We start from the raw sequence: 57,146 nt of genomic DNA, 5'->3' as shown, positions 1-57,146 counted from the left end.
CTCGGGCGTGTCCGCCGTCAGCGCAGCAGGAACTGGGTGGTCTGCTTCGACGTCACGCCGGCGATCTCGACCTCGAGGTGGTACGACGCGCCGCCGCCCGGAGCGGCCGGCCGCGCGTCGCTGTCGCACGTGTCGACGCTCGACCGCGTGCGGTCCCACACGACCGGCTCGGCGCTCGTCACGGTCTGGCCCGCGGCGAGCGTGACCTCCATGTCGCTCGGCTCGCTCTGGCAGTCGGTCGAGGTCCACCACGTGTCGGCGCCGCTCGTCACCGTGAAGCGCTGCGTGGTGGTGCCGACGTTGAGCACGCAGTCGACGTCGCCCGTGTTCGTGAGCTCGATCGAGAAGCGGGGCTGCTGGTCGGCCGCGTACTCGCCCTGGTCGGCGAGCCCGACGACCTCGAGCTTCGCGGGGTCGCACTCCCCCGGTGCGGCGGGCTCGGTCGGCGTGGGCGTCGACGTCGGCGTGGGCTCCTCGCTCGGCTCGGCCGCGGCTGCGGGCGCCTCGGTCGTCGACGCGGGGGCGGGGGTCGCCGCGGGTCCCGCGAAGAGCGCCTGCCAGGGCTGCGCGATCGCGAGCCAGACGATCCCGCCGATCACGAGCACGGCCAGCACCAGCACCATGAGACGACGCCGTCGGTAGACGGCCTTCGAGGGGCGGCGACGCTGGCTCACGGGTGCATCCTCTCAGAGGTGCTTGAGCATCCGGGTGTTGCCGAGCGTGTTCGGCTTCACATGGGCGAGGTCGAGGAACTCGGCGACGCCCTCGTCGGGGCTGCGCACGAGCTGCGAGTACACGTCGGGCGAGACGACCTGCTCGCCGATCGGCTCGAAGCCGCGCCGGCGGAAGAAGTCGACCTCGAAGGTCAGGCAGAACAGGCGCGTGAGGCCGAGGTCGCGCGCCTTGCGCTCCAGCCCGTCGACGATGGCGCGGCCGACGCCGTGGTGCAGCCATCCGTCCTCCACGAGGAGGGTGCGGATCTCGCCGAGGTCCTCCCACATGACGTGGAGCGCACCGCAGCCGATGACCCGCCCGCTGGCGTCCTCCGCGACGAGGAACTCCTGCGTCGCCTCGTAGAGCACGACGAGGTCCTTGCCGAGCAGGATCCGCCGCATGACGTACGGCTCGAGCATCCGGTGCACCTGCTCCATGTCGGCCGCTCGCGCCGCGCGCACCGTGAACTCGGTCATCCTCCCACCCTAGGACGGCGCACCTCAGGCTCCGCTGAGCGCGCCGCGGGCACGCGAAAGGGGCGGAGCCCGAAGGCTCCGCCCCTTGTCGTCTCCGTCAGTCGCCGAGCGCCGCGAGGTCGGGCGTGGCCGAGATGTCGCCGCCCGTGTTCACGCCGACCGCGACCTTCTCGCCGCGGGGTGCACTGTGGAACGTGAACTGGCCGTCGACGAGGTCCACCTTGATGTGGTGGCCCGACTCGAGCTGGCCGTTGAGCAGCTGCTCCGACAGCCGGTCCTCGACCTCGCGCTGCATGGCGCGACGCAGCGGACGGGCGCCGAGCGCCGGGTCGAAGCCGACCTCGATGAGACGCTCCTTGGCCGCCTGCGACAGCTCGATCGTCATGTCGCGGTCGAGCAGGCGCTCCGCCAGACGCTTCGTGAACAGGTCCACGATCTGGATGAGCTCGTCCTTCGACAGCTGCGGGAAGACGATGATGTCGTCGACGCGGTTGAGGAACTCGGGCTTGAAGTGGCGCTTGAGCTCCTCGTCGACCTTGCCCTTCATCCGCTCGTAGGTCGTCTGGGTGTTGCCCTCGACCTGGAAGCCGACCGGACCGCCCGCGATCGCCGACGAGCCGAGGTTCGTCGTCATGATGATCACGGTGTTCTTGAAGTCGACGACGCGGCCCTGGCCATCCGTCAGACGTCCCTCCTCGAGGATCTGGAGGAGCGAGTTGAAGATGTCGGGGTGCGCCTTCTCGATCTCGTCGAAGAGCACGACCGAGAACGGCTTGCGACGGACCTTCTCGGTGAGCTGGCCGCCCTCCTCGAAGCCGACGAACCCGGGAGGGGCGCCGAACAGACGCGAGACGGTGTGCTTCTCGCCGAACTCCGACATGTCGAGCGAGATGAGCGCGCCCTCGTCGTCGAAGAGGAACTCCGCGAGCGCCTTCGCGAGCTCGGTCTTCCCGACGCCCGTGGGGCCGGCGAAGATGAACGAGCCCGAGGGGCGCTTCGGGTCCTTGAGGCCGGCGCGCTGACGGCGGATGGTCTTCGACAGCGCGGCGATCGCCTCCTCCTGGCCGATGACGCGCTGGTGCAGCGCCTTCTCCATGAAGACGAGGCGGCTGGTCTCCTCCTCGGTGAGCTTGAACACCGGGATGCCCGTGGCCTGGGCCAGCACCTCGGCGATCAGGCCCTCGTCGACGACCGCGTGCGCGGCGACGTCACCCGAGCGCCACTGCTTCTCGAGGCGCAGGCGCTCGCCCAGGAGCGCCTTCTCCTCGTCGCGCAGGGCGGCGGCCTTCTCGAAGTCCTGCTCCTCCGACGCGGCCTCCTTGGCCTCGCGGACCTTCGCGATCTTCTCGTCGAACTCGCGCAGAGCCGGCGGCGACGACAGGATCGACAGGCGCAGGCGGGCGCCGGCCTCGTCGATCAGGTCGATGGCCTTGTCCGGGAGGAAGCGGTCGCTCACGTAGCGGTCCGCGAGGTTCGCGGCCGCGACGATCGCGCCATCCGTGATCTGCACCTTGTGGTGCGCCTCGTAGCGGTCGCGCAGGCCCTTGAGGATGTTGATCGCGTGCGGCAGCGAGGGCTCGGCGACCTGGATGGGCTGGAAGCGGCGCTCGAGAGCCGCGTCCTTCTCGAAGTGCTTGCGGTACTCGTCGAGCGTCGTGGCGCCGATCGTCTGCAGCTCGCCGCGCGCGAGGAGCGGCTTGAGGATCGAGGCCGCGTCGATCGCGCCCTCCGCGGCGCCCGCACCCACGAGGGTGTGGATCTCGTCGATGAAGACGATGATGTCGCCGCGCGTGCGGATCTCCTTGGTGACCTTCTTCAGGCGCTCCTCGAAGTCACCGCGGTAGCGCGAGCCGGCGATGAGCGAGCCGAGGTCGAGCGAGTACAGCTGCTTGTCCTTGAGCGTCTCGGGCACATCGCCCTTGACGATCGCCTGCGCGAGGCCCTCGACGACGGCGGTCTTGCCGACGCCGGGCTCGCCGATGAGGACGGGGTTGTTCTTCGAGCGGCGCGACAGGATCTGCATGACGCGCTCGATCTCCTTCTCGCGCCCGATGACCGGGTCGAGCTTGTTCTCGCGCGCGGCCTGCGTGAGGTTGCGGCCGAACTGGTCGAGCACCTGCGAGCCGCCCTGCGCCGCCTGCTGCGACTCCTGGCCGCTCGGCGCGACGCCCACGGGCTCCTTGCCCTGGTAGCCGGAGAGCAGCTGGATGACCTGCTGGCGCACCTTGTTGAGGTCGGCGCCGAGCTTCACGAGCACCTGGGCCGCGACGCCCTCGCCCTCGCGGATGAGGCCGAGGAGGATGTGCTCGGTGCCGATGTAGTTGTGGCCGAGCTGCAGCGCCTCGCGCAGGGACAGCTCGAGCACCTTCTTGGCGCGCGGCGTGAACGGGATGTGCCCCGTCGGCTGCTGCTGCCCCTGGCCGATGATGTCCTGCACCTGCTCGCGCACAGCGTCGAGCGAGATGCCGAGCGATTCGAGCGCCTTGGCAGCGACGCCCTCACCCTCGTGGATGAGCCCGAGCAGGATGTGCTCGGTGCCGATGTAGTTGTGGTTGAGCATCTTCGCCTCTTCTTGGGCGAGGACGACCACACGACGGGCACGGTCGGTGAATCTCTCGAACATGTCACTCCTCAGGGCCGAGGCCAGGACGCGTCGATAAAGGACGGTCGACGCGTCGTGGTTCCACCGTAACGAGCGCCCGTCGCTCGAGGAGCCGTGTTCGCCCTGGGCATAGCGCCTTGACCCACCTGCCGGTCATTGAGCGAGGGAGCGCCCCTCCTCTCCCGGTCATTGAGCGAGGGAGCGAAGCGACCGAGACGAAATGCCGCCCCCTCCCTCATCACAGAACGGTCACGATGACGCCGCGCCCCTGGCACATCCCGCCCGCCTTAACGACTATCGTTGTTATCGATTTTCGTTACGAGGGGAAGTCAGAATGCCGTCGAACTCGGATTCTCCGATCACGCGCGGAGACCGTCGGGCCATCTCGTTGGTCGCCTGGCTGAGTTTGGGTGCGCTCGCGCTCACGATCGTCTGGACGATCTGGCAGCTTGTGAACGGTGTCTTCGCACGTGCCATCCCGGTGCACGTGCCGATCGCGGACGACGCGGTCTTCTTCGAGGACGGACTCAAGCAGGTGCCGTCTTCGATCTTCACGGAGGCTGAGGTCACGGTCGTCGGGGCCCCGTGGTCCGTGCGCGTCCCCCTCGCGCTCGGCGTCCTCCTCTCGGCGAGCTCCGCTCTGGCGATCTGCGTGCTCATCTTCATCCTTGGCCGGCGCTTCGCCTCCCACCGCCCGCTCTTGCCCGGAACGGCGACTGTCGCCCTCGTCGCCGCACTGCTGTCCTTCGCGGCGGCTCTGTTGACGCCGCTCCTGCGCGGCCTCGCGGCGGCAGCCGCGACCGAGGCACTCGGGCTCCACAACTTCGGCTTCGCGATCCTCATGTTCGAATTCCCCGCCGGCGCACTGGTGACCCCGACGTTGTTGTTCCTCCTCGCTGCCGCGCTCACGATCGGCGCGCGGCTTCAGCGCGATACGGAAGGACTCGTGTGATGAGCGCCTCGACCTCCCGCCCTGAGCTCTTCCCGCAGAGCGATCGCTGGACGTTCCTGTGGATCATCGTCTTCGCCGTCGTACTTGCATGCGGCGTCGTCGTGGACGCCGTGCTCCGGCTCTCGCAGATCATCCCCAATTCAGAGGTGCCGATCACCGTGCGGCTGAGCGGCGAAGTCGCAACGCTGCCGCTCGGTCCCGGCAGCTCCGGTGTCGATGTCTCGGTGGACCGCGCGATCCTCTCCCTGAGCGGGCTCCCGCCGGCGCCATACTCAGCGCTGATCGCAGAGGTATCGATCCACGCGCTGAGTCTGCTCGGCGCGCTCGCATGCGCGGCATTCGTCGTCCTCAATCTCGCGCGCGGTAGAGCCTTTACACGTGACAACACGGTCCTGCTCGTGGTGATGGCGGGAGCCATCGGTCTCGACCTCGTCGCCGGCTCGTTCCTGCGCTCCTACATCACGGCCGCGGCCACCGCGCAGATCAGCGACGGCGCATATGTCGCGCCCAACGAGCCGATGGACTTTCTCAAGCTGTTCCTCTTCTTCGGGCTCGGTGCGGTCGCCCGCGCCTTCGCCGTCGGCGAGCGGCTTCAGCGCGACACGGAAGGCCTCGTGTGACGCCCGCCGCTGACGACGAGGAGACCGGCGTCCACTGCCGACTCGACGAACTCCTCGCCGAACGGAAGATGACGCTCACGCGACTGAGCGAGATCGTCGGCGTGAGCATCGTCAACCTGTCGATCCTCAAGAACGACAAGGCCCGGGCCATCCGCTTCTCGACCCTCATCGCCATCTGCCAGGCGCTCGACTGCGAGATCGGGGATCTGCTGGTCCGCGCGGACCGCTGAGCGCGTCGCGAGGACCTGCCCTCAGCCGAGAGCGTCCGGGGCGGCGGGCAGGTCCCAGACGCGTGCGTACCGGTCCGCTACGCGCGGCCAGACAATCCGCAAGCCATCCTCGACTGAGACGACGCCTGCCGCGGAGTCATCGAGGAGCACGAAGTCATGCGCGATGGGGCGGCCGGCGCGGTCAACGCGTCCTTCCGGGTCCACGAGCCGCAACGCGGTCAGGTCTCCTGAGCGCTCACATCCTTCGGCTGCTCCCTGCAACGTGCGGAACGCATCCTCGTACACGGGGAGCGGATCGCTGAGTCCGCCTTTGAGCAGGAATCGGAACCCCCATTCGCGGCCGCGGGTCGCCCAGACGACGGTCATCGCTCGCTCCGAAGAAGCACGCGGTCGCGCTCTCCCCGCTCCAGGTTCATCCGGAATCGTGTGAGGATCGCGGCGAGATAGTCGCGCCGCGCGATCGCTGCGGCGTTGAGTTCCTTCAGCTTCTCGCCCGCGAGCCTCGCTGCGAGGTTGAGGTGCTCCTTCGTCAGCCTGGAGGCGAGGAAGTCGACCGCGACCCCGATCCGTCCAGGCAGGTTGACCCGGCGTCCGATGAGAAGCCCGGCAATCGCGGCCGCCCCGCTGAGCAGGTTATCCACGACTTTGTCCGACACCAGGAACTGCTTCGACGCGGCCCAGTGCGCGTGGCGTTCGAGCGGCAGCATCGCCGCGATCGGAAGGATCAGGTCCAGGCCGACCCGTTCGGTGAGTTCGATCTTCTCCGGTGTGAACTTCGCGGACGACAGGAGCACGAAATCCTCCCCGACGGAGAGCGCGTCGGATGACTGCACCATCGTCGCAATCGTCTCGCGGAGCATGTTCAAGTCGTCGCCGGCCTTGCCGATGACAAGATCCCGGAACGCGAAGACGTCGAGCTCCGGGATGAGGTCTGACTTCGAAAGCCCGAGCATCCAGATACGCGGGAAGTCCAGGAGCGGCTGACCGTCGGGAAGGATGTCGTCCTTCAGTAGCGTGATTCCGTTGCGGAAATTCGCGAACAGCGACTTCAGGTAGCGCTCCTCCTCCCCCGCATTGTCGACGAGTCGCTGTGCGTCGACGAGGAGGAGTGCGACATCCGAGGTCAGGAGCGCCCGGAAAGTGTCGACACGGCGCTGCGCTTCCTCGCCTTCGACGTCCTGTTCGAACCACTCTCCCGGGTAGTCATGCCAGACGAGCCGAAGGGAATCGAACGGATCGACCTTCGGATTGCGCTTATCACCAGCCCGCTTCGGCCTCACCGAGAACTCGTAGGTGGTCGACTTGAACTTGTTCGCCGACGGCACACGCCTCGAGTCGCGCATCCCGAGGTAGTTCTGGTGCAGCTGCGTGCCTTGGCCGAAGCGGTCCGCAGACAGGGCGAACAGGTTCTGCTCTTGGAATCCCGGTTCCTGACTCGGCCCGTAGAACGACGAGAGCAGGACGGTCTTGCCGCTGCCGCTCTCTCCGAACACCGCGATGTGCTGCTCAAGCGTTCTCTTCACCTGCATGCTGAGTCCCCCTCTGCCGGCCGGCTACAGCCAGCGGTTCATAAGCGCCGAGGTCATCCGGCGTGTTCGCGCGCCGTGTTTCCCGTACGCCGCGAGCAGATCGACCGGAGCCTGCGATCGACGATGGAGCCGCCCCGCAGTCGTCACGACGGCCACCGGCTCCTCGTCGCGCAGCAGGACCCAGAGTCGGCTGTAGGGCGCACTCGCTGTGCCCAGACGGCGCGCCTTCTCGTCCTCTTCGAGAACGGAAGGAAAGGCATCGACATGGTGGTGTCGTGAGGCGTCGACTCCGGAGGAGTCGATGTGCTCGCTGCGGGCGTCCCAGAGGTGCCGCTCCCCTCCGAGGATGTGCAAGGCCGTCGAGATGAAGCGATACGCCAGGCCTCGCGCCGTCGCCGTCGGAACGGAGAAGGGTTGCGCCCAATCGGCCGCTGCCTCGATTTCAGCGACCACTCGGCCCACACCCGCGCCCAGGAGCACGTCCGCCCAATCGGCGACCTTCCGCATCTCGGATTGGCCCCGATGCACCTGCAGGGACCCGGCGCGGTTCAGCATGACGCGCGGTCGCGACACCGCATGGGGCAAGCCGACGTCCTGCTCCTTCACGACCATGAGGACGTCATAGAGGCCACCGCCGGGATGCGTCTCATGCACGACCAGATCCGGATGACGACGCGTCAGCACCGACGCGACATACCAAGACGCAGCGAGGACGTTCTGATGCGCCCCGCCCCGATGCACAGTCGGCTCATCACGCGGATGGCTCGCCATCAGCTCGACGGCATGGCCTCTCGCCTCGTGAGCATCCCGCTCGCTGACGAAGATCGCCCTCAACACATACTCGACGCCGACCGTCGCGATCAGGGTCACCGTCGCGATGTCATCGTGGAGCCGCCACGCCGGAGACGACGAGGCCTTGAACCGAGCCCACTCCTCGAGCGGAAGCCCCGGTTGGGCGGTCAGCGCGTTCCATCCGCGCTCTCGGAACCTCTCATTCTCAGGCGGATAGTACGACTCCGGCCTATCGCCCTCGATCGCCCACACCCCGACCGGCGCCATGCCGCCGGCTGTCGCGACGCGAGCACGATGGACGACGACGATCACGGCAACTCAGCTCGCCTCGATCGCGACGACCGTGTCGTAGAGCCCGTACCGACGCAGGCCCTTGTGCGATTCGATCCCGGTGTACGACAGCGACGAGTCCTCATATCGGCGGAAAGCGAACACTGCCTGATTCATGTGCCCCGCATTGAAGACACCCAGCGAGACCAGCAGCTCGAAGTCGGCTACGGTGAGGCCGGTGACCGACTGGAACAGGTCGGAATCGATCTTGGTGATGACGTCGTAGAGCGTGTTCTCCCGGAAGTCCGTCAGGTACATGAACGCGGGAATCCGCGTCGCGAACTTGATCAGCTTCTCCTGGATCTGCTTCCGCTTGGACTTGTACTCCTTCTCCTCCGCCGAGAGCTCTTTCTTCTCGGCGGGAGTGATGTCGTCGCCCTTCTCCTTCTTCGTCTTGCCGACGGCTTCGCTCTTGTTGACGACCGTCTCGATGATGTTGGCACCGAGCGCTCGGAAGCCCTCGATGTTCATGACGGCGGCCATGGCGCGCTCATCCGCCATGATCTTCTTGAGGGTCGCGTTGTCGACGTTCACGAGGATGGCCGACTCCCATTTGCGCGCAAGCAGGGTGGCGGATGTCCCCGACATCGCGATGTCGAGGATGCCGGCCGCGTCCACCTGCGTCATGTGGGAGCCGTCGTAGGCAAGCACCGGCAGGAAGCTGACGAGTTCCTCGACCGCCTTCTCCGGGTTCGGGTTCTCAGGCGAAAGTCCGCGACCGTACTCCGCGATCTGACGAAGGGCCCGCGTCGGCGCGAAGTCGAACACGAAGCAGACGGGCTTGAAGATCTCGATCGCGTTCGGATCGTCCCCGTTGGGATTCCGGATGGTCCAGGGCGACTGGACGCGGAAGGCCGCCTGGAAGTACGTCTCTGGCGCCTGCAGGTTCCGCAGCATGAGGATGGACGACCACTGCGGCACGGTCACGCCGCTCGTCAGCTTGCCGACCGTGAGGGTGATCGACTTGGTATCGAAGCCGCTGCCGATCGCATTGCGCACCGGAGGCAGCGCGTCCAGGCCGACGCCCACATTCGGGGCCGAGACATTGATCACTCGGTAGTCGCGCCAGAATGCGTTCTGCGGTTCCGCCAGCAGATTCTCCATGGCGGCACACGACGCCGTACGGGGAAGCATCCAGATGGAGTGCTGCAGGTGCGGCAGCAGGCGCGTGTCGGAGTAGGGGAACGGGGGCCTCGTGCCGGCCTTCAGCGCGTCGAGCTGAGTCGGGGCGTACTCTCCCCGGATGATGTCGAGCCACTTCTGGACGTCGTCCTTGTGCACGAACTCCGCGTCATCCCCGGTTCCCTTCGCCTCGAAGAAGGCGTTGAGGTCGAACTCGTCGAACTCGCCCTGGCTCGCGATCGCCAGCAGCTCGTCCGGCATCTGGTACGTCAGAAGCCGCATCTCCGGCAGCGGCGCATAGGGGTTGGGCTCGTCCGGGTGGGCGGCCGCGAACTCCGCCTTCGCCCGCTGCTCGTCGGTGTAGGTCCAGTTGAAGATCTGCTCCTCGATGAACCGCCCCTCGTTCAGCACCTTGAAGGGAGTGCCGGAGAGGTAGAGGTACGCGTTCGCGCGCACGGGGACGAACTGGTCCTCTTCGCTGCCGCGCTCCTCGAGCTCCTCGGCGAACGTCTCGAGATCCGCGCCGAACTCCTGCTCGCTCGCCTTCTTGCGGGCCTTCTCGTCTTCGCCCTCGAAGAGCTCCTTGGCGGTGTCGCGCCACGCACCGAAGTGGTACTCGTCGAACACGACGAGATCCCACGCCACGTCGGACAGCCACTTATGCTTGGGCTTGAAGCCTCCCGCCTTGTCGCGCCCCAGGAGGTCCTGGAAGGAGCCGAAGAAGACAAGCGGCCGGTCGCCCTCGATCGTCGACGGGTCACCACCGGTCGCCCGCGAGAGGTACTGCCATCCGTCGAAGTCGACATGGCTCCTGAGGTCCTGCTCCCATGCGTCTTCGACCGCCGGCTTGAACGTCATCACGAGCACGCGCTTGGCCCCGAGCTTCTTCGCGAGCTGGTACGTCGTGAAGGTCTTGCCGAAGCGCATCTTCGCGTTCCAGAGGAACTCCGGGACGGCGTCGGAATCCTCAGCCCATCGGGACTGGAAGTACTCGTAGGTCTTGTCGACGGCGGCCTGCTGCTCGGCGCGCATGGGAAAGCTCTGGGTCGGAGTGCCCTCGTACTCCTTGTGCAGCCGGAGCTCTGCGATCGCCGTGCGAACGTCTTCGACCGAGCAGCGCATCCACTCGAGCTGGGGATTCGCGAACCCCTTCTTCTTGAGGCGCGCCCGCACATCGTGGTCGCGGAACACGGACCCATCGCGACGGTCAGCCGGCTCATCGAGGACGATCTCGTAGTTCTCGATCGCCGCGGTCTTCAACTGCTGAGCGACACGGGTTTTCACATCCTGCGTCGTCTGGCCGACCTTCAGCAGCCCCGCGTGCGCGTCGTCGTGGATGGCGTAAGCGTAGATGCGCAGGCGGGTCGCAGGCTTGGTCGGGAGGAGATCCTTCAGCGGCTTCGCAACCATGGCGCTCAGCCCTCGCTGTCGAGATCGCTCGACTCGTCCGCTTCGCCCAGCACGGGCGCCGCCTCGTCATGAGCCGCGACCTGCGACTCGAGGAACTCGATCTCGTCCTCGGAAAGCTCGTAGCGCTCGTAGAGGAGTTCGTCCGTCCAGTCGCGGTCCAGCGGGACGTCTGGGACGAACGCGTAAACATCCTTGGTCGCGTGCTGCGTCGGCTTGCGCAAGGAGACGAGGAATCGAGCGAACCGAGTACGTAGAAGCGAGGCATATCGATGGGCCTCTACCTCTGACCTGAATCGACCGGCGACGAGGTAGGTCTCGGTGCATGCCACACCCGGCTCGGCGACGATCGGCTTCGAGAGGAATTTCGTCTCGACGGCGGCGCTTGTGCCTTGGACCGCAGTCATGAGCACCTTCCACTCGTCGACCCAGTCCGCGTTGATCGGGAGCTCGTCGCGCTCGATCCACGCCATGCGCTGATTGGCGAAGAGCTTTACGGGCTGCTTCATCCCGTCGGGAGAGTTCACGCCCTTGAAATTCGTGGCAAGACCGAAAGGCTTGCGGCTGGAGACGCGAGCATCGAGTGTCGGCTCACGCCGTGCGCGCACCTTCTCCAGGATCGGGACCGCCTCGTTTCGGCGTACGAGCACATCGAACTGGTCGAGGTAGCGTTCGACCGGTTCGCCGATCGGCTCGCCGTCCCACATCGTCTGGATTCTGCAGGGGCCCTCATGATCTCGGTCCCAGAGGAAGTAGGAGATGCCGCCGCGGATCTTCACCCCGGGGAACGCCTCATACAACTTCGGGTAGTCGATGATGGCCCGCATGCGATGGTCGCTGAGCATTCTCTCGCGGTACGCATCGAGACCCTTGCCTCCGGCGAACCACCTCGACGGTGTCACGAACACGCCGAAACGAGGATCGAGCTCGAGCGCCTTCTCGACGAACAGCTGGTAGATCGGTGCGGCGGAGGTGCCGTATCCCCCATCACTCAGCTGATACGGCGGATTCCCGATAATGACGTCGAACTGCATGTCGTCTCCGAACAGCTCGGCCATGCGAGCCTTGATGTCGTCGGTGTGAATGAACGTGTAAGCGTGCGATTCAAGAGCATCGCCGCGTGAGTAGTCGGCTTCGGACGCACCGCAGTATTCACATCGCCCTGTCCCGACGACAGCGACCATCTGCTCCTCGCCGGTGACCGGATGCGCGCGGCGTTCCCGCTTGCGTCCCGTCCAGGTGTGCTCCGTCCGCTCGAACCAGATGTTCCCCCAGTCGCGGTCGAAGCTCTTCGCGATCGAGTGCGGGCCGGTCGCGTCTCGCGAGCAGTACACACTGCGTCGAGCGAGCAGCGCCGTCAGCTGAGTGATCGCGATGCCGAACACCTGCTTCGTGAGGATGTGGTCGACCCGCTCCTCGAGATCCGGAATCACATTTGCGAGGCCATCCGTCATCCTCCTCGTGATCTCGCGCAGGAAGACCCCCGACTTCGTGAACGGGTCGAGGAACGTGACGGTTGGATCAGCCCAGATGACGGCACCGTCATTCGATTCCGCCCACGCCTGCTCGAGAGTGTCGAGCATCTGGTTGGCGAACTCCGGCGGCGTGAACACCTCGTCATTGGAGAGGTTCGCGATGCACGTCAGCACATCAGGGTTGTGCCCGTGCAGCGCGAAGGTCGCCTTGCCTTCGACGATCGGCGCGCTCACGCCTCCTCCGCCAGGTCGACGTCTGCCTCGCCGAGGCTCGCGAGGTACCGCTCGCGGACGTCGGCGAGCGAGACACCTCCGTCAATGCCCCAGAACTGCCATCCGTTCGCGTGACGCCCGAGCACAGCGCGCGCCGCGGCAGACGGAGTGTCATAGGCGCTGTCGCCCACGAACACCCGTCCGTCCTGAGCCACGGCTGCGACGACGGCGTCGTAGCCGGCACGCTGCACCGTCAGCGACGAGCCCGCCTCGAGCCATCCCGCTGAGATGAGTTCTGCCAGGTCGACAGAGACCTTGGCCTGCGCGCGTCGCTCGCCGGGATTCAGTCCGACGTGGCCTTCTGGCACCGGCCAGATCTCGAGGATCTGCGAGATCATCTGGTCCGTGCGCTGGGCGATCCGCGCTTCGTCCCAGACACCGTCCGTCGACATCGCGAGCGCCTGCTTCGTGATGAGGACGTCGTCGGAGGCCAGGAAGTGCTCACGCTTGCGCTCCCACGTCGCGTTCGAGACGCGGCTGTTGAGCGACTGCGTGACGATCGTGAGATTGCCCAGCGTCTGCACGGCTCGATCGCGCGCCGAGAGCGCCTCGTCGCTCAGCCCGTCATCCCAGTGCTTCGCCCAGCCCTGCGGCATGAGGTGCTCGATCGTCCCCTTGCCACGGACGATCGGCCCCATCGCGAGCCGCATGCCGTTGGGATATCCGCGCCGATGATCCTCGAGCGCCTCCAGCACCATGCGCAGCCGCCCGCGCCGGTGATCCCAATACACCGTCGCGTCGACGAGCGCAGCACGCACCTCGTCGTCGCTCGGCCAGTACCCCACCGCTGTGTGATTCGCGGCGAGGAATGCCACCGCCGCGTCGGCAACCTCGAGCGGAGACCTCGCCGAGAGGTGACCCAGCAGATCGACGATGAACCGATTCGATCCCTGGGACGGTGCCCTCACGAGCGCCCGCCGCACGAACCAGCTCTCCAGCGCCTCGAGGATCCTGTTGCGATCGTGCTCAGGGATGTCGGACTGCTCCGGCTCGTCGAGCCAGATCATCAGCGGACGGGCGACCTCTGAATCGAGCGTGCCGACGCGGTAGCCGAAAAGCTCCATGCGCTCCAGCGGCCCATCGGGACGCTGTGCGCCCTCGATCACGGCCCGGTAGCGATCGGCAGACGCCTTGATCCTCGGAAGCAGGGCTGCGACGTCCTTCTCCGCCGTCGTCACATAGTGCTTGAACTGCGTGAAGACCTCGCGGATCGGGAAGTCCTCGCGGGTCCGCGCCACGAGCCACTGCCACAGGAAGAGCGAGGAGCGGGTGTGCTTGACCCGGCCAGTCGTGATCTCCGTCTCCCACCAGGGCGTCTCGAAATCGGCCCAATGGGCGAGATACGCACGCTCGGCTTGCCCCGCGTCGATCTGCTGGAAGACGAAGTTCTTGATGAGGTCCGCCGCCGACAGCGGAGTGCCGCGTGCATTGAGCGTCTCGAAGATCGCCTGCGCGTCTTCATTCGCATCGAGACTGATGCTCGCGATCTCGAGTCGCTCGGTGACCGTCGCCACGAGCATGCGCGCACGTCGTTCGGCGTCGTCGCCATCGCCCAGCCACGCGACAATCGACTCCGCGAAGAAGCGATGGCCGTCTCGGAGGCGGGTCGCCGCAAGTGCGTCGTAGTCGATCGGCGAGGCAGCGGACATCACCGCCGTGAAGCCGGCGCGATCGCGGTTCGTCGGCCACAGCTTGAACCGATCCTCCGCGCTGTCCCAGTGGTCGCGGGGGTTCTCGACGAGGGAGTGGACGCGGCCAGCCAGGTTCGACCATCCCCGCCGCTCCAGCTCCGCGTGGAGCGCGTCGAGGAGGATCTGGAGGGTCGTGAGCCGCTGCTGGCCGTCGATGACGTTCCATGCGGGGAGGGCCCCCAGGCCGACGGGAACCTGCTGGATGACGATCGCGCCCAGGAAATGAGTCGCCGCCGCATCGTGCCGCTCGATCACCTCGATGAGACGCACGATGTCCCGCCAGAGCGGTTCCCACTGCGTCTCCTGCGACCAGACGTACGGGCGCTGGAACAGTGGCACGACGAGGCGAACCGGATTGAAGAAGACGTCCTGGGGCTTGACGACGTTCGTCTTCATGCCGCGATCTCCTGCACCGTCATCGCCGGGTAGGACTTCACGGGAGCGAAGACGTCATGCTCCTCGAACGCGGCGAAGAGGCCGTCGAACGCCGCCTTGCGGGCGAGGCTGTCGAAGCGGAAGTCGCGTCGCTGGTACTTGCCGCGACCGAGGTACCCCCACTCGGGGAAGATGATGTGCTCGCCGCGCGCATCGGTGAGCTTCAGCGCGTCACCCTGCACGATGTTGGCCGCGAGCACCGCTTGCGCCGCCCGCACCCAGACCTGATCCTCCGCGTCGAGCTTCAGATACCGGGCGAAAGTACCCGCGAGGTTCTCTCGGCACTCCTGCGCATTGTCCGCCAGCAGCTCGATGCCATAGATGCACATGAGCGCGAAGAGCGCGTAGTGGCGCTTCTCGAAGTCGCTGCGGCCGTGCCGCGCCTGGACTGCGGCGAGCTTGCGCTCGAGCACGGGCACGAGGAAGTTGCCCGAACCGCACGCGGGCTCCAGGAAGCGCGAGTCGATGCGCTCCGTCTCGCCTTTGACGAGATCGAGCATGTCGTCCACCAGCCACCGGGGCGTGAACACCTCGCCGTGATCCGAAACCCGCTGTCGCGACTTGACCAGCCGCTCCCCCGACGTCATGGCGTCGAACCCTCATACATGTGCATGAGTGTACTTGTACCCGGTACCTCCGACCCTGGCGCGAGATACCGGTGCCGACAACGCTTGTCTGGTGCCCCGCGTGTCCTCCGCTGCAGCCGCCTACGTGGGCGAGCGCATCGCCGAGATCCGCCGGCGGCAGACGAAGACGCAGGACCAGCTGGCCGTCGAGGCGAACATCGACTCGTCGAACATCCGCAGCTACGAGAGCGGCCGGTCGATGATGAACATCCACTCGCTCGTGCGCATCGCCGCGGCCCTCGGCGTCGAGCCGGGCGACCTCATCGACGGACTCACTCCCGAGATGTTCACGACCCCGAGGTCAGACGCCCGCCGCAGCGCGGTCTGACTGTCGCGCCCCGCGCCATCCACCGTCTCCGACACATGTCGTCACGTGACGACTTCCTGCGCCTCATCGACCCCTCACCTATTCAGGCGGATTTAAAGTAGACCCTCGTGCCGGGTGGGAGATCCCCGCCGCCACAGGAGATCATGAGCAGCAGCAGCACCGCGTCGGCGCGCCCCATCAAGGCGAAGCGCCCCTTCTACACCTCGTTCGGCTTCCAGATCATCGCCGCCCTCGTCGTCGGCATCGTGCTCGGCCTCGTCGGCCGCTCGATCGGCGCGAGCGCAGACGGCGAGCCGAACCCGCTCGCCGCGACCCTCGACACGATCGGCAGCTCGTACGTCACGATCCTGCGCACCGCCGTCGTGCCGCTCGTCTTCACGGCGATCGTCGCGAGCATCTCCAACCTGCGTCGCGTGCAGAACGCCGCGCGCCTCGCGGGCCAGACCATCCTCTGGTTCGCCATCACGGCCTTCATCGCCGTGGTCATCGGCATCGGCCTCGGCCTCCTCCTCCAGCCGGGCAACCGCGCGGGCGCGGGCCTGGAGACCTCCGAGCCGTCGCGCGTCGGCTCGTGGTGGGACTTCCTCCTCGGCCTCATCCCGCAGAACTTCCTCGGCCTGAGCGTCTCGACGTACGCCGCCGAAGACGGCGCTCTCACCTCGAGCGTCAACTTCAACATCCTGCAGATCATCGTGGTCGCTGCTGTCGTCGGCGCCGCCGCGCTGCGCGCGGGCCGCAAGGCCGAGCCGTTCCTCGTCTTCACCGAGTCGCTGCTGAAGGTCATCCAGCGCGTCGTGTGGTGGATCATCCGCATCGCCCCGATCGGCACGCTCGGCCTCATCGGCAACGCGGTCATCGAGTACGGCTGGGAGCGCCTGACGTCGCTCGCATGGTTCGCCCTCGCGATCTACATCGGCCTCGCCCTCGTCCTCTTCGTTGTCTACCCGATCCTCGTGAAGACGCACGGCCTCTCGATCAAGCAGTTCTTCACGGGCGTGTGGCCCGCCGTCCAGCTCGGCTTCGTCAGCCGCTCGTCGATCGGCACCCTGCCGCTCACGCAGCGCGTCGCCGAGCGCAACTTCGGCGTCCCGCGCGAGTACGCGTCGTTCGCGGTCCCGTTCGGCTCCACGACCAAGATGGATGGCTGCGCCGCGATCTACCCCGCGATCGCCGCGATCTTCGTCGCGCAGTTCTTCGACATCCAGCTCACCCTGATCCAGTACCTGCTCATCGTCGTGGTCTCGGTGGTCGGATCCGCCGCGACCGCGGGCACGACCGGCGCGACCGTCATGCTCACGCTGACGCTCTCGACGCTCGGCCTGCCCCTCGAGGGCGTCGGCCTGCTGCTCGCGATCGACCCGATCCTCGACATGGGCCGCACGGCGGTCAACGTCGCGGGCCAGGCGCTCGTCCCCGCGATCGTCGCGAAGCGCGAAGGGATCCTCGACGAGGAGCTCTACGACGCCGAGCGCGCGGGCCTGCCGTTCATCGACGAGTCCGAGCGCGAAGACGCCGAGCCCGTCGGCGCCAAGGCCTGATCGCCTGATCTCCGCACGAAGGCGGCCATCCGATCGGATGGCCGCCTTCGTCGTCCTCGGATGGTCGCGGAGCGCTTTCATCGCGCGTTCACCAGACGGCCACGGGCGGTTCCTAGCGTGATCGGGTCTCCCACCCGACTCCCGAGGAGCACTCCTTCATGCGGTACCTCTCTGCTCGCACGCGCCTTTCCGCGCTCACCGTCGTCACGCTCACCGGCGCTCTGCTCGTCTCCGTTCCCGCGCCAGCCACCGCGGCGCTCCCCGAGGACACGCTGGGCCTGAACCTCCAGGGCGGCGGATCCTCCCTGCTCGAGGCCGACGCGCAGCGCATCGCGCCCGGTCTGGACCATGTCTCGTTCTCCCGTCTCGAGGACGGAGGGTGGGTCACGGGCGACATCCTCGTCGCCGATCTCACGACACCGACCCTCTCGATGGACGTCGTCGACTCCGGCACCATCACCGAGCCGGCGCCGGTGAGCGAGCAGGTCGCCGGCACGCGCGCCGTGGCGGCCGTCAACGGCGACTACTTCGACATGAACGCGACGGGCGCTCCCGTGGGCACAAACGTCTCCCGCGACGGCATCCGGACGGGTGCTGCATCGCCGCGCGAGGCGTTCACCGTCGCCGACGGCATCGCCGCGGTCCAGACCCTCATGGCGGAGGGAACTCTGACCACCCCTGCAGGCGACGTCAGGATCGACGCCGTCAACGCGCCGTCGATCCCGCGCGATGGAGTGGGCGTCTACACGGCGGCGTGGGGCGACTACACACTCGACAACCCCGTCGGCGGCCCTGCCGCCATCTCATCGCATGTCGCCAGGGCCACCGTCGTCGACGGCGTGGTCACTGCCGTCGGCGAGGGTGCGGGCGAGCCCGCGATCCCCGCGGACGGCCATGTCCTGCTCGGGCGCGAGAGCGGCGCCGACGCGATCGCCGCGCTCGAGGTGGGCGACACGGTGCAGATCTCCGTCGGCCCCTCCGCGGATGTCGACCTCGCCGTCAGCGGAAGCCAGCGCCTGGTGGAGAACGGGCGGAAGGGCACAGCCGACCAGGTCGAGGCTGCGCGCACGGCGGTGGGCGTGAACGAGGACGGCACGGAGATCTACGTCGTCACGATCGACGGTCGCGCGGCCGACAGCCGCGGGCAGACCGTCCAGGAGCTCGCGCAGCTCATGCTGGACCTCGGCGCGCACAACGCCGTGAACCTCGACGGCGGAGGATCGACGACGATGCTCGCTCGTCCCGCCGGCACATCCGACCTCCAGCTGATGAATCGGCCGTCGGATGGCTCGGAGCGCCTGGTCGCGAACGCGCTCGTCTTCTATTCAGACGCGGGGACCGGGGAGGCGAACGAGGTGCAGGTGGCACCGGCGGTGGCGGGCGCCGATGCGGTGTTCCCCGGCCTCGCCCGCACCGTCCGGGCGACGGGCCTGGACGCCGACCTCGCTGCGACGCCGATCAGCGGGCGCTTCTCGGCCGAGAGGGGTCTGGAGGTGCGTGAGACCGACGGCGCTTCCGCCGTCCTCACCGGAACGGCATCCGGAGTCCACCGGGTCTCCTTCGCCGCGGAGCAGGGTCTGACGGGCACGGCAGACCTGCGTGTGCTCGGCGAGCTCGACCACGTCAGCGGGTCGCAGAGCGTGATCTCCTTCCTCGATGCGACCGAGACCGCGACGATCCGCCTGACGGGGTTCGACGGCGACGGCAACAGCGCGCCGATCGAGGTCTCGGATGTCCGAGTCGACGCGGGCGCGGAGGTCGCGGTGGAGCCGGTCGGGACCGATGCCTTCCGGATCACCCCGCTCGTCGAGTCCGGCTCCGCGACGGTGCGCTTCGACGTCGCCGGCCGCCCTTTCGAAGCAGCCGTGACGGTCGGGCTCGCGAAGGAGCGCGTCCTCGATTTCTCCGACGGCGATGCCTGGACCTCCGGTACGGCCCGCGCCACCGGCACCCTCGCGCCGGCACCCGGATCCGGCCCCGAGGGGCAGGACGCGCTTCGTCTCGACTACGACTTCACGTCGAGCACGGGAACACGAGGCTTCTACGCGATCGCGCCGCAGCCGGTCGAGCTCCCGGGCCAGCCGAAGTCGGTCACGCTGTGGATCGACGGGGACGGATCGGGCGCCTGGCCGCGACTGCAGGTGCGGTCGGCGGGGGCGACCGCCAGCACCAACCTCGACGGTCCGACGATCACGTGGGAGGGATGGCGAGAGGTCGAGTTCACCGTGCCAGCGGGCACCGCGTTCCCGTTGACTCTCGAGCGTGTGCGGATCATGGAGACGCGGTCCACTGCGAGCTATCACGGCTCCATCCAGATCTCCGATGTCGGCGTCATCTCGGCCCCCGAGGTCGCGCAGCCCGCGCAGGCCCCCGTCTTCGATCCGCTGATCCGCACGCAGGGCACGGTCGACGAGCGTCCGCTGCGGATCGCCGTCATGAGCGACTCCCAGTTCGTGGCGCGCAGTCCGGAGAGCGACCTCGTCGACGCTGCCCGACGCACGCTCAGCGAGATCGTGGCCGCGCGGCCCGACCTGCTGGTGATCGACGGCGACTTCGTCGACGAGGCGAGCCCCGCCGACTTCGATCTCGCCCGCCGCATCCTCGACGAGGAGGTGGGCGATGCCGTCCCCTGGGTCTACGCGCCCGGCAACCACGAGATCATGGGCGGCGACATCCGCAACTTCGAGGAGCAGTTCGGCGACACCCGGACGGTTCAGGATCTCGCGGGCACGCGCATCATCACGCTGAACTCCGCGGACGGCACCATCGGCAGCCGGGGCGCCGGGGCTGCACAGCTGCGATTCCTCGAGGACGCCCTGGCGGGAGCTGCGGAGGACCGCTCCATCACGGGGGTCGCGGTCTTCTTCCACCACCCGACGCAGGACCACCTGGTGGGCGACCACAGTCAGCTCTCCGATCGCGTCGAGGCGCGCGAGCTCGAGAAGACGTTCGCAGAGTTCCGCGCGGAGAGCGGGAAGTCGATCGCCGTCGTCAACGGCCACGTCGGCAGCTTCTCCGCTCGCGGCGGGGAGGGTGTGAGCTATCTGACCAATGGGAACTCCGGGAAGAGCCCCTCGGGCGACACTGCGCTGGGCGGCTTCACGGGCTGGGGCATGCTCGGCTTCGACCCGGGGAAGGGCGCCGTCGGTGCGACCCCGGAGCCCGTGGTGGACCGGACGGCCTGGCTGCAGGCCGAGGTACGCCCGCGTGTCGACGACCTCGTCCTGAACGGCGTCCCGGAGACACTGCCGGTCGGCGCAACCGCCGAGGTGGGCGCCGTCGTGCTTCAGGACGGCGAGCGCGAGGTGCCGGTCGGATGGCCCATGAGCGCGACGTGGGGCGGCGACGGGGTCGTGGTGGACGACGGATCGACGCCCGAGCGCAAGGCCGAGGTCGTGCGCCTCAATCCCGCGACCGGCGAGCTCACCGCCGTCTCACCCGGCGTAGCGACCGTCGAGGTCACCGTGAACAGCGTGACGCGCTCGACCACGGTGACCGTGCCCAGCGGGCAGTCGCTGTCGGCGAAGACCTGTCAGCACGGCGGATATGCCGACGTCACACGCGCTGACGGCTCGTCGTTCCGGAACACGGGCGCCTGCGTGAGCTACGTCGCGAACGGCGGCACCCTCATCCCGCGCGCCTGATCTCCGCACGAAGGCGGCCATCCGATCGGATGGCCGCCTTCGTCGTCCTCGGATGGTCGCGCGTCAGCGGGTCGGCGGCCGCAAGTTCCCGCGGGTGTCGAGCGCGAGCTCCTCGGCGTCCATGGCGGTGATCAGCTCGCGCATGACCTCCTCGCTGAGGTTGCCGCGATCGCGCTCCTCGAGCAGCACCTGGCGGCGCACCTCGAGCCACCCCTTCGACAGGTCGCGCACGCTCTCGTAGCTGGGGCGCTTGAGGATCGGCGGCGCCCCCTCCGCGCGCTCGAGCGCCCGCTCGGCCTTGTCGGCGTTCTTCTCGACCCGCAGAAGCGACCGGGCGACCTTGTTGAACTTGTCGATCGAGTCCTCGCCGTACAGCTCCGCCCACTCCTGCTGCTTGACGCGCAGGTACTCGCGCCCGGCCTCGGCGCTGCGCCGGCGGATGGCCTCGAGCTGGCGGGCATCCGCGGCGCGCTCGGCGTCGGCGTTCACGCCGAGCGCCTTGATCAGCGGCGCGAGGGTGAGGCCCTGCAGCAGCAGCGTCCCGACCGTGACGACGAACGCGCACACGATGAGCACCTCGACGTTCCCGTGCGACATCCCGCCCTCGGTGAGGTCGGGCAGGGCCGCCGCCATCGCGAGCGTCACGACGCCGCGCATGCCGGCCCACGAGACGACCGCCCGCTCCTGCACCGACATCGGGGGCTCGATGATCCGCTGGCGGATGGTCTTCTCGGTCACGGGGCGACCGTGCCGCTCGAGGCGCTCGCGCTGCCGGCGGACCATCCGCGCCCGCGGGCTGTCGGGGTTCGCGCGGAACTCCTCGGCCGCGTGCTTCCACCGCAGCAGGCGGAGCCGCTGCCACATCTGACCCCACGCATAGCTCGCGTACACGAACACCGGGCGCACGAGCAGGACCACGACGAGCACGGCGAGCGCGAGCACGAGCGTCTGCACGCCCGAGACGCCGCCCAGCTCGCGCACGACGTCGGGCAGCTGGAGGCCGATGTACGCGAAGACGAAGCTCTCGAGGAGGAAGTCCATCGACGACCACAGCGGGCCATCCTGCTGCCGCGTGACATACCGCGTCTTCGGAGCGTTGAAGCCGACGTACAGCCCCATCGCGACGACCGCGAGGACGCCCGATCCGTGCAGCTGCTCGGCGACCGCGTAGGCGCCGAACGGCACGAGGAGGCCGACGGTCCCCGTCACGACCGGGTCGCTGATCCGCAGGCGCAGCTGGTGCAGCACGATGCCGAACACGAGGCCGACCGCGACGCCGACGACCACCGCGAGCGCGAACTCGACGACGCCATCCCACACCGTCACGGTCGCTCCCGCGACGATGGCCGCGAAGACGCGCACGAGCGTGAGCGACGTCGCGTCGTTGATGAGGCTCTCACCCGACATCACGGTCATCACGCGGCGCGGCAGCCCAAGCTTCCGGGCGATCGCGGCCGCCGACACGGCGTCGGGCGGCCCGACGATCGCGCCGAGCAGCAGCGCGCCCGCGATCGTGAGCTCGGGCATGATGAGCCACGCCACGAGACCGACGGCCGCAGCCGTCACGACGACGAGGCCGACACCGAGACGGCGGATGTGCGGAAGCGATCGCTTGAAGCTCACGAACGAGACCTCGAGCGCGGCCGAGTAGAGCAGCGGCGGCAGGGTGAGGTTGAGCAGCAGGTGACCGTCGATCTCGACCGTCGGCACGAACGGCAGCAGCGAGGCCGCGAGCGCGACCGCGGTCACGACCAGCGGCGCCGGCCATCCTCGCCATCGGGCGAAAGCCGCGACCGCGACGGAACAGACGAGAATCACGAACACCTCGACGCCCATACTCCCGAGGCTATCTCCCCGCGTGCGAACACCCCGGGCAGAGCCGGCCCGCGCTTGCCGGACTTCCTCGGCTCGACGTCGTATGGTCTCTCGCGATGCAGACGACAGCCGCCCCCGACACGCGCGTGCCCGCGACCGGCGAGCCCGCGCGGCGCGGCACCTGGCGCACCGACATCCAGGGGCTCCGCGCGATCGCGGTCGGGCTCGTCGTCCTCGCGCACGCGGGCGTGCCGCGCCTCGACGGCGGCTTCATCGGCGTCGACGTGTTCTTCGTGATCTCGGGCTACCTCATCACGGGCCTTCTCCTGCGCGAGCACGAGCGCACGGGTCGGATCAGCATCGCGGACTTCTATGTGCGGCGCGCGCGGCGCATCCTCCCCGCGGCGACCGTCGTCATCCTCGCGGTGCTCGCGGCCGCGGCCGCGCTCCTGCCCACGACGCAGGTCGCGCAGACGACGTCAGACGCGCGGTGGTCGGCGGTCTTCCTCGCGAACGCGCACCTCGCGGCGCAGGGCACGGACTACTTCTCCTCGAGCGAGCCGTCGCTCCTGCAGCACTACTGGTCGCTCGCGGTCGAGGAGCAGTTCTACCTCGTCTGGCCGCTGCTCGCGATGCTCGTCCTCACGCGTCTGTCGCGGCGGGCGTTCATGATCGCGGCGGCCGCGGTGTTCGCGGGCTCGCTCATCTGGTCGCTCCTCTACACGGCTTCCTCCCCCGCGGCGGCCTACTTCAACACCCCGGCTCGCGCGTACGAGCTCGCCGCGGGCGCTCTGCTCGCGTGCGTGCTGCCCGCCACCCTCCGCGCACCTTGGCGCGCCCTCACGAGCCTGCTCGGCGCCATCCTCATCGCCGTCGCGGCGGTCGCGTTCGACGCCGGCTCGGCGTTCCCGGGATGGCAGGCCCTCGTGCCGACGATCGGCACCGTGCTGCTGCTCGCCTCGGGTCCGCGCTGCCTCGTCGGGCGCCTGCTGTCGCTGCGCCCCCTGCGATGGATCGGCGATGTGTCGTTCTCGCTCTACCTCTGGCACTGGCCCGCGATCCTGCTCGTGCCGGCCATCCTTCCCGACGACACGCCGCCTCTCGCGTCGGGCGCGCTCGCGGTGGGCGTCGCCGTGGCTCTCTCGGCCGTCAGCTACCACCTCGTCGAGGTGCCGTTCCACCACCGGCGCGTCCCGTTCATCTCGCAGGGGCGACGCGCGCTCGCTCTCTGGCCCGCCTCGGTCGCCGTCGTGCTCGTCGGCGCGCTCGCGGCGACGGCTCTGGCCGACTACCGCGACCAGGCGGCGGACCGCGCGGCGGCCGCGTGGTTCGAGAGCGGCGAGACGAGCGGCTTCACCCAGCTCGGCGGCACCCCCGACGTGGCGTGGGAGCTGGAGACCGCACTCCGCCTCGCCGACGAGGGCGCGCCCATCCCTCCGTCCATCGACGGCTCGGCGCTCACAAAGGACAACTGGGGTGCGGTCGGCGAGGGATGCTTCGCGACGGATGGCCAGACGAGCGCCCCCGAGTGCGTCTTCGGCGACGAGAGCGCCGACCGCGTCATCGCCCTCGTCGGCGACTCGCACGCGGCGATGTGGCTGCCGGCGTTCGACGAGATCGGCCGCGAGCGCGGCTACCAGGTGCGGATGTTCGCGAAGCTCGCGTGCGCGCACTACCCCGTCTATCAGGCGGCCAAGGCGATGACGCAGGAGGAGTGCGACGCGTTCCGCAGCTGGACGAGCGCGGAGCTCGCCGAGCTGCGACCCGACACGATCTTCACGACCGCGCGCGGCATGCTCTTCCTGCAGGATGGCCGCGGAGGGGTGAGCGCGCGCGACCAGTGGTCCGCCGCGGTCGAGGCGTCGGTCGCCGAGCTCGCCGGCGTGACCGATGACATCCGCGTGCTCGGCGACGTGCCCACGCGCCCCGGCCCTGCCGAGTGCCTGACCGCACCCGGCGCCGCGCAGGCCTCGTGCATCTCGGCGCCGGGCGGTCTCGAGTACGAGAGCAACGCGTTGACGAAGGCCGCCGTGGAGGCTGCCGACGTCGGCGCCGAGTACATCGACGTCGTCGGGTACGCCTGCCTCGACGGACGCTGCCCGCTCGTCGTCGACGAGTACCCGGTCTACGAGGACGACAGCCACCTGTCGACGCCCTGGGTCCGCCACATCGCCCCGCGCGTCGCGGACGACTGGGGACTGTAGGGCGGTAACGAGAGGATGCCGCGCAAGTTCATCAGCGGCAATACCGCGATCTGAGCGTCTACCTCGCCCTCTCGCGACGCGGATCGGGCTGTTTACGCGGTTGTAATCGGCAGCCAATCGCCCCGAAATGGCACGGCGCCATCTTGTAATACAAGCGCCCGAGGAAAGGCCACTTTCCTCATCCGGATCGCGCCACTTGTGTACAAGAGGAGATGACGTGCCACTGGACTGGAATCAAGGCGCTGGTGAGCGACCGCGTGACTTCGTGGGCTACGCAGATCAGCCTCCGCCGTTTCAGTGGCCGGGCGGGGCTCGGGTCGCAGTGAATTTCGCCATCAACTTCGAGGAGGGCACAGAACGAAGCCCGCTGCTCGGCGACGGCACGCGCGATTCGCGGACCTGGGTGCGCAGCCCGCTCCCTCCGTCGGAACGCGACCTGATGCAGGAGGGAGAGTACGAGTACGGCACGCGAGCCGGCATCTGGCGGCTGCTCCGTGTGTTCCGCGAACATGACGTGCCGTTCAGCGTCTTCGTGTCTTCCGAGTCCCTCGCCGTGAGCCCCCACATCGCTGACGCGTTCTCGCAGGCCGACTGCGACTTCGTCTCCCATGGCTCGCGCTCGATCAGCATCATCGGTCGCAGCGAGGAAGCAGAGCGCGCGGACTTGCGACACAGCGTCGAACAGACGCTCGAACTCACAGGCAAGCGCATCCTCGGCGCATTCCCTCGCCCCCCGATCACGGAGCGCACCGTCGTCTCCTCGCTGAGGAGGGGTTCCTCTACGACTCCGCGACAGCGAATGATGATTTGCCCTACTACACGGATGTCGCCGGTCGTCCAATGTTGGTCGTGCCCTACGCCGTCGATACGAACGACGCGCGTTTCTGGGGTGGGCAGACCGGCCCCGGCTTCACGGGCAGCGCCGACTTCTTCGACTACCTCCGTTCTGCGTTCGACGTTCTCTATGACGAGAGCGCCGAGATCGGCCGGATGATGTCGATCGGCCTCCATGCACGGATCATGCGCCCCGGGCGGGTCGCGGCGCTGTTGCGCTTCCTCGACTACGTGCGCGGCTTCGACGACGTGTGGATCGCACGCCGCAACGACATCGCCGTCGCTTTCGCCGAGAGATTCGCGCCGTCGAATGCGTGGAACTGGCCCCTGGCTTCCGACTGAGAAGTTCTGCCCTGCGTCATCCCGATTCCCGAAAGGCTGAACCATGACCCGTCCCCTCACCAGAAGGTCCCGAAACGCCCTGGCGATCACCGCAGCCAGCGTGCTCCTCCTCAGCGGCTGCGCTTCGCCGGGCACCTCCGCTTCCTCGAGCGACGAGGAGATCACCCTGGTCATCGCCAACTCGCAGTGGCTCGATGCGCTGCGCGGCGAGAGCCTCTGGAACGCGGTGAAGACGTTCGAAGACAGCCACCCCGGCATCGTCCTCGAACAGGAGGCGATCCCATCGGCCGAGATCGACGCGAAGCTCACCACCGAGTTCGGCGCGGGCCAGGGGCCCGACATCGCGATCATTCAGGAGGGCCTGTTCTACACGCTGCAGGACGCGGGGTTCCTCGCACCGATCGATGACGCCCTCCGCAGCATTGACAACCTGAACGCGACGAATGAAGGCGGTGAGATCGACGGCGAGGTGTATGGCCTCGCGTGGCAGCGTGCTGTCTACGCACTCATCTACAACGCCGACCTCCTCGAGTCGTCGGGCGCCGAAGTCCCGACGACCCTGGATGATCTGATCGAGAACGCCCAGCTGATCGCCGACACGGGCGCGACGGGCTTCACCGGTCGCACGAGCATCACTGACTTCAACGGCTGGTTCATGGACTTCCAGAACTGGGTCTACGGGTTCGGCGGCAGCTGGTCGGACGGCGAGAGTCTCACCATCGACACACCGGAGAATGTCGCTGCCGTTGAGGGGTTCGCGAAGCTGGTCGATGCATCGCTCATCCCGGCCGGTGAGGACATGCCAACTCAGCGCACCCGATTCAAGGAGGGCGCCGTCGGGTTCTCCATCGACAACTCGGGAGGCACCCTGAACATCGCCAGCGGTGGGACGATCCCCTCGTCCTCCGTAGGCGCCGCACCGCTCCCGTTCGATGAGCCTGGCGCATATCAGCAGCTGTTCGTCGGAGTCAGCAGTGCAACCGACCACGAGGACGCGGCCAAGGAGTTCGTGACTTGGCTCGCCGGGCCGGAGGGGCAGGAGGCCCTTCGCGCCGCTTCCGGGCCGGACACCCTCGCCACAGACGTGCCGCTCCTCGATGAGTTCGTCGCCCAGAACCCGTGGGCCCCCACCTTCGCGGAACTGGCGCCGAACGCACACAGCACCCTCATTGAGGGCCACGAGGTCGACACCCCGCAGATCATGCGGATCGTTATGGAGGCCGTGGAACGCGTCATCGCCGACGACGCCGACCCAGCGGACGAACTCGCTGCCGCTCAGCTGGCGATCGACGAGCGGTTCGGGGAGTAGGCAGCGGATGACGACCCTGGCGAGTCTGCCGGCGCGAACGCCGTCGCACGGAAGAGCAGTTCCCTATCTCTTCCTGATGCTCCCGATGCTCTTCCTCGGCGTGGTGGTGTTCTACCCGCTCGCGCGGGAGATCTGGATCAGCTTCACGGACGCGGGCATTGCGAACCCGAACGGGGGAGACTTCATCGGCCTCGGCAACTACGAGGAGGTTCTGGCGTCGCCGCAACTGCGGCAGGCGCTCGGAGTCACTGCGCTCTACACGGTCGCCACGGTCGTCGCTTCGCTGATCATCGGAGTCGTCTCCGCTCTGGCGGTGGATCGGCCCTTCCCCGGGCGGTCCATCGCGAGAGCTGTCCTGCTGTTCGGCTGGGCTGTACCCAACGTCGCCGCGGCTCTGATCTGGTCGTGGATGTACAACCAGCAGTCGGGCGTCCTGAACGCACTGGTGACGGCGCTCGGCGGCTCCCCCATCGGCTGGCTGACGGACAGCAGCGTGGCGATCTGGTCCGTAACACTGACGACCGTGTGGCAGGTTGCGCCCTTTGTGATGCTGACCACGCTCGCTGCTCTTCAAGGTGTGCCCCCGGAGCTTCGGGAAGCAGCGCGCATCGACGGCGCCGACGCCTTGAACGTGTTTCGCACGGCCACGCTGCCGCACATCCGTCCGGCGATCGCTCTGTCGGCGCTGCTCGCGACGGTATGGACGATCCGACGGTTCGAGATCATCTACCTGCTCACCGGCGGTGGCCCGCTCGGCAGCACGAGCACCCTTGTCATTCAGTTGCGCAGAGAGGCTTTCGAGAACTACGACCTCGGCGCCGCCGCGACGTTCGGTGTCGTGGGCTTGGCCGTGTCGCTGGCTGTCACTGTCCTGTACTCCTTGATCGAGGGACGCCGTAAGGGAGGTGCCGCGTCGTGAGCGCTTCGCGAGTCGTCGGACGCGCTTCCCGCGCCCTCATCATCGTGATCCTCGTGGTCTGCGCCGGCTTCCCGGTCTACTGGATGCTGAATACGGCGCTGAGTACGAACAGGCAGCTGTACGGCACCGGACAGGTGCCGTGGCCACAGCCGCAGCAGATTCCCGCCGTGCTCGACCAGCTCATGGATGTGCCGCTGCTGGCGTGGATGGGCAACTCGCTCTTCGTCGCGATCGGCACGACCGTCGTCAGCCTGCTCTTGGGTTGCCTGGCCGGATACGCGCTGAGCAGGTTCCGCTTCCGGGGCAAGGGACTCGTCTCCTTCCTGCTGTTCATCACGCAAGTGCTGCCCGAGGCGCTCGTGCTCGTCCCGCTCTACGCGCTGTTCATCTCGCTGGGCCTGCTGAACAACCTGTGGGGGCTCGTCCTTGCCAACGCCGGGTTCGCGCTGCCAGTCGCCACGTTCGTACTGAAGGGCGCGATCGACGCGATCCCGCAGGAGATCGAGGAGTCTGCTGCGATCGACGGCGCACCACGCGCAAGCGCGCTGACGATGATCGTTCTTCCGCTCATCATGCCGAGCATCGCGGCCGCGGCCGTCATGTCATTCTTCTCCGGCTGGAACGAGTTCCTGTTCGCAAACACGTTCCTGCTCGATGAGACGCTCTGGCCCGCGTCCGTGGGCCTTGCGTCGTTCATCGGCCAGTACGACACGCCTCTGGCCGCGGTGATGGCGTCGGCGCTGCTGTTCAGCTTGCCCGCCATCGTGTTCTTCCTCATCGTCCAACGAAAGATGGTCTCCGGTCTGACGGCCGGGGCCGTGAAGGGGTGATCATGCCTGATCTCGCGCTCCGCTCCGTCTCCAAGAGCTACGGCGACAACCGTGTCGTCAGCGGCGTCGACGCCGATGTGCCCGACGGCGAGTTCCTCGTCCTCCTCGGGCCTTCCGGTTGCGGCAAATCAACCCTGCTCCGGATGATCGCTGGACTCAGCGATATCAGCGACGGGCACCTCCTCATTGACGGTGATACGGCGAACGACTGGGACGTCCGCCGTCGCGGAGTGGCATTCGTCTTCCAGTCCTATGCGCTCTACCCGCACATGACCGTCCGGGACAACATTGCCTTCCCGCTCGTGATGGACCGCTTCAAGCGATATCACCACCTTCCCGTCGTGAACTCGATCATGCGACGGCGGATCAGCCGTCATCCCGACATCGTCCAGAAGATCGACGAGATCGCCGAGCAACTGGAGCTCACCGCGCTGCTGTCACGGAAGCCGGCACAGCTCTCGGGTGGCCAGCGACAGCGTGTCGCCCTGGCCCGAGCTCTCGTGCGCGACCCCTCGTTGTATCTGCTCGACGAGCCGCTGTCGAACCTCGACGCGAAGCTTCGCACGCAGATGCGGTCGGAGATCACCGCGTTGCATCGCGCGATCAAGAAGACGTTCGTGTACGTGACGCACGATCAGGTCGAGGCGATGACGATGGCGACGAGAATCATCGTGCTCCGCGACGGGGTCGCCCAGCAGATCGGAACGCCGGACGACATCTACAGCCGCCCCGCGAACACGTTCGTCGCCGGATTCGTCGGCTCACCGCCCATGAACCTCATCCCGGTCACGGTAACGGGATCGCTCGTGACGACCGACCACGGCGAGTCGTGGCATCTCGACGGATGTCCTGGTGACGGACCGGCGACGCTCGGAATCCGCCCCGAGAGGATCAGCCTCGCGATCGGCGACTCGTTGCCCATCCGCGGGGTGGTCGTCTCGGTTGAGAACCTCGGCGGCGAGAACCTGATCGGGTGCCGTCTCGGGCGGAGTCGCGATGAGGACGCCTCTCTGCTTCCGCACGACCTCGTGCGCGTGCGTGTCCCCGATGACCTGCGCCTGTCGCCAGGCGCGGAATGCTCTCTCGCCTTCCCGTCGGCTCAAGCGTCCTGGTTCGACGCCGAGACGGGCGCTCGGCGCGAGAGCACTCCGGCTCTTGTCTGATCTCGCTTCCTGATCCCCTTGGAGAAAGCAGAAATGCAGAAGTTCCACATCGCAGCCACCGGGCACAGCCTCAACTACCTGCCTGAGTACATCGCGGACCGACACGGGCTATTCGCCGCACAGGGGCTCCAGGTCACCGCGGAGGTTCCGCGACCGTGGGACGACGTTCTCAAGCGACTGCGCGACGACGCGGCGGATGCCGCGCTCGGCGGCATCTGGGTGCCCAGCATGTACCTCGATCGCGTGCGCCGCTACACCGCATTCGCCCAGGTCGCCAACCGGGCACCGCTCGCGCTTCTCGGTCGCGCCCCCGAGGCCGGCAGATTCGACCTCGCCGATCTGCGCGGGCGGACCGTGCTGATGAAGGGCAGCAACGGGGCCAGCGTCGGCCTGTTCCTCAAGATGCTGCTGCGTGAGCAAGGAATCGAACCCCGCGAAGTGGACTACATCCAGGATCTCGATGGCACGATGCTCAGCGAGCTGTTCGTCGGCGGGATGGGTGACTATCTGGTGATCGACAATCTCAGTGCGCGTGTCCTCGCGGACCGACATGATCACGTCAGCGTCGTCCTCGAGACGGTCGTCGAGAGCGGCGACATTCCGTGGAGTGTGTACTACCGAGAATCCGAGGGGATCACACCCGATATCGTCAACGCGCAGGAACGCTTCTGCTTCGCCCTGCAGCAGGCGATGGATTGGATCCTCGCAAACGACGCGGAGGCCTTCCGCGACGACCTGATGGCACTGTTCCCGAAGGCACCAGCCGACATTCTCGTCAGCCTGGCAAACGTGTTCCGAGAGCACCGGATGTGGACGACCCCGACGATCGATCGCGCTGGCTACGAGCGCTGGCAGCAAGGCATCGCCGACGGATTCCTCATCCAGGATCCCCTGCCGTACGAGGCGCTCGTGGACGAGGGGCCCGCGTCCGGTGCTGCGGGTCGTCGAGGACGCGCCTGATGCGGATATTGGTCCTCAACTGCAACACGAATCGCAGCATGACCGAATCCATCGCCAACATCGCCCGGCAAGCTGCACGGCCGGGGACGGAGATTCTCCCCGTCACGCCGAGCTTCGGCCCTGAGTCGGCGGAAGGCTACTACGAGAGCTTCGTCGCGGCAGCGGCGATGCTGGACGCCGTGGAACGGCACGAGGGCGAGTTCGACGCCATCATCGCAGCCGGGTTCGGGGAGCACGGTCGAGAGGGGCTCCGTCAGCGATGGAACGCTCCGGTGGTCGACATCACCGAGGCTGCGGCGATGGCGGCGAACCTCGTCTCGCGCCGCTACGGCGTCGTCACCAGTCTCCGCGGCGCCATTCCCGGAATCTGGGACAGCCTGACGACTGCGGGGCTCCACACTCGATGCGTGGATGTGCGCGCATCGGGCATCCCCGTCGCCTCGATCCATAGCGATCCGGCCACTGTCGCCGACACGCTAGAAGCCGAGGCCCGCACCGTGATGGAGCGAGGCGGAGAAGCCGTCGTGCTGGGCTGCGCAGGCTTCGCAGGACTGTCCATGGAACTAACGAGGCGTCTTGGCGTTCCCGTCATCGATGGGGTCGACGCGGCCGTGCGCTTCGCCGAGGCGCTCGTCACGGCGGGGTTGAGCACCAGCAAGATCGGTGCTTTCCGGCAGCCTGATGGGGAGAAACAATGGACGTCATGGTCGTTTCCCCCGGCTCAGGCCCCCGCCGACGCGATGCCGTGACGCCACTCGCGGCGGCATCCGACGCCATCGCCCTGCTCGCGCCGCTGGATGACGTCTCCACGAAAGTGCCAAGGGGAGCGTTGCCTGAGGTCATCTACCACCGCATCCGCCATGCCATCATCACGGGCGTCTATCCGGCAGGCATGCGGTTGAACGAGCAGCGTCTCGCCGAGACGCTCGAGGTGTCCCGCGTGCCGTTGCGGGAGTCGTTCCATCGACTGGAGCGAGACGGCTTCATAAGCCAGGAACCCCGTCGGAGCGCTGTCGTGACCGCGTGGGACCGGCGCCGGGTCGACGAACTGTTCGACACTCGCATCGGCATCGAGGTGGAGGCTGTGCAGACCGCGACGCGCCGAATCGCGCAGGGGCAGTCAACTCGTGAACTCGAGTTGCTGGTCGCCCATTCGCGCGATGCACTGCATCGGGGCGATGCACTCGGCATCGCCACGAGCAGCACCGAGTTCCACCGCCTGATCGTCGCAGCGGCCGGCAACGAACTGATGATGTCGTTCATGGATCAGCTCGCCCCTCGGATGATCTGGCTGTTCTACCTCACTTCAGTGCGAGATGCCGAACAGGCATGCGCTGAGCACGACGAACTCATCGAAGTGATGGCTTCAGGGAACATCGGCCTCGCACGGTCTGTCGCGCATGCCCACATCGAGCGTGGACGCGCCCCGAGTCTGGCAGCCATGCAGCTGTAGCCGCGAACCCGCCGCACATGCCCTCACCGCGGCGCCGTGGGCAGCACGGCGGTTCTCGGCGTGCGGAGGAATACGCTCGCCCGCGGCGCGGTTGTCTCGAGCGATGTCCGACGCACCCGCTCCCGCTCTGTCCATCCTCGATCTCGTCTCGGTCCGCACCGGGCAGTCCAGCTCCCAGGCGATCGCCGCCTCGCTGCAGATGGCGCAGCGCGCCGATGAGCTCGGCTACCGCCGGTACTGGTTCGCGGAGCACCACAACATGCCCGCGGTCGCGTCGACCACGCCGCCCGTGCTCATCGCGGCGGCGGCCGCGCGCACTGCGCGCATCCGCATCGGGTCGGGCGGCGTCATGCTGCCGAACCATGCGCCGCTGATCGTCGCCGAGCAGTTCGCGGCCCTCGAGGCGCTCGCTCCCGGGCGCATCGACCTCGGCCTCGGCCGCGCACCGGGCAGCGACCCGGTCATCACGCAGCTCCTGCGCCGCTCGGGCACGACGAGCGAGGCGGAGCGGTTCCCCGATCATGTGACCGACATCCTCGCGATCATGAGCCCGGAGGGCGCGACCGTGCGCTTCACCTCGGGCGGCGAGTACGCCGTGCACGCGACGCCGGCCGCGACCGGCGCTCCGGAGGTGTGGTTGCTCGGCTCGAGCGACTACTCCGCGCAGCTGGCCGCGAGCTTCGGACTGCCCTACGTCTTCGCCAACCACTTCGCTGGCGACGGACTCGAGCGCGCGATGGCCCTCTACCGCAGCCAGTTCAAGCCGAGCGCGTGGCTGGACGCACCGAAGTCGTTCGTCACGGCCAACGTCGTCGTCGCCGAGACGCCGGAGGAGGCCGAGCGGCGCGCGCTCCCCCAGCTGCGCCAGTTCGCACGCCTCCGCACGAACAAGCCCATGCGCCCGATCGAGACGATCGACGAGGCGCTCGCGGCGCCATCCGATGCGCTCGAGGAGTCGTTCATCCAGCAGTCACGCTCGCGCTGGTTCGTCGGCACGCCCGACACCGTGGCCGCCGAGCTGCGCGCGTTCGCGGCTCAGCACGGTGTCGACGAGATCATGATCTCGCCCGCCGCCGGGTCGTACGACGCCGACCCCCTGGACGCGGCCCCCCGTCGCCTCGAGACGGTCGAGCTGCTCGCTGCCGCTCTGGCCTGAACGATCACCCACCCGCCCAGGTCGCACAAACCGTCCTCCGGAGGCCCCGGGAGGCCGCAAACCGCGACCTGAACGATCGCCCATTCGCCCAGGTCGCACAAACCGTCCCCCGAAGGCGCCGGAAGGCCGCAAACCGCGACCCGGACAGCCGGCCATAACCGGCCACCCGCCCAGGTCGCACAAACCGTCCCCCGAAGGCCCCGGAAGGCCGCAAACTGCGACCTGGACGGCCAGCCCCAACACGGCCATCCGCCCAGGTCGCAGAAACCGTCCCCCAGAGGCCCCGGAAGGCCGCAAACCGCGACCCGGACAGCCAGCCCCGACGACCTGAACGGCCAGCCCCAACGACCCCAACGACCCGAACGACCAGGACGGTCGAGAACGGGAAGGGCTACGCCTCGGGCTCGCCGGCGAGGAGGCCGCGGAGCCAGTCCCGCGCCTCGACGAACGCCTCGTCCCCATAGCGCTGCGGGTAATGGACGACCTGGCGATCGGCGCGCGGGTACGAGCCGAGGAACACCACGTTCGGGCTGAAGCGCCGCAGGCCCATCAGCGCGTCGGCCATCCGCTCGTCGAAGACGTGCCCGTCGGCGTCGATGACGAAGCGGTACCGCCCGAGGGCGTCGCCGATCGGGCGCGACTCGAGCAGGCTCAGGTTGATCCCGCGCGTCGAGAACTGCTCGAGCAGCTCGAGCAGGGCGCCGGGCTCGTCCTTCGGCAGCTCGGCGACGAGCGACGTCTTGTCGGCTCCGGTGGGCGCGGCCGGCGCGACCGTGCGCGTGACGAGCACGAAGCGCGTGACGGCCTCGGGGTTGTCGCCGATGTCCTTCGCGAGCACCTCGACGTCGTGGTGCTCGGCGACGCCCGGCGCGACGATCGCGACCTGCGCGGGCAGCGAGCCGTCGAGCATCCCCACGGCGCTCGCGACATTGCTCGACGCGACGACGTGCTCGTGATCGGGGATGTTGTCGGCCAGCCATCCGAGGCACTGCGCGTAGGCGACCGGATGGCCCGCGACGCCGACCGGCTTCTGCGCGCGGATGTCGTCGAGAGAGGCCCCGGGATGCGCGACGAGCCAGAAGCGCACGGGGACGAGGTACTCGCCGACGATCCGGAGCCCGGGGATGGTCGCGAGTGCGTCCTGCGCGCTCGAGACGCCGCCCTCGATCGAGTTCTCGATCGCGATCATGGCGGCGTCGCTGCGCCCCGACACGACGTCGGCGAGCGCCTGCCCGACGTTGCTCACCGGGCGCCAGATCTGGCCGCGCGCCTCGGGGACCTGCGCGAGCGCGGCCTCGGTGAAGGTGCCGGCAGGCCCCAGATAGCTGTACGTCCGGCGTTCGGGGGCATCCGTCGACATGACGATCAGCCTAGACGGCTCTGCGACGGCTCCGAGACGAAGAACTGTGCAGGGAGGGCCTCGACGGGGCAGACTTGCCCTATGACGAGCCGTGCCGGACTCCCCGCTGAAGCATCCGACCTCATCGACGTCGATGAGCTGATCTCCGCCTACTACGACCGCGCACCCGATCCCTCGATCCCCGCGCAGCAGGTCGCGTTCGGCACGAGCGGCCATCGCGGCTCGAGCCTCTCGACGAGCTTCAATGAGAACCACATCCTCGCGACGACCCAGGCGATCGTCGACTACCGCAACGAGCAGGGCATCGCCGGCCCGCTCTTCCTCGGCCGCGACACCCACGGCCTGTCGCTCCCCGCCGAGCGGAGCGCGATCGAGGTGCTCGTCGCGAACGGCGTCGACGTGCGCGTCGACGCGCGCGACTCGTGGGTGCCGACCCCTGCGCTCAGCCACGCCATCCTCGCGTACAACCGCGGCCGCGCTGCCGACGACCCGGGCCGCGCCGACGGCATCGTCGTGACGCCCAGCCACAACCCGCCGGCCGACGGCGGCTTCAAGTACAACCCGCCGCACGGCGGCCCCGCCGACACCGATGCGACCGGCTGGATCGCCGACCGGGCGAACGCGCTCATCGCGAGCGGCCTCGACGCCGTCAAGCGGGTCAAGCACGCCGACATCGACCTCGACTCGCTCGGCCAGTACGACTTCCGCGAGGCGTACGTGCGCGACCTCTCGACGATCATCGACGTCGAGGCCATCCGCAAGGCCGGCGTCCGCATCGGCGCCGACCCGCTCGGCGGCGCGTCCGTCGAGTACTGGGCGCTCATAGCCGAGATGCACGGCCTCGAGCTCACCGTCGTGAACCCCGACGTCGACCCGACCTGGAAGTTCATGACGCTCGACTGGGACGAGAAGATCCGGATGGATCCGTCGTCGCCGTCGGCCATGGCCTCGCTCGTCGCACGTCGCGACGAGTACGACATCCTCACGGGCAACGACGCCGATGCCGATCGGCACGGCATCGTCACGCCCGACGCGGGGCTCATGAACCCCAACCACTACCTCGCCGTCGCGATCGACTACCTGTTCTCGCATCGTCCCGGATGGTCGCCGGACGCGGCCGTCGGCAAGACGCTCGTCTCGTCGATGATGATCGACAAGGTGACCGCGGCGCTCGGGCGTCGCCTGCTCGAGGTGCCCGTCGGCTTCAAGTGGTTCGTCCCGGGTCTCCTCGACGGCTCGGTCGCGTTCGGCGGCGAGGAGTCGGCGGGCGCGTCGTTCCTCCGCATGGACGGCTCGGTCTGGACGACCGACAAGGACGGCATCCTCCTGTGCCTGCTCGCGGCCGAGATCCTCGCCGTCACGGGCAAGACGCCCTCGCAGCGCTACGCGGAGCTCGAGGCCGAGTACGGCTCGTCGGCCTACCAGCGCGTCGACGCCCCGGCCACCCCCGAGCAGAAGTCCGCCCTCAAGGCGCTCTCCCCCGACGACGTCTCGGCGTCCGAGCTCGCGGGCGAGCCGATCACGGCCAAGCTCTCGCACGCTCCGGGCAACGACGCGGCGATCGGCGGCCTCAAGGTGCAGACGGAGCACGCGTGGTTCGCCGCCCGCCCGTCGGGCACCGAGGACGTCTACAAGCTCTACGCCGAGTCGCTCAAGGGCGAAGAGCACCTCCGCCAGGTGCAGGAGGAGGCGCGCGCGGTCGTGACCGCGGCCCTAAGCGGCTGAGGCACCGCGCGAGACGACGACACCGCACGCGACGACGGCCCGCCCCGATCGGGGCGGGCCGTCGTCGCGTGCGGCTACTTCGCGAGGAAGTCCTTGAGCGCCGCGTTGACCTCGTCGGCGTGCGTCCAGAGCAGGCCGTGCGGAGCGCCCTCGACCTCGACGTAGTCCGCCTCGGGGACGGCCTCGTGGAACCGGCGGGCGGTCGCGTCGATCGGGAGGATCTGATCCTTCGTGCCGTGCAGGATGAGCGTCGGCTTGCCGGCGGCGCGGACGGCCTCGACGTCGCCGCGGAAGTCCTCGATCCACGCGGGCACGACCGCGTACGCCGCGACCGGAGCGCTGCCGATCGCGACGTTCCAGCTGGCGGTCACGGCCTCCTGACTGATCCGGGATCCGAGGTTCTCGTCGAGGTTGTAGAAGTCGCGGTAGAACTGCGTGAACCACGCGAAGCGGTCGCCCTTCGCGGCGGCCGCGATCCCGTCGAACACGTCCTGCGGAACGCCCTCGGGGTTGTCGTCGCGGGCGACGAGGAACGGCTCGAGCGACGCGAGGAACGCGAGCTTCGCGACGCGCTCGTGCCCATAGCGGGCCACGTAGCGCGCGAGCTCGCCCGTGCCCATCGAGAAGCCCACGAGCACGACGTCGCGCAGGTCGAGCGTCTCGAGCACCGTGTTCAGGTCGGCAGCGAAGGTGTCGTAGTCGTAGCCCGCCCCGACCTTCGACGACTGGCCGAATCCTCGGCGGTCGTAGGTGATGACGCGATAGCCCTGCGCGAGCAGCTCGCGCGTCTGGCGCTCCCAGCTGTGCCCGTTCAGGGGGTAGCCGTGGATGAGCACGACCGGCTGACCGGACCCGTGGTCCTCGTAGTACAGCTCGACCGGGGTGCTGTTCTCGTCGCCGACGGTGATGTAGCCCATGATCTCTTCCTCTCGATCCCCGAGAACGGTCGTTCTCGCTGGTGGGATCCACGCTAGAGAACGATCGTTCTCGTGTCAAGTAGACTGGGCGCATGACCGAGGAAGAAGCACGCGAGCGCATCCTCGCCGCGGCCGAGGAGCTCTACTACCGCAAGGGATACGCGGCCGTCGGCATGGACGAGCTGCGCTCGGCGGCCGGCGTGTCGCTGCGGCGCCTGTACGCGCTCTTCCCCGCCAAGAACGACATCGTCGCGGCCGTGCTCGACCGTCGGCATCGCCAGTGGGAGTCGGCGCTCGACGGGGCGATCGCCGCCGCCGGCCACGATCCGCGCGAGCGCCTGCTCGCGGTCTACCGCTATCTCGAGGACTGGTTCTGCACGGGGGACTTCCGGGGCTGCGCGTTCATCAACGCCTTCGGCGAGCTCGGCGGAACGCATCCCGAGGTCGCCCGCATCGTCCGCGAGCACAAGGCCTCGTTCCAAGAGCACATGGCGGCGCTCGTGGCGGCGTCGGGAGCCCCCGCCGCCCTCGCGGCACAGCTCTCGATCCTCGCGGAGGGCGCGCAGAGCACGGCCGCCATCTCGGGCGACCCGCAGGTCGCGGCTCAGGCGCGCGCTGCGGCCGAGGTGCTCATCGACGCCGCGACGGCGCGCTGAGCGCGCTCACGCCCGCGCGCCGACCGTCCGGTCCTTCCGCCGCGCCCAGCGCGCGGGCGTGGCCGGCCCGTCCCAGACCTGCACGATGCCCCACACGACCGCGGCGAACGGCGCGGCGAGGATCGCGCCGAGGATTCCGCCCAGCACGGTTCCGATGGCCAGCGCGATCAGGACGACGAGCGAGTGCAGCTTGAGCGCCCGCCCCATGAGGATGGGCTGGAGCAGGTTGCCCTCGAGCTGGTTCACGACGACGACGATCGCGATGACGATGATCGCGACGATGGGGCCGTTCGCCACGAGCGCCACGAGCGAGGCGAGGATGCCCGCGACCGTCGCGCCGACGATGGGGATGAACGCGAGGAGGAACACGAGGATCGTCAGCGGGAAGGCGAGCGGCACGCCGAGCACGAACAGCCCGATGCCGATGCCGATCGCGTCCACCGCGGCGACGGCCGCCGTTCCGCGCACGTAGGCGCCGAACGTGTCCACCGACTTGGCTCCCGCGCGCTGCACGCGCGCGTACCACTCGCCCTCGAACGGCCGCGTGAGGAAGGACCAGATCTGCGGGCCGTCCTTGAGGAAGAAGAACAGCACGACGACCATGAGCACGAAGCCCGTCACGAAATTCGCGACGGCGCCGACCCCGGCGACCGCGCCAGAGCCGAACTGCGCGCTCGTGAAGAAGTCGGTCACCGACGCGATCCACTCGTCGATCTGCGCCTGGTCGGGCGCGAACGGCAGCGTGTTGACCCACGCGACCACCTGGAGGAAGCCCTCCTGCGCCTGCGCGTACAGCTCGCTCCACTGGCTGCGCACGGCCGAGACCATCGCCCATCCGAGTCCGCCGATGATGAGCACGATCGCGAGGAGCACGATCGCCGTCGAGAACGACGGCCCGAGCCGCGGCCGCAGCCACCCCATGAGGGGCTCGAACGCGCACGCGAAGATCAGCGCGAGGAGCACGGGGATGACGACGACCGACAGCGTCTGCGACGCGTAGACGAGCCCCGCGGCGAGGATGACCACCGCGATGATCTGCACCGCGCGCGTCGCGAGCGTGCCGAACCCGTCGGACCACAGCCGGCGCGGTGTGCGGCCGTCGGTCACGACCGGCGCGGGCGCCGGCGCCTGAGGCGTGCGTCGTCTGAACATCGTGCTCCCCCTGTCGTCGCGAACGCGTCGTCACCATCCTGCCGGACGCCGCGCGCGAGTCCCGGGAGCTTGACCCTGCGGATCAGCTGTGCCAGTGCTCCCGCGCGGTGAAGGGAACGGCCTCGGGGCGCTCGGTGGTCGTGGTGAGCTCGACGCGCCCGCCCTGCTCGGCCGCGCGCAGGATGCCGGTCATGATGTCGAGCACGTGGAGCGCCATCGCGCCGCCCGCGCGCGGCTCGACCCCGGGCGCGGTCCGCACGAAGTCGACGAGGCCGACGCCGCGTCCTGCCCCGTCGTAGCCGCCCGAGACGGCGAGCGTCTCGGGCTCGGCGCCCGGCCGGTGCAGCACGACGTCGCCGTCGAACCGGTTGGGGTCGGGCACGAGGAGCGTGCCGTCGGTGCCGTGCACCTCGATCGGCGACGCGGTCGTCGTCGTGCCGTCGAAGCTCGTCACGATCGTCGAGATCGCGCCGTTCGCGTGCTCGAGGATGCCCGTCACGTGCGTGTCGACGTCGACCGGGATGGTCTCGCCCGCGCGCGGACCGGATCCGATCACGCGCTCGGAGCGGAGGCGCGATGCCGCACCGCTCACGGCGACCACCGGCCCCAGCAGCGTCACGAGCGCCGAGACGTAGTAGGGGCCCATGTCGAGCATCGGGCCGCCGCCCGGCTGGTAGTAGAAGTCGGGGTTCGGATGCCAGCGCTCGTGGCCGGCCGTGATCATCGTCGCCGATGCCGCGACGGGTCGCCCGATGAGGCCCTCGTCGACCGCGCGGCGGGCCGTCTGCACGCCCGTGCCGAGCACCGTGTCGGGTGCGGAGCCGACCGCCACGCCGGAGCGCGCGCCGGCCTCGACGATCCCCCGCCCCTCGTCGACCGAGACCGCGAGCGGCTTCTCGCCGTACACGGCGCGGCCGGCCTCGATCGCGGCGTGCGCGATCTCGGCGTGCGCGGCCGGGATCGTCAGGTTGAGCACCGTCTGCACCGCGGGGTGCCGCACGAGCTCGGCAGCCGGAACCGCCTCCGCGCCGGTCTCCGCGGCGACCGCGGCCGCGCGCTCCTCCGACAGGTCGGCGACCGCGACGATGCGGATCTCGGGATGGCCCGCGAGCGCGTCGAGGTACTGCCGCGAGATGTTGCCGAGTCCGACGATGCCTACGCCGTGCGCGTCGCCCACACCAGGCCCCTCTCGATGATCGTGCGGACGTTCTCGTCCTGCAGGACGTCCGGGCTGTGGCCGGGCGTGGCGACGAAGATCCGCCCCTCGCCCCACTGCCGCGTCCAGACCGCGGGCGACCTGATCGGCCGGTGCCACGGATGCCACGGGCGCACGGGATGCGTCGTGGTCGCGAGCACGTCGTTCAGGTCGTCGTGCAGCACCCAGTACTGCTCGGTCTCGAGCGCGAAGTCGTCGATGCCGGCGGTGATCGGGTGCGTGCGGCCGAGCTCGGTGATCTCGACCGTGTACGGCAGGTAGTTGTCGCTCGCGTCGCCGACGAGCTCGCCGGGCTCCTTGCTCGGGTGGGTCGCGAACTGGCCGCCGACGAGCTGCAGGTAGTCCGAGCTGTTCCGGAACGAGTCCGCGATCCCGCCGTGCCATCCGGCGAGGCCCGTGCCCGCGCGCACCGCGGCGATGAGCCCCTTGAGCTCCTCGGGCTCGATCGTCGACATCGTGACGCTCTGCAGGATGAGGTCGGTCTGCGCCATCGCGTCGGCGTCGGCGTAGACCGCGGTCGACTCCTCGACGCGGACGTCGTAGCCGCGCTCCTCGAGGAAGGGGAGGAAGAGGTCCGTCGACTCGACGGGCTTGTGCCCGTCCCATCCGCCGCGGACGACGAGTGCCCGGGTCACGCGCCTCCCCCGACCTGCGTGAGGACCGCGTCGGCCGCTGCGCTGCGCTCGACCGCATCGAGGACGCGCTGAACGCTGAGCGCCTCGTCGAAGCTCGGCGACGGGTCGCGCTCCTCGGCGATGGCGGTGACGAGGTCGACGACCTGGTGCGTGAAGAGGTGCTCGTAGCCGAGGCCGTGGCCGGCGGGCCACCACGCGTCGACGTACGGATGGGTCGGCTCGGTCACGAGGATGCGGCGGAAGCCCTGCTCGCCGTCGGCGTCGGCCGCGTCGTAGAACTCGAGCTCGTTCATCCGCTCGAAGTCGAAGGCGATCGATCCGCGGTCGCCGTTGATCTCGATGCGGTTCGCGTTGCGGTGCCCGAGCGCGAAGCGCGTGGCCTCGAACACGCCGAGGGCTCCGCTCGCGAACGACGCGGTGAACGCGACGGCGTCGTCGACCGTCACCGGGCCGCGCTCGGCGTCGGCCGCCGCGCGTCCGCCGAGACCGCGCTGCTCCGAGAGCACCGGGCGCTCGGCGACGAACGTGCGCAGCTGCGCGGAGACCGCCTCGAGCGGCTCGTCGAGGAGCCACTGCGCGGTGTCGATGATGTGCGCTCCGATGTCGCCCAGCGTTCCGGACCCCGCGATCTCCTTGTCGAGGCGCCACGTGAGGGGCGCGTCGGCGTCGGTCAGCCAGTCCTGGAGGTACTGCGCGCGCACGTGGCGGATGGTGCCGAGGCGGCCGTCCGCGACGAGGCGCTTCGCGTAGGCGAGCGCGGGCGTGCGGCGGTAGCTGAAGCCGCACATCGCGCGCGTGCCCGCTGGCGCGCTGCGCGCGGCCTCGGCCATCCGCTCGGCCTCCGGAAGCGTGCGGGCGAGCGGCTTCTCGCACAGCACGTGCTTGCCCGCGGCGAGCGCCGCGATCGACACCTCGGCGTGCACGTCGCCCGGCGCGCAGACGTCGACGATGTCGATGTCATCGCGCGCGATGACGGCGCGCCAGTCGTCCGACCACTCCGCGGCTCCGAGCTCGTGCGCGGCGCTCTCCGCGCGCTCGGCTGAGCGGCCGACGACGACGGCCAGCTCGGGTCGGGCCGGGAGGTCGAAGAACCGCGGTGCGGTCCTCCAGGCGTGAGCGTGTGCACGGCCCATGAAGGCGTGTCCGATGAGTGCCACCCGCAGCGTCGAGGTCATGGCGTCTCCTCTCCATTCAGGAGCCATCGTGCCATATAGCGGGGCTGTCAACAAATGAAGGGCGCGCCGAGCTCGGTGAACGTCCGCTGCGTGCGCAGGGCGTCGTGCAGCGCGGCCTCCACGCCCCGGACGACGCGGTGACGGCCGGCGTCGTCGACGGCCTCGGTCCAGTGCTCGGCGGGGATCGCGCGCGGCTCGGGAGCGGCCATCACGGCGTCGACGAGGCGCATGAACGCGCCGGTCTCCGCGAGGGGCACGGCGAGCGGCGCGCGGCCCGCGCGGGCGTCGAGCAGGTTCTCGAGGAGCGGCGCGCGGCCGAACGCGCGCGTGACGGGCGGATGCCCGTCGCCGCGCACGAGCTGCACGACGTCGAGCGTGTAGTACAGGCGCACCGTGCCCTGCGCTCCCACGACCTCCACCCAGGGCTCCTCGCGCTGCGCGGCGCACAGCGTGACGGCCGTCGTGAGCGTCCGCCCGTCGCGCAGGGCGAACCGCGCGACCGAGGTGTCGTCGGCCTCGATGTCGTTCGCGTGGAAGAGGTCGAGCGCGATGCCGTCGACGTCGTCGGCGCGCTGCATCCCGGCGAGCGCGAGCGCCGTCGCCGATGCGTGCGCGAGCGGGTTGGTGAGCGCTCCGTCGGCGACGACCACGCCGCCCATGCGGCGCCGCCCCGCCCACGCCGCCCGCGCGTAGTAGCGGTCGTCGCGCACCCACGCGCCGGTCGCGCCGTAGCGCAGCACCTCGCCGATCGCGCCGTCGGCGACCAGGCCGCGCACGTACGGCACGGCCTCCGACCCGAGGCTCTGGAACCCGACCTGCACCCGCGCGCCCCGCGCCGCGGCGTGGGCCTCGAGCGCGTGGAACTCGTCGAGGGTCGCGGTCGGCGGCTTCTCGAGCAGCACGTCGCACCCGGCATCGAGCGCGGCCGCCGCGATCGCGGCGTGGGTGTGGATGGGCGTCGAGATGATCGCGACGTCGACGATGCCCCGTGCGAGCATGCCCTCCGCATCGTCGTCGTGGACGACGTGCGCGGGCAGCGCGCCCGGCGCGGGCGGCGTCGGGTCGGCGACCGCGACGAGGCGCGCGACGCCGCGCTCCTCGAGCGCGAGCGCGCGGCGGACGTGCGATGCCCCGTGGCCGTGGATTCCCACGATCCCGATGCGCGGCGTCTCGACGGTCATGCCCTCACCTCCGTGCGGATCCGCTCCGCGATGCGCGCCGCGTCGTCGGCGGCGACCGGCCCGTCGAGGACGACCGCGGAGAGGTCGAGCTCGAGCGTCTCGGATGGCGCGAGCACGCGCCGTCGCACGGTCGCGACGGCCGGCCCGAATCCCACGTACCCGCCGGTGCGGACGAACCACGGCAGCCCGCTGTCCGTCGCGGCGACGACGGTCGCGCGGTCGCCCACGATCGCGAGCCACGGCGAGCGGGACCCGTGCGCGATGTCCGTGCCCTCGCCGTCGGCGCACACGGCGAGCGCGCGGGCGAAGGGCGTGCGCCAGAAGATCCCGCCGTAGAACGCGCCGTCGCGTCCGTTCGTGTGCGGGCTGCCGAACTCGGCTCCGCCGGCGCCGGCGGTCAGGGTCGAGCGCCACGACATCCGCCATCCGTCGTGATCGGGGGCGATGCGCAGCGCGCGCCGCTCGGAGAGCAGCACCGCGCCATCCGGGCCCGCCCACGCGAGCTCCTCCTCGACGCCGTCGCCGTCGGCATCCCGCGCGAGCACGCGCTGGACGCCGTGGTTGTCGAGCATCGTCGAGCCCCGCCCGGCGACGAACGTGCGACCGCCCCAGAACGAGGCGCGCGAGACGTCGGGGATCGCGAGGCTCACCCCCAGGTGGTGGAGGTGGTCGGCCGGCCCGACCGCGGTCACGGCCTCGCCGCCGAGCGTGACGGCCTCGAGATACGGGCGCGGCGACAGGCGCGGAGCGACGTCGAGCCCCTCCCGGTACCGCGCGACCGCCGCGTCGCCCGCGTGCAGGGCGATCATGGCCGGGGCCCCGTGCTCGCGCGCACGGTCAGAGCCGGCGTGAACACGACGGGGTCGCGGCGCAGGCCTCCGCCGATCTCGTCGTGCAGCTCGCGCCACACGGCCGCCCCCACCCCGGGCAGGTCGACCGTCATCGTCGTGAGCGGCGGCGCGGAGTACCGCGAGAAGGGGATGTCGTCGAAGCCCGTCACGGAGAGGTCGTCCGGCACGCGCACGCCCTCCTCGTCGAGACGGCCGAGGAGACCGAGGGCGACGATGTCGTTGAAGGCGAGCACGGCGGTCGCGCCGCTGCCGCGCACGGCGTCCCACGCGCGGTAGCCGTCCTCGAAGCCCGACCCGCATGCGAGCTCCCGGATCTCGATGTCGGGGTGCGCCTCGCGGAAGGCGATGAGCCCGCGCAGGCGCTCATGGTTCGATCGCGACGCCTCGGGGCCGGAGAGGAACGCGATCCGCTCGTGCCCGAGGTCGACGAGGTGCTGCGCGAGCGTCTGGATCCCGGTCGCGTAGTCCACCTGCGCGACCGCCGCGTTGCGGCCCGTCGTGCGGTTGACGACCGCGACCGGCTGCACGCGCGGGAGCAGGTCGAGCAGCTCGGGTCGTGTCATGCGCGGCGCGATGAGGACGACGGCGTCGGTGCGGTTGCGGATGTCGATGGCCGATGCGGCCTCACCGGCCTCGTCCTCGAGGGTGTCGGCGACGAGCACGCGGTACCCGTCGGCCGCGGCCGCCCGGTGCACCCCGTGGAGGACCTGGTGGAACATGGGGTTCGACAGGTCGGGCACGAGCACGCCGATCGTGCGGCTGACCCCGAGGGAGAGCGACCGCGCGGTCTGGCTGGGCGTGTATCCGAGCTCGTCGATCGCCGCGCGGACGCGCTCGGCGATGTCCTCGGCGACCGTGGGGACGCCGTTCATCACGCGGGACACGGTGGCCTTGGAGACCCCCGCGAGCTCCGCGATGTCGGAGATCGTCGTCTGCCGGACGGGGTGCCGTCGGGTGCGCTTCGTCGCCATGGCTCATCTTCTCCCGTCTCGCACGTCGATCTCGACGTCTGCGAAGCGCGCCGAGGCGTGCTGGGCCGCCCCGGTCGCCGCGAACAGCACGTACTCGGCGCCGATCCACTGCCCCTCCGCCGCGCGGAAGCGCACGGGGAGCGCGCGGTCACCGCCGGGCTCGCGCACCGCGACCGCGACCTCGCCGTCGGCGTCGCACGACAGCGCGAGCCGCACGGAGCCTGCGGGCGCCGCCTCGTCATGCCGCACGGTCTCCCCCGGCTCGTCGCGATGCCGCGTCGCGACGACGAGCCGATCGCCCTCGGCCGTGCGGCGGAGCCCGGCCCAGAGGTAGTCGAGGCCGAGCACGCCGGCGCCCGCGCGCGTGCCGGCCGGGCCGTCGAGCGAGAGGGAGACCGCCATCGTGGACGGGATGCCCGGCAGCGGCTGCCCGATCACGCGCGGCAGCGTGCGCAGATTCCCCGCGTCGACCCCCGCGACGAGCCGCAGGCATCCCGGTTCCGGGAGCAGCCATCCGTCGTCGGGATTCGCCTGCCACGCCCACTGCGCGCCAGGGAGCCCGTCGGGGAAGCGGTCGCCGCGCGCGAGCGTGCGCGGGCCCTGGGGCGCCCCGTCGGGCGACGCGTGCTCGAGGACCGGGCGGCCGTGGTCGCCGAGCACAGGCCATCCGTCGTCACCCCAGTGCATCGGCTGGAGATGCAGGACGCGGCCGAAGACCCCGCGGTCCTGGAAGTGGAGGAACCAGTGCGCGCCGTCGGCCGTCTCGACCCACGCGCCCTGATGCGGCCCGTTCACGGGGGTGTCGCCCTGCGCGAGCACGACGCGCTCCTCGTACGGCCCGTACGGGTCGCGCGCGCGGAACGCGTACTGCCATCCGGTCGCGACGCCGCCCGCGGGGGCGAGGATCCAGTACCACCCGTCGCGCTTGTAGAGCTTCGGGCCCTCGAGCGTGACGCATCCGTCGATCGCGTCGCCGTCGACGACGTCGCGCGACGGCCCGACGACGGCCGTGAGGGCCGCGTCGACCGGCACGATGCTGAGGACGTTCTTGCGGCCCGCGCGGCTGCGCGCCCACCCGTGCACGAGGTACGTCGCGCCGTCGTCGTCCCACAGGGGGCACGGGTCGATCACGCCGAGCCCGGGCAGGAGCAGCCGCGGCGCGCTCCAGGGCCCGCGCGCGTCGGCGGCGCTCACCACGAAAACGCCCTGATCCGGATCCGGGTAGACGATGTGGAAGAGGCCGTCGTGATGGCGGATGGATGGCGCCCAGACGCCGGCGCCGTGCCGCGGCTGCGCGAACCACGCCTGCGGGGTGTTCCCGGCGACCGCGTGCGAGATGATCTCCCAGTTGACGAGGTCGGTCGAGGCGAGCACGGGCAGCCCGGGTGCGCGGTTGAAGCTCGAGGCGACGAGGTAGTAGACGTCGCCGACGCGGATCGCATCGGGATCGGGGACGTCGGCGTCGATGATCGGGTTGCGGTACCGCGCGGCGCTGGTCGGCTCTGTCATGGGATCCCGTCTGAGAAACCGGTTACTCTCGTTCCATCGTAGGGTGCTGCACGACGCCAGGGGAAGGACGAACATGACCCGCCGCGATCTCCGGGGGCTCGAAGGGCTCGATGCGCTCGTCGGCCGACCCTTCACCGCGCGGCCCGAGGAGGTGGATCTCGGCGCCGTCCCCGCCCGCCTCGCGGCGGCGCTCGGCGTGCCGCCCGTGCCCGACACGACTCCCGTCGTCGAGGAGGGCACCTGGACGCGCGACGGCGTCGACGGCCTGGCCCTGCGCTGGAGCACGGGGTTCGGACCCGACACCCGCGCCTGGCTCCTGCGCCCGGCCGGCGAGCGCGCGCCGCTCCCGGGCATCGTGGCGCTGCACTGCCACGGCGGGATGAAGTTCCACGGGAAGGAGAAGATCGCCGACGGCCCCGTGGACGAGCCGCGGTTGGCGGCGTTCCGCGCCGAGGCGTACGACGGCGTCGCCGTGGCCAACGCGTTCGCCCGCGCCGGCTTCGCCGTGCTCGCGCACGACGCGTTCGGCTGGGGCAGCCGCCGGATGCGCCGGGAGGACATGCCCGAGCGCACCCTGCGGGCGGCCGCCGACGCGATCGCCGCACGGGGCGGCGCGCTCGACGATGCCGCGCGCTACGACCTGCACGCCGGCCCGAACGAGGACGCCGTCGCCAAGACGCTGGGCGTCCTCGGGACGTCGTGGGGCGGCCTCGTCGCGCGCGACGACCTCATCGCCGCGCGCGTGCTCGCGGCCCGGGCGGACGTGCGCCCCGGCGGCGTCGTCCTCGTGGGGCTGTCGGGCGGCGGCGCCCGTGCGGCCCTGGCCGGCGCGCTCGACGAACGGGTCGTGCGCGCGACGGCGGTCGTCGCGATGATGGCGACCTTCGATGCGATGCTCGACGGGTACATCCAGCGCCACACGTGGATGCTCATGAACCCGGGGATGGCCCGGGTCGGGGAATGGCCCGACATCGCGGCCGCACGCGCACCGCGCCCGCTGTTCGTCGGCTTCGCCCGCCGCGACGCGCTCTTCCCCCTGCGCGGCATGCTCGACGCCGAGGCGCGTCTGCGCGCGCACTACCGTCGGGCGAGCGCCGAGCACGCCCTCCATACGGCCTGGGTCGATCGCCCGCACTCCTTCGGCGCCGACACGCAGCAGGCGTTCCTCGCGTGGGCGGGAGCGCTCTCCTCCTAGAATCACGCGGAGGAGCGCCACCCGCGCCTCCGACGGAGAGCGCGCGACGAGGCGCGCATGGCAGGAAGGCACACGAATGCTCGACACGATCCAGGCGTTCCTCGATCAGCTCGGCGCCATCATCTGGGGCCCGTGGCTGCTCATCCCGCTCCTCCTCGGGACGGGGCTCTACCTCACCATCCGGCTCGGCGGCATCCAGTTCCTCCGCCTCGGCCCCGCCCTCCGCCTCGGCCTCTGGCGCCGCAAGGACGCCGGCGCGGAAGGCGACATCTCGCAGTTCCAGGCGCTGACGACCGCGCTCGCCGCCACGGTCGGCACGGGCAACATCGTCGGCGTCGCGACGGCCATCGCGATCGGCGGCCCCGGCGCCCTGTTCTGGATGTGGATCACGGGCCTGCTGGGCATGGCGTCGAAGTACACCGAGGCGTTCCTCGGCGTGCGCTTCCGCACGACCGATGCGGCCGGCGAGCGCAACGGCGGCCCGCAGCAGTATCTCGAGCGGGGAATCCGCGGGCCGGTCGGCAAGGTGCTCGCACTGGCGTTCACGATCTTCGCGATCTTCGCGAGCTTCGGCATCGGCAACATGACGCAGGGCAACTCGGTCGCGGCGAACCTCGAGAGCAGCTTCTCGATCCCGACCTGGGTCACCGGCGTCGTGCTGACGATCATCGCGCTCGCGGTGCTCGTGGGCGGCATCAAGTCGATCGGCCGCGTGACCGCCGGCTTCGTGCCGATCATGATCGTGTTCTACGTGCTCGGCGCGATCTACATCCTCATCGCCAACATCGGCGAGGTGCCCGCCGCGTTCGCGACGATCTTCCGCGACGCCTTCACGGGCAGCGCGGCGGCGGGCGGCTTCGCGGGGTCGGTGCTCATCATCGCCATCCAGTTCGGCGTCGCGCGCGGCATCTTCTCGAACGAGTCCGGCATGGGGTCGGCGGCGATCGCCGCGGCCGCCGCGCAGACGAGCCACCCGGTGCGCCAGGGCCTCGTGTCGATGACGCAGACGTTCATCGACACGATCATCGTCGTGTCCATGACGGGCCTCGTGATCGTCACGACCGGCGCCTACACGTTCACGGACGAGGCGGGCGCTCAGATCGATCCGTCGGTCATGACCGGCGAGGCGTTCACCCACGGCCTGCCCGGCGAGTGGGGGCACTGGGTCGTCACGCTCGCGCTCGTCATGTTCGCGTTCTCGACGGTGCTCGGCTGGTCGTACTACGGCGAGCGCTGCATCGAGAAGCTGCTCGGCCGGCGGGCCGTGCTGCCGTTCCGCATCGTCTTCTCGCTCGTCGTCTTCGTCGGCTGCACGACCGAGCTCAGCGTCGTCTGGTCGTTCTCCGACGTGATGAACGGCCTCATGGCGCTGCCGAACCTCATCGGCCTGCTCGTGCTCTCGGGCCTCGTCGCCCGCGAGACGCGCGCGTACCTGAAGCACGACCCGAAGCTCGAGGCCTCCCAGGACGAGATCGAGCGCTTCATGGCCGGCGACGCCGGCTGGGAGGAGTGGCGCGCCGCCGAGGCGGTCCGCGAGACGCGCTGACGAGCCGGGAGCGCTCAGCCGACCGGCGCGGGCGCTCCCGGCCGGAACAGCACCGTCGCGCGGCCCGTCTCCGGGTCGCGCGACACGTCGGCGCGCACGCCGTAGACGTCGGCGATGAGCTCGGGCGTGAGCACCTCGGCCGGATCGCCCGCCGCCACGACGCGCCCCTCGCGCAGCACGAGCACGGCGTCGCAGAACATCGCGGCGAGGTTGAGGTCGTGCAGCGCGACGATCGCGGTGACCGGGAGCTCCGCGACGAGCGCGAGCAGCTCGAGCTGGTGGCGGATGTCGAGGTGGTTCGTCGGCTCGTCGAGCAGCAGCTCGCGGGGCTCCTGGGCGAGCGCCCGCGCGATGTGCGCACGCTGACGCTCGCCGCCCGAGAGCGCGTGCCACAGCCGATCGGCCTTGTCGGCGAGGCCCACCCGCTCGAGCGCGTCGGCGATCGCCCGCTCGTCGTGCGCGGTCTCGCCGCCGAGCAGCGGGCGGTGCGGCGTGCGGCCGAGACGCACGACGTCGCGCACGACGATGTCGGCATCGGTCTCGGCGTGCTGCGTCACGGTCGCGATCGCGCGGGCCACCTCCCGGCGCCGCAGCTGCGAGAGGTCGGCGCCGTCGAGGGTGACGCGCCCCGCGTCGGGCCGGGCGAGCCCCTGCAGCAGACGCAGGAGCGACGACTTGCCCGAGCCGTTCGGGCCGAGCAGGCCGATCGTCTGACCGGGCTCTGGCCGCAGGCCGACGCCGTCGACGACGAGAGCGCCGCCGCGCCGCCAGGAGACCCGCTCCGCCTCGAGCGTCATGCGCGCCCCCTCCGTCGCAGCAGCAGGAGCACGAACACCGGGACGCCCACGATCGCCGTGCCGACGCCCACCGGCAGCGGGGTCGGCGCGAACGCGACGCGCGAGCCGGCGTCGACCCACACCATGAAGACCGCGCCGAGGATGGCCGTGGCCGGGATCACGCGCGAATGCCGCTGCCCGAACAGCAGGCGCGCCGCGTGCGGCAGCACGAGGCCCACGAATCCGATCGCACCCGCGACGCTCACGAGGGTCGCGGTGAGCAGCGCGGTCATGACCAGCAGCAGCCCCCGCGTGCGGGCGACGTGCACGCCGAGCGAGGCGGCGACATCCTCGCCGAACGCGAACGCATCGAGGGCGCGCGCCGAGCCGAGGCAGATGACGAGCCCGACGAGCACCGCCGCGGCGCACAGGGCGACGTCGTCCCAGCGCATGCCCTCGAGCGACCCGAGGAGCCAGAACATGACCCCGCGCGTCTCATCGGAGTCCGCGAACGCGAAGACGATGAGGGAGGTGAGCGCCGAGAAGAGCTGGGTGCTCGCGACGCCCGCGAGGATCACGCCCGAGGTGCCGCCACTCGAGAAGCGCGCGAGGAGCAGCACGAGGCCGAAGGCGAGGAGCGCGCCCGCGAACGCGCCGCCCGACAGGCCGAGGGCCCCGCCGCCGACGCCGAGCACGCCGATCGCGACCGCCCCCGTCGACGCCCCCGACGAGACGCCGAGCACGAACGGGTCGGCCAGCGGATTGCGCAGGAGGGACTGGAGGATCGCGCCGCTCAGCCCGAGCCCCACGCCGCACGCGGCCGCGACGAGGGCGCGCGGGAGGCGCTCCTCCCACACGATGGCGTCCTCCGAAGCGCGCACGGGGATCTCGGCGCGGCCGAGATGGTTGAGGATGATGTCGCGGACGTTCACGAGCGAGACGTCGGCGGGGCCGAGCGTCACCGCGACGCCCACCGAGAGCACGACGAGCCCGAGCCCCGCGAGCGCGAGAGCCGCGACGACGAGCCCGCGCGACCAGGTCCCGCGCGCGGGGCGCACGACGGTCGGCGCGTCGGCCGTCGCGGCCGCCGTCATCGGGCGTCCTGGTTCGCGGCCCACCACGCCCGGATCTTCTCGAGCCCGTCGACGAAGCGGATGGAAGGGTTCATCTCCGCGCCGTGCAGCGCGATGAACCGCTCGTCCTGGACGGCGCCGAGCGTCTGCGTGAGGGGGTCTCCCGTGAGGAAGGCGACCTTGTCGTCCAGGCGGTCGCCCGGGAAGCGGTCGCGCTGCAGGTCGCCGAGCACGAACAGGTCGGGGTCGGCGTCGACGACCGACTCCCAGCCGACCGCCGGCCAGTCGTCGACCTCGTCGGCGAACGCGTTCTCCATGCCGGTGAGGTCGGCCAGCATCGACGCGGAGCCGAGCCCGCCCGCGATGTAGGGCGTCTTCGTGTCGGCGAACCAGAACACGACGGTCTGACCCCCGAAGTCGACGCCCTCGACCGCGGCCGCAGCCCGCTCCTGCAGATCGGCCACGAGCGCCTCCCCGCGCTCGGCGACGTCGAAGATCTCGGCGAGCTCGCGGATCTCCTGGTACAGCGCGTCGACCGTGAGGGGCTGCGTGCGCGCTCCCCCGCCGTTCACGCTCTCGCCCTCATCGCAGTCGGTGGGCGACAGGTACGACGCGACGCCGGTCTCGTCGAGGCGGTCGCGGGTCACGACGCCGCCCTCGGTGTAGTGGCGCCCGAACGACGCGGTCACGAAGTCGGGGTCGGCGCCCAGGAGCACCTCGTAGGTGGGCGCGTTGTCGGCGAGCCGCGGCACGGTCTCGTTCGCGGCGGCGAGCGACTCCAGGACCGGATCCGTCCACGACGCCGTGCCGACCATGCGGTCCTCGAGGCCGAGCGAGAGGAGGATCTCGGTCGAGTTCTGGTCGAGCGACACGACGCGCTGCGGGGGCGCGTCGATCTCGACCTCGTGGCCGCAGTTCTCGATGACGAGCGGGTAGGCGGTGCGGCCCTCGCCGGCTGCAGCCGTCTCCTCGGGCTCGACGGCCTCCGACGCGCCGCATCCGGCGAGCGCGAGCGCGGACACGAGGAGCGCGCCGGCGAGCGCGCGCGGACGGGTGACGACCATGAGGGTCTCCTCCTGCTTCGAGGCCCCCGTGGTCACGGGGAAGGGTCCTCAGGCGCCGAGCGCCCAGGTAAGGATAGCCTGACCTGAGAGACGTCCCTGAGGAGAACCCGAGCGCCCGGTCACGCGAGATCGTCGAGGGCCGCGCTCACGTCGACGAGGAGCCGGCTCTGCTCCTCATGTCGCGCCGCGCTGTCGGGCTCGGGCCACGACGAGAGCTTCACGATCACGGAGTCCGTCGTCGGATCGAGCCAGAGGCTCTGCCCGTGGATGCCGATGCCGCTGACGTTCCCGCGCGCGTTCCCCGTGCACCACCACTGCCAGGTGTACGAGCCGCCGGAGAACATCCGCGCGAACCCCTCCCCGGCCATCGCCTGCGGGTCGCCGCCCGCGAGGACGCGCCGCACCCACTCCTCCGACACGACACGGCCGCGCGGTGCACGACCGCCGTCGAGCAGCACGCGGCCCACGCGCGCGAGGTCGCGCGCAGTGCACGAGACGCCGCCGTTGGCGAATCCGAAGCCCGTGGGGTCGACCGTGATCGCGGCGTCCTGATCGGCGTCGAGCAGCGACCACAGCAGCTCGGAGAGCGCAGCGGGGTAGCGCAGGCCGGACACCCGCTCGACGAGCCATGCCAGCACGTCGGTGTTCGCCGAGCAGTACTGGAAGCGCCTCGCGCGTCCGCTGCCGCGCAGGCCCACGAGGAAGGCGCGGGTGTCGGCGGGGTCGCCGGCTCGGCGGGGCCGCCAGCCCGCCGCTCGGTCGTGCCGCTGCACCTGCGAGCGCGGGTCGGTGTAGTCCTCGTCGTACTCGACGTGCACCCGCATGTCGAGCACGTCCTGCACCGAGGCGCCGTCGTACGCCGACCCCGTCAGCTCGGGCAGGTACGACGCGATCGGGCGGGCGGGATCGACGTCGCCGCGATCCGCGAGCGCACCCACGACCATCCCGCACAGCGATTTCGAGACGCTCATGAGCAGATGCCTGTCGTCTGCCGAGAGGCCCGCTCGGCGGTACTCCGCGACGACCTCGTCGCCGCGGAGGACGAGGAAGGCATCTGTGAACGTCTCCTCGAGCTTCGACCGGAGGTCGGGCAGACGCGCCACGAGCGCGTCGAGGCGCGCGTCGGGCGCGCGCTCGACCGGTCGGTGCCGCGAGATCTCCGCGCTCGGGATGAGCTCGCCGAGGTGGGTGAACGCCCAGCGGTGATGCGGCGGGTCCTGCCAGCTGTCGAGCGTCGGCCGACCGCTCACGCGCGCCCGCCCCGCGCGGCGCGCGACAGCCCGCCGTAGACGAGCGCGGCGACGAGCATCCCGGCGGGCACCGAGAGATCGATCCCGCCGAGCGCCGCCGAGACCGGGCCCATCCACACGTCGGTCGAGAGGCAGGCGGCCGTCGCCCCTCCCCCGAGCGCAAGCGCCGTGAGGCCGGGCACGCTCCATCCGCCCGTGTACCAGAACGGCGCGCCGCGCTCCTCGTCGAAGAGGTCTGCGCCGTCGTAGCGGTTGCGCCGCAGGACGATGTCGGCGACGAAGATCGCCATCGCCGGGCCCGTGACGATGACGAGGAACTGCAGCATGAGGTTGACGGCGCCGAGCAGGCTCGTCGACATGACGAGGTAGATCGTGAGCGCGGTGCCGATGGCGCCGACGATGATCGCGGCCGGGATCCGGCGGATGGGCACGCCCACCGCCTGCAGCGCCATGCTCGACGTGTAGGTGGTCATGCCGTTGAGGGCGATCGTGTTCACGACGACGCCGATCACGAGCAGCGGGCCGAGCCACGCCGGGAGCAGGTCCATGAGCGCCGACTCGATGCCCGCGGCCATCGCGGCGTCGCTCACGCCGGTCGCGAGCAGCGCGCCGACCACGGTGAAGAGGATGCAGGGCAGCGCGCCGCCGAGCGCGGTCGCCGCGACGATGTGCGACGGCCGGGTGCTCCGCGGCAGGTACCGCGCCATGTCGGGGCTGTTCGCGTACGACAGGGGCGTCGACGCGAGGATCGTGAAGCCGACCGTGATCGACGCCCACAGCGGCACGCCCTCGAGGGGCACGGCAGCCCGGTACCCCCAGTCCGCGTGGGGCAGGATGAAGCCCGAGACGACGAGGAAGATCGCCAGCAGCACGGCGGTCACCGCCGGGTATGTCCTCAGGATGAGGCCGTGCCCGTACACCGCGACGAGCACCGTGATCGCCGACACGACGAGCGTGACGGCCACCGGGCCGAGCACGGGATCGTCGACGCCCCACGCGCGCAGCAGATCGGCGCCCATGAACGAGGACGCGAGCCAGTTCAGCGCGAGGAACACCGCGGAGATGAGCCATCCTGTGAAGGCCACGACCACCTTGTTGCCCACGACCCCGTAGAGAGCGCGCGTGATGACCGACCCGGACGTTCCGGCAGCGGGACCGGCGATCGCGATGATCCCGGGGAAGATCCACGGGAGGCTCCCCGCGACGATCACGAGGACGGCCTGCCACAGCTCGAGACCGAGCAGGATCATCGTCGCGCCGATCGTGAAGTTCAGGACGCTGACGTTCGGCGCGGCCCAGACGGCGAAGAGGTCGCGCGCGCGGCCGTGTCGCTCGGACGGGCGGATGAGCTCGATCCCCCGCGTCTCGGGGGTGGTGAGCGCGTCGACCGGCTCAGGCGCGGTCGCCGGAAGGGCTGCGGACACGGGTGTTCCTCTCCGTCGAGGTGCGCTATTGGCCATGTGGCCAATGGCTTATTGGTCACACATCCAATAGCATGGCGCCCATGGTGTCAAGCGAGCGGCCGGTGCGCACGCGCAAGCGGCCGGAGGAGCGCCGCGAGGAGATCGTCCGCGAGGCGGCGCGGATCGCGCTCGAGGCCGGCCTCGAGCGCATCACCCTCCGGGCGGTCGCGGAGCGCCTCGGCGTGCGCCCGGGCCTGATCACCCACTACTTCCCCGCGGCGGACGAGCTCGTCGTCGCGGCCTTCGCGCGTGCGGTCTCAGACGAGCGCGAGGACCTCGTGCCCGTCGACGGGCGACCGCTCGAGCGCCTCGCGCACATGATGGCCTACACCGAGAGCGAGCAGGCGCGCGCCGTCGCGCGCCTGTGGCTCAACGCGCGCCATCTGTCCCGCTTCGACAGCGCACTCGAGGCCGCGCTCGAGGAGCAGGAGGCCCTCGACCGCGCGCGCCTCATCGCGCTCATCGAGGAGGGCGTCTCGTCGGGCGATCTGCCCGACGTCGACCCGCTGACGGCATGCATCCGGATCTTCGTCGCCGTGGACGGCCGGTGGGCGTACGCGAACAACGTCGGCGCGTTCCCCCACGAGGCCTTCGCGCACTACGTGACGGATGTCGCCGAGTGGGCCCTCGGACTGCCCGCGGGCGCCCTGCGCGGGGCCCCGGCCCTCACCATCGCGTCCCGATCGGATGATCGGGGCGCGTGAAGGGCCCTCCGATCGGATCGGTCGGATCGGGATCGGGAACCGACACGCCGAGCCGGTGCAGCTCCGCCATCGCGTCGTCCTGCGGGCGGTAGCCGATCTCCTCGCCCGCCCCGAGCGGGAACCATCCCGGCGCGTTGCGCGAGACGCCCCACACGATGTGATGCCGGCCATCCGCGAGCGCGATCGCGGCCTCGAAGAGGCGGGCGGCGTCGCCCGGCGAGAGCCACGACGCCGCGGCCCTGCCCGGGTCGGGCGTCTCGAGGAAGGTGCAGATGCGCGCGCTGACGATCGACATCCCGAAGCGGTCGCTGAAGAGGCTCCCGAGCGCCTCCATCGCCGCCTTCGCGACCCCGTAGAAGGTGTCCGGTCGCGGCAGGAGGGGCTCCGCCTCGCCGACGCGATCCGGAACGTGGAACCCGGCCGCATGCACGGAGCTCGCGAGGAGCACGGCGCCGACGCCTGCGTCTCGCGCGGCTTCGAGCAGGACGCGCGTGCCGTCGACGTTGACGCGGAGGAGGTCGCCCCAGGGCGCCTCCGACGCGATGCCGGCGAGGTGGATGACCGCTCGCGCACCCGACAGCGCGTCCCGCAGCCCGGTCGCGTCGTCGATCGAGAGGTCGCGCCACTCCCCGGGCTCGGCGGCCGACGGCTCGGCAGTGTCGACGAGACGGAGCTCGCGCCCCTCCCGACGCAGAAGCGGCACGACGGCCGACCCGATCCGCCCGGAGGCCCCGGTCACCACGACGATCTCGCGCTCGCGCATGCCTCCTGCCTAGCGCATGCGCGGCGAGCGCCGCGATCCCCTTGACGGGGTTATAGGCCAAAAGGAGTGGATGGGTTCTCGATCTAGCCGCGGAATCTCGCGGTAGAACGGGGATCGCTATGGTCCGCGACCCTTAGTCGTGGGCCTTGCGACGAACTCGACCACCTGTCTGGTATGCGGCATCAAGCTCGTCAA

The 57,146-nt window shown here is 69.8% G+C and carries 48 protein-coding genes; 21 read left to right on the top strand and 27 right to left on the bottom strand.

Translation table 11 applies throughout. The features are described 5' to 3' along the window. Nucleotides 1-17: 17 nt before the first annotated feature. The 3 genes from ACOWU6_RS02420 to ACOWU6_RS02410 all read right to left on the bottom strand — a co-directional run bounded on the left by ACOWU6_RS02420 (nt 18) and on the right by ACOWU6_RS02410 (nt 3,813). Nucleotides 18-674, bottom strand: coding sequence for a hypothetical protein (locus ACOWU6_RS02420; RefSeq protein WP_421074588.1), 657 nt, complete (start codon nt 672-674; stop codon nt 18-20). A 12-nt stretch (nt 675-686) separates the two neighbouring features. Then, entirely contained in the window at nt 687-1,190 is a 504-nt protein-coding gene (locus ACOWU6_RS02415; RefSeq protein ID WP_271173146.1) for an amino-acid N-acetyltransferase, read from the bottom strand. 97 nt (nt 1,191-1,287) lie between these two features. Further along, nucleotides 1,288-3,813 carry an ATP-dependent Clp protease ATP-binding subunit gene (locus tag ACOWU6_RS02410; protein WP_271173147.1) on the bottom strand — a complete coding sequence of 842 codons (2,526 nt, stop codon included), beginning with the start codon at nt 3,811-3,813 and terminating at the stop codon, nt 1,288-1,290. 313 nt (nt 3,814-4,126) lie between these two features. On the opposite strand from ACOWU6_RS02410, the gene ACOWU6_RS02405 reads away from it, so the two are divergent. Genes ACOWU6_RS02405 through ACOWU6_RS02395 form a run of 3 tightly spaced genes read left to right on the top strand, consistent with a single transcriptional unit; the run spans nt 4,127 to nt 5,594 of the window. Then, nucleotides 4,127-4,744 carry a hypothetical protein gene (locus ACOWU6_RS02405; protein ID WP_421074587.1) on the top strand — a complete coding sequence of 206 codons (618 nt, stop codon included), beginning with the start codon at nt 4,127-4,129 and terminating at the stop codon, nt 4,742-4,744. Beyond that, entirely contained in the window at nt 4,744-5,364 is a 621-nt protein-coding gene (locus ACOWU6_RS02400) for a hypothetical protein (RefSeq protein ID WP_421074586.1), read from the top strand. Before ACOWU6_RS02405 ends, ACOWU6_RS02400 begins: the two co-directional genes overlap by 1 nt. Continuing rightward, nucleotides 5,361-5,594, top strand: coding sequence for a helix-turn-helix domain-containing protein (locus tag ACOWU6_RS02395; protein ID WP_421074585.1), 234 nt, complete (start codon nt 5,361-5,363; stop codon nt 5,592-5,594). The genes ACOWU6_RS02400 and ACOWU6_RS02395 overlap by 4 nt, the downstream gene beginning before the upstream one ends. A 21-nt stretch (nt 5,595-5,615) precedes the next feature. Here ACOWU6_RS02395 and ACOWU6_RS02390 read toward each other — a convergent pair whose 3' ends face one another. From ACOWU6_RS02390 to ACOWU6_RS02360, 7 genes are read right to left on the bottom strand one after another with little or no spacing between them, the layout of a single operon-like run. Further along, nucleotides 5,616-5,960, bottom strand: a complete 345-nt coding sequence (locus tag ACOWU6_RS02390; RefSeq protein ID WP_421074584.1) for a hypothetical protein — start codon at nt 5,958-5,960, stop codon at nt 5,616-5,618. Then, nucleotides 5,957-7,123 (bottom strand): TRAFAC clade GTPase domain-containing protein, encoded by a 1,167-nt coding sequence (locus ACOWU6_RS02385; protein WP_421074583.1) that lies wholly within the window; start codon nt 7,121-7,123, stop codon nt 5,957-5,959. Before ACOWU6_RS02385 ends, ACOWU6_RS02390 begins: the two co-directional genes overlap by 4 nt. A 24-nt stretch (nt 7,124-7,147) precedes the next feature. Then, nucleotides 7,148-8,227 (bottom strand): hypothetical protein, encoded by a 1,080-nt coding sequence (locus ACOWU6_RS02380; RefSeq protein WP_421074582.1) that lies wholly within the window; start codon nt 8,225-8,227, stop codon nt 7,148-7,150. Between the two features lie 6 nt (nt 8,228-8,233). Continuing rightward, nucleotides 8,234-10,777, bottom strand: coding sequence for a GIY-YIG nuclease family protein (locus ACOWU6_RS02375; protein ID WP_421074581.1), 2,544 nt, complete (start codon nt 10,775-10,777; stop codon nt 8,234-8,236). Between the two features lie 5 nt (nt 10,778-10,782). Then, on the bottom strand, nt 10,783-12,483 hold the full coding sequence (locus tag ACOWU6_RS02370; protein ID WP_421074580.1) for an Eco57I restriction-modification methylase domain-containing protein: 1,701 nt from the start codon (nt 12,481-12,483) through the stop codon (nt 10,783-10,785). Next, entirely contained in the window at nt 12,480-14,609 is a 2,130-nt protein-coding gene (locus ACOWU6_RS02365; RefSeq protein ID WP_421074579.1) for a GmrSD restriction endonuclease domain-containing protein, read from the bottom strand. The genes ACOWU6_RS02370 and ACOWU6_RS02365 overlap by 4 nt, the downstream gene beginning before the upstream one ends. Beyond that, the gene (locus ACOWU6_RS02360) at nt 14,606-15,235 is read right to left on the bottom strand and encodes an N-6 DNA methylase (RefSeq protein WP_421074578.1); all 630 of its coding nucleotides are present in this window, start codon (nt 15,233-15,235) and stop codon (nt 14,606-14,608) included. Before ACOWU6_RS02360 ends, ACOWU6_RS02365 begins: the two co-directional genes overlap by 4 nt. 91 nt (nt 15,236-15,326) lie before the next feature. On the opposite strand from ACOWU6_RS02360, the gene ACOWU6_RS02355 reads away from it, so the two are divergent. The 3 genes from ACOWU6_RS02355 (at nt 15,327) to ACOWU6_RS02345 (ending at nt 20,784) form a co-directional block, all read left to right on the top strand. Beyond that, nucleotides 15,327-15,602 carry a helix-turn-helix domain-containing protein gene (locus ACOWU6_RS02355; RefSeq protein ID WP_271173157.1) on the top strand — a complete coding sequence of 92 codons (276 nt, stop codon included), beginning with the start codon at nt 15,327-15,329 and terminating at the stop codon, nt 15,600-15,602. A gap of 143 nt (nt 15,603-15,745) precedes the next feature. Continuing rightward, nucleotides 15,746-17,140 carry a dicarboxylate/amino acid:cation symporter gene (locus ACOWU6_RS02350; RefSeq protein ID WP_421074577.1) on the top strand — a complete coding sequence of 465 codons (1,395 nt, stop codon included), beginning with the start codon at nt 15,746-15,748 and terminating at the stop codon, nt 17,138-17,140. A 158-nt stretch (nt 17,141-17,298) separates the two neighbouring features. Beyond that, nucleotides 17,299-20,784: a phosphodiester glycosidase family protein gene (locus tag ACOWU6_RS02345; protein ID WP_421074576.1), complete on the top strand. Its 3,486-nt coding sequence runs from the start codon at nt 17,299-17,301 to the stop codon at nt 20,782-20,784. 63 nt (nt 20,785-20,847) lie between these two features. Here ACOWU6_RS02345 and ACOWU6_RS02340 read toward each other — a convergent pair whose 3' ends face one another. Beyond that, nucleotides 20,848-22,620, bottom strand: a complete 1,773-nt coding sequence (locus ACOWU6_RS02340; protein WP_271173159.1) for a cation:proton antiporter — start codon at nt 22,618-22,620, stop codon at nt 20,848-20,850. 95 nt (nt 22,621-22,715) lie between these two features. Here ACOWU6_RS02340 and ACOWU6_RS02335 point away from each other — a divergent pair, with 95 nt between their 5' ends. The 10 genes from ACOWU6_RS02335 (at nt 22,716) to ACOWU6_RS02290 (ending at nt 33,769) form a co-directional block, all read left to right on the top strand. Next, nucleotides 22,716-24,803 (top strand): acyltransferase family protein, encoded by a 2,088-nt coding sequence (locus tag ACOWU6_RS02335; RefSeq protein WP_421074575.1) that lies wholly within the window; start codon nt 22,716-22,718, stop codon nt 24,801-24,803. Nucleotides 24,804-25,610: 807 nt separating this feature from the next. Next, nucleotides 25,611-25,979, top strand: coding sequence for a hypothetical protein (locus tag ACOWU6_RS02330; RefSeq protein ID WP_421074574.1), 369 nt, complete (start codon nt 25,611-25,613; stop codon nt 25,977-25,979). A 43-nt stretch (nt 25,980-26,022) separates the two neighbouring features. Further along, nucleotides 26,023-27,288, top strand: coding sequence for an ABC transporter substrate-binding protein (locus ACOWU6_RS02325; protein ID WP_421074573.1), 1,266 nt, complete (start codon nt 26,023-26,025; stop codon nt 27,286-27,288). Between the two features lie 7 nt (nt 27,289-27,295). Next, nucleotides 27,296-28,207, top strand: a complete 912-nt coding sequence (locus ACOWU6_RS02320) for a carbohydrate ABC transporter permease (RefSeq protein WP_421074572.1) — start codon at nt 27,296-27,298, stop codon at nt 28,205-28,207. Further along, nucleotides 28,204-29,037 carry a carbohydrate ABC transporter permease gene (locus tag ACOWU6_RS02315; RefSeq protein WP_421074571.1) on the top strand — a complete coding sequence of 278 codons (834 nt, stop codon included), beginning with the start codon at nt 28,204-28,206 and terminating at the stop codon, nt 29,035-29,037. Before ACOWU6_RS02320 ends, ACOWU6_RS02315 begins: the two co-directional genes overlap by 4 nt. 2 nt (nt 29,038-29,039) lie before the next feature. Then, on the top strand, nt 29,040-30,200 hold the full coding sequence (locus tag ACOWU6_RS02310; RefSeq protein WP_421074570.1) for an ABC transporter ATP-binding protein: 1,161 nt from the start codon (nt 29,040-29,042) through the stop codon (nt 30,198-30,200). Nucleotides 30,201-30,233: 33 nt separating this feature from the next. Then, nucleotides 30,234-31,160, top strand: coding sequence for an ABC transporter substrate-binding protein (locus tag ACOWU6_RS02305; RefSeq protein WP_421074569.1), 927 nt, complete (start codon nt 30,234-30,236; stop codon nt 31,158-31,160). Continuing rightward, nucleotides 31,160-31,909: an aspartate/glutamate racemase family protein gene (locus tag ACOWU6_RS02300; protein WP_421074568.1), complete on the top strand. Its 750-nt coding sequence runs from the start codon at nt 31,160-31,162 to the stop codon at nt 31,907-31,909. Before ACOWU6_RS02305 ends, ACOWU6_RS02300 begins: the two co-directional genes overlap by 1 nt. Then, nucleotides 31,906-32,613 (top strand): GntR family transcriptional regulator, encoded by a 708-nt coding sequence (locus ACOWU6_RS02295; RefSeq protein WP_421074567.1) that lies wholly within the window; start codon nt 31,906-31,908, stop codon nt 32,611-32,613. Before ACOWU6_RS02300 ends, ACOWU6_RS02295 begins: the two co-directional genes overlap by 4 nt. Before the next feature lie 103 nt (nt 32,614-32,716). Then, nucleotides 32,717-33,769 (top strand): LLM class flavin-dependent oxidoreductase, encoded by a 1,053-nt coding sequence (locus ACOWU6_RS02290; RefSeq protein WP_421074566.1) that lies wholly within the window; start codon nt 32,717-32,719, stop codon nt 33,767-33,769. Between the two features lie 391 nt (nt 33,770-34,160). Here the strand turns inward: ACOWU6_RS02290 and pheA are convergent, their stop codons facing one another. Next, entirely contained in the window at nt 34,161-35,129 is a 969-nt protein-coding gene (gene pheA / locus ACOWU6_RS02285) for a prephenate dehydratase (RefSeq protein WP_271173164.1), read from the bottom strand. 81 nt (nt 35,130-35,210) lie between these two features. Between pheA and pgm the strand changes: the two genes are divergently transcribed. After that, a complete protein-coding gene (gene pgm, locus ACOWU6_RS02280; RefSeq protein WP_421074565.1) occupies nt 35,211-36,854 on the top strand; it encodes a phosphoglucomutase (alpha-D-glucose-1,6-bisphosphate-dependent) in 1,644 nt (547 codons plus the stop codon). A gap of 74 nt (nt 36,855-36,928) precedes the next feature. On the opposite strand, the gene ACOWU6_RS02275 is transcribed toward pgm, so the two are convergent. After that, complete coding sequence (locus tag ACOWU6_RS02275; protein ID WP_282979027.1) at nt 36,929-37,771, bottom strand: alpha/beta fold hydrolase; 843 nt, start codon at nt 37,769-37,771, stop codon at nt 36,929-36,931. Between the two features lie 92 nt (nt 37,772-37,863). Between ACOWU6_RS02275 and ACOWU6_RS02270 the strand changes: the two genes are divergently transcribed. After that, nucleotides 37,864-38,427, top strand: coding sequence for a TetR/AcrR family transcriptional regulator (locus ACOWU6_RS02270; RefSeq protein ID WP_421074564.1), 564 nt, complete (start codon nt 37,864-37,866; stop codon nt 38,425-38,427). Between the two features lie 6 nt (nt 38,428-38,433). On the opposite strand, the gene ACOWU6_RS02265 is transcribed toward ACOWU6_RS02270, so the two are convergent. The 8 genes from ACOWU6_RS02265 to ACOWU6_RS02230 all read right to left on the bottom strand — a co-directional run bounded on the left by ACOWU6_RS02265 (nt 38,434) and on the right by ACOWU6_RS02230 (nt 47,117). Beyond that, nucleotides 38,434-39,579 carry an AI-2E family transporter gene (locus tag ACOWU6_RS02265; RefSeq protein ID WP_271173173.1) on the bottom strand — a complete coding sequence of 382 codons (1,146 nt, stop codon included), beginning with the start codon at nt 39,577-39,579 and terminating at the stop codon, nt 38,434-38,436. Between the two features lie 82 nt (nt 39,580-39,661). Beyond that, on the bottom strand, nt 39,662-40,756 hold the full coding sequence (locus ACOWU6_RS02260) for a Gfo/Idh/MocA family protein (protein WP_421074563.1): 1,095 nt from the start codon (nt 40,754-40,756) through the stop codon (nt 39,662-39,664). Beyond that, nucleotides 40,735-41,430 carry a ThuA domain-containing protein gene (locus ACOWU6_RS02255; protein ID WP_421074562.1) on the bottom strand — a complete coding sequence of 232 codons (696 nt, stop codon included), beginning with the start codon at nt 41,428-41,430 and terminating at the stop codon, nt 40,735-40,737. Before ACOWU6_RS02255 ends, ACOWU6_RS02260 begins: the two co-directional genes overlap by 22 nt. Next, entirely contained in the window at nt 41,427-42,605 is a 1,179-nt protein-coding gene (locus ACOWU6_RS02250; protein ID WP_282979032.1) for a Gfo/Idh/MocA family protein, read from the bottom strand. The genes ACOWU6_RS02255 and ACOWU6_RS02250 overlap by 4 nt, the downstream gene beginning before the upstream one ends. A gap of 47 nt (nt 42,606-42,652) precedes the next feature. Continuing rightward, complete coding sequence (locus ACOWU6_RS02245; RefSeq protein ID WP_282979033.1) at nt 42,653-43,786, bottom strand: Gfo/Idh/MocA family protein; 1,134 nt, start codon at nt 43,784-43,786, stop codon at nt 42,653-42,655. Continuing rightward, a complete protein-coding gene (locus tag ACOWU6_RS02240) occupies nt 43,783-44,595 on the bottom strand; it encodes a PmoA family protein (RefSeq protein WP_421074561.1) in 813 nt (270 codons plus the stop codon). Before ACOWU6_RS02240 ends, ACOWU6_RS02245 begins: the two co-directional genes overlap by 4 nt. Next, the gene (locus ACOWU6_RS02235; protein WP_282979035.1) at nt 44,592-45,608 is read right to left on the bottom strand and encodes a LacI family DNA-binding transcriptional regulator; all 1,017 of its coding nucleotides are present in this window, start codon (nt 45,606-45,608) and stop codon (nt 44,592-44,594) included. The genes ACOWU6_RS02240 and ACOWU6_RS02235 overlap by 4 nt, the downstream gene beginning before the upstream one ends. Nucleotides 45,609-45,611: 3 nt before the next feature. Further along, complete coding sequence (locus tag ACOWU6_RS02230) at nt 45,612-47,117, bottom strand: family 43 glycosylhydrolase (protein ID WP_421074560.1); 1,506 nt, start codon at nt 47,115-47,117, stop codon at nt 45,612-45,614. 73 nt (nt 47,118-47,190) lie between these two features. On the opposite strand from ACOWU6_RS02230, the gene ACOWU6_RS02225 reads away from it, so the two are divergent. Both ACOWU6_RS02225 and ACOWU6_RS02220 read left to right on the top strand, forming a co-directional pair. After that, nucleotides 47,191-48,312 (top strand): acetylesterase, encoded by a 1,122-nt coding sequence (locus tag ACOWU6_RS02225; protein ID WP_421074559.1) that lies wholly within the window; start codon nt 47,191-47,193, stop codon nt 48,310-48,312. 76 nt (nt 48,313-48,388) lie between these two features. Further along, on the top strand, nt 48,389-49,858 hold the full coding sequence (locus ACOWU6_RS02220) for an alanine/glycine:cation symporter family protein (RefSeq protein WP_421074558.1): 1,470 nt from the start codon (nt 48,389-48,391) through the stop codon (nt 49,856-49,858). A 14-nt stretch (nt 49,859-49,872) separates the two neighbouring features. On the opposite strand, the gene ACOWU6_RS02215 is transcribed toward ACOWU6_RS02220, so the two are convergent. From ACOWU6_RS02215 to ACOWU6_RS02195, 5 genes are all read right to left on the bottom strand, one after another. Beyond that, nucleotides 49,873-50,655 carry an ABC transporter ATP-binding protein gene (locus ACOWU6_RS02215; protein WP_421074557.1) on the bottom strand — a complete coding sequence of 261 codons (783 nt, stop codon included), beginning with the start codon at nt 50,653-50,655 and terminating at the stop codon, nt 49,873-49,875. Beyond that, nucleotides 50,652-51,728, bottom strand: coding sequence for a FecCD family ABC transporter permease (locus tag ACOWU6_RS02210; RefSeq protein ID WP_421074556.1), 1,077 nt, complete (start codon nt 51,726-51,728; stop codon nt 50,652-50,654). Before ACOWU6_RS02210 ends, ACOWU6_RS02215 begins: the two co-directional genes overlap by 4 nt. Beyond that, nucleotides 51,725-52,807 carry an ABC transporter substrate-binding protein gene (locus ACOWU6_RS02205; RefSeq protein ID WP_421074555.1) on the bottom strand — a complete coding sequence of 361 codons (1,083 nt, stop codon included), beginning with the start codon at nt 52,805-52,807 and terminating at the stop codon, nt 51,725-51,727. Before ACOWU6_RS02205 ends, ACOWU6_RS02210 begins: the two co-directional genes overlap by 4 nt. An 83-nt stretch (nt 52,808-52,890) precedes the next feature. After that, nucleotides 52,891-54,021: a serine hydrolase domain-containing protein gene (locus ACOWU6_RS02200; protein ID WP_421074554.1), complete on the bottom strand. Its 1,131-nt coding sequence runs from the start codon at nt 54,019-54,021 to the stop codon at nt 52,891-52,893. Beyond that, on the bottom strand, nt 54,018-55,445 hold the full coding sequence (locus ACOWU6_RS02195) for a purine-cytosine permease family protein (RefSeq protein WP_421074553.1): 1,428 nt from the start codon (nt 55,443-55,445) through the stop codon (nt 54,018-54,020). Before ACOWU6_RS02195 ends, ACOWU6_RS02200 begins: the two co-directional genes overlap by 4 nt. Nucleotides 55,446-55,525: 80 nt before the next feature. Here ACOWU6_RS02195 and ACOWU6_RS02190 point away from each other — a divergent pair, with 80 nt between their 5' ends. Next, nucleotides 55,526-56,188 carry a TetR family transcriptional regulator gene (locus ACOWU6_RS02190; RefSeq protein WP_421074552.1) on the top strand — a complete coding sequence of 221 codons (663 nt, stop codon included), beginning with the start codon at nt 55,526-55,528 and terminating at the stop codon, nt 56,186-56,188. Here the strand turns inward: ACOWU6_RS02190 and ACOWU6_RS02185 are convergent. Then, nucleotides 56,151-56,951, bottom strand: coding sequence for an NAD-dependent epimerase/dehydratase family protein (locus tag ACOWU6_RS02185; protein ID WP_421074551.1), 801 nt, complete (start codon nt 56,949-56,951; stop codon nt 56,151-56,153). The genes ACOWU6_RS02190 and ACOWU6_RS02185 overlap by 38 nt on opposite strands. Between the last annotated feature and the right edge of the window lie 195 nt (nt 56,952-57,146).

Origin of the sequence: Microbacterium sp. SA156, from assembly GCF_049065455.1 — a bacterium.
Lineage (GTDB): Bacteria > Actinomycetota > Actinomycetes > Actinomycetales > Microbacteriaceae > Microbacterium > Microbacterium barkeri.
The sequence above is the reverse complement of the archived record's forward strand: the minus strand, read 5'-3'. Positions and strand labels throughout refer to the sequence as shown.

What these genes read in the sequence shown, in the direction of transcription:
- ACOWU6_RS02290 (WP_421074566.1), top strand. Translation starts at nt 32,717, where the DNA reads ATGTCCGACGCACCCGCTCCCGCTCTGTCCATCCTCGATCTCGTCTCG.
- ACOWU6_RS02320 (WP_421074572.1), top strand. Translation starts at nt 27,296, where the DNA reads ATGACGACCCTGGCGAGTCTGCCGGCGCGAACGCCGTCGCACGGAAGA.
- ACOWU6_RS02235 (WP_282979035.1), bottom strand. Translation starts at nt 45,608, where the DNA reads ATGGCGACGAAGCGCACCCGACGGCACCCCGTCCGGCAGACGACGATC.
- ACOWU6_RS02245 (WP_282979033.1), bottom strand. Translation starts at nt 43,786, where the DNA reads ATGACCGTCGAGACGCCGCGCATCGGGATCGTGGGAATCCACGGCCAC.
- ACOWU6_RS02250 (WP_282979032.1), bottom strand. Translation starts at nt 42,605, where the DNA reads ATGACCTCGACGCTGCGGGTGGCACTCATCGGACACGCCTTCATGGGC.
- ACOWU6_RS02240 (WP_421074561.1), bottom strand. Translation starts at nt 44,595, where the DNA reads ATGATCGCCCTGCACGCGGGCGACGCGGCGGTCGCGCGGTACCGGGAG.
- ACOWU6_RS02270 (WP_421074564.1), top strand. Translation starts at nt 37,864, where the DNA reads ATGACCGAGGAAGAAGCACGCGAGCGCATCCTCGCCGCGGCCGAGGAG.
- ACOWU6_RS02265 (WP_271173173.1), bottom strand. Translation starts at nt 39,579, where the DNA reads ATGTTCAGACGACGCACGCCTCAGGCGCCGGCGCCCGCGCCGGTCGTG.
- ACOWU6_RS02390 (WP_421074584.1), bottom strand. Translation starts at nt 5,960, where the DNA reads ATGACCGTCGTCTGGGCGACCCGCGGCCGCGAATGGGGGTTCCGATTC.
- ACOWU6_RS02185 (WP_421074551.1), bottom strand. Translation starts at nt 56,951, where the DNA reads ATGCGCGAGCGCGAGATCGTCGTGGTGACCGGGGCCTCCGGGCGGATC.
- pheA (WP_271173164.1), bottom strand. Translation starts at nt 35,129, where the DNA reads ATGTCGACGGATGCCCCCGAACGCCGGACGTACAGCTATCTGGGGCCT.
- ACOWU6_RS02340 (WP_271173159.1), bottom strand. Translation starts at nt 22,620, where the DNA reads ATGGGCGTCGAGGTGTTCGTGATTCTCGTCTGTTCCGTCGCGGTCGCG.
- ACOWU6_RS02385 (WP_421074583.1), bottom strand. Translation starts at nt 7,123, where the DNA reads ATGCAGGTGAAGAGAACGCTTGAGCAGCACATCGCGGTGTTCGGAGAG.
- ACOWU6_RS02220 (WP_421074558.1), top strand. Translation starts at nt 48,389, where the DNA reads ATGCTCGACACGATCCAGGCGTTCCTCGATCAGCTCGGCGCCATCATC.
- ACOWU6_RS02345 (WP_421074576.1), top strand. Translation starts at nt 17,299, where the DNA reads ATGCGGTACCTCTCTGCTCGCACGCGCCTTTCCGCGCTCACCGTCGTC.
- ACOWU6_RS02335 (WP_421074575.1), top strand. Translation starts at nt 22,716, where the DNA reads ATGCAGACGACAGCCGCCCCCGACACGCGCGTGCCCGCGACCGGCGAG.
- ACOWU6_RS02400 (WP_421074586.1), top strand. Translation starts at nt 4,744, where the DNA reads ATGAGCGCCTCGACCTCCCGCCCTGAGCTCTTCCCGCAGAGCGATCGC.
- ACOWU6_RS02405 (WP_421074587.1), top strand. Translation starts at nt 4,127, where the DNA reads ATGCCGTCGAACTCGGATTCTCCGATCACGCGCGGAGACCGTCGGGCC.
- pgm (WP_421074565.1), top strand. Translation starts at nt 35,211, where the DNA reads ATGACGAGCCGTGCCGGACTCCCCGCTGAAGCATCCGACCTCATCGAC.
- ACOWU6_RS02275 (WP_282979027.1), bottom strand. Translation starts at nt 37,771, where the DNA reads ATGGGCTACATCACCGTCGGCGACGAGAACAGCACCCCGGTCGAGCTG.
- ACOWU6_RS02375 (WP_421074581.1), bottom strand. Translation starts at nt 10,777, where the DNA reads ATGGTTGCGAAGCCGCTGAAGGATCTCCTCCCGACCAAGCCTGCGACC.
- ACOWU6_RS02325 (WP_421074573.1), top strand. Translation starts at nt 26,023, where the DNA reads ATGACCCGTCCCCTCACCAGAAGGTCCCGAAACGCCCTGGCGATCACC.
- ACOWU6_RS02410 (WP_271173147.1), bottom strand. Translation starts at nt 3,813, where the DNA reads ATGTTCGAGAGATTCACCGACCGTGCCCGTCGTGTGGTCGTCCTCGCC.
- ACOWU6_RS02210 (WP_421074556.1), bottom strand. Translation starts at nt 51,728, where the DNA reads ATGACGGCGGCCGCGACGGCCGACGCGCCGACCGTCGTGCGCCCCGCG.
- ACOWU6_RS02310 (WP_421074570.1), top strand. Translation starts at nt 29,040, where the DNA reads ATGCCTGATCTCGCGCTCCGCTCCGTCTCCAAGAGCTACGGCGACAAC.
- ACOWU6_RS02365 (WP_421074579.1), bottom strand. Translation starts at nt 14,609, where the DNA reads ATGAAGACGAACGTCGTCAAGCCCCAGGACGTCTTCTTCAATCCGGTT.
- ACOWU6_RS02415 (WP_271173146.1), bottom strand. Translation starts at nt 1,190, where the DNA reads ATGACCGAGTTCACGGTGCGCGCGGCGCGAGCGGCCGACATGGAGCAG.
- ACOWU6_RS02215 (WP_421074557.1), bottom strand. Translation starts at nt 50,655, where the DNA reads ATGACGCTCGAGGCGGAGCGGGTCTCCTGGCGGCGCGGCGGCGCTCTC.
- ACOWU6_RS02225 (WP_421074559.1), top strand. Translation starts at nt 47,191, where the DNA reads ATGACCCGCCGCGATCTCCGGGGGCTCGAAGGGCTCGATGCGCTCGTC.
- ACOWU6_RS02300 (WP_421074568.1), top strand. Translation starts at nt 31,160, where the DNA reads ATGCGGATATTGGTCCTCAACTGCAACACGAATCGCAGCATGACCGAA.
- ACOWU6_RS02360 (WP_421074578.1), bottom strand. Translation starts at nt 15,235, where the DNA reads ATGACGTCGGGGGAGCGGCTGGTCAAGTCGCGACAGCGGGTTTCGGAT.
- ACOWU6_RS02350 (WP_421074577.1), top strand. Translation starts at nt 15,746, where the DNA reads ATGAGCAGCAGCAGCACCGCGTCGGCGCGCCCCATCAAGGCGAAGCGC.
- ACOWU6_RS02190 (WP_421074552.1), top strand. Translation starts at nt 55,526, where the DNA reads ATGGTGTCAAGCGAGCGGCCGGTGCGCACGCGCAAGCGGCCGGAGGAG.
- ACOWU6_RS02305 (WP_421074569.1), top strand. Translation starts at nt 30,234, where the DNA reads ATGCAGAAGTTCCACATCGCAGCCACCGGGCACAGCCTCAACTACCTG.
- ACOWU6_RS02230 (WP_421074560.1), bottom strand. Translation starts at nt 47,117, where the DNA reads ATGACAGAGCCGACCAGCGCCGCGCGGTACCGCAACCCGATCATCGAC.